Genomic DNA, 55,807 nt, shown 5'->3' with positions numbered 1-55,807 from the left:
TGGCGACGAAGGTGCCCATGGTGCCGACGTCATCCTGCCGGGTGCGACCTATACCGAAAAGTCGGGTCTCTGGGTCAATACCGAAGGCCGCGTCCAGATGGGCAACCGGGCCGGTTTCGCGCCGGGCGATGCCCGCGAGGACTGGGCGATCATCCGGGCGCTGTCCGACGTGCTCGGCAAGAAGCTGCCGTTTGATTCGCTTGCAGAATTGCGCGGCAAGCTCTACGCGGCACACCCGCATTTCGCTGCGATCGACATGATCGAGACGGGTGTTAGCGGTGAAATTGCCGCACTTGCACAAAAAGCCGGTGAGATGGCCAAATCGGCGTTTGCGTCTCCGGTGAAAGACTTCTATTTGACGAACCCGATAGCACGCGCTTCCGCCGTCATGGCTGAATGTTCGGCTTTGGCACGCAACAACTTCAAAGCTGCGGCGGAATGAGCGCGAAGGAATAAGACGAAAATGGACGCTTTCATTTCGACCTATGTCTGGCCAACGGCCATCATGATCGGCCAGTCGCTGCTGCTTCTGGTCGCGCTTTTGATCTTTATCGCCTACATCCTTTTGGCTGACCGCAAGATCTGGGCAGCGGTGCAGATGCGCCGTGGACCGAATGTGGTAGGCCCGTGGGGACTTTTCCAGTCCTTCGCCGATCTTTTGAAGTTCGTCTTCAAGGAACCGGTCATTCCAGCCGGTTCGAACAAGGTTCTGTTTCTGCTCGCGCCGCTGGTTTCCGTGACCTTGGCGCTCGCAGCCTGGGCGGTTATCCCGCTCAATGCCAACTGGGTGATGGCCAATATCAACGTCGGCATCCTCTATGTCTTCGCCATTTCCTCGCTAGAGGTTTACGGCGTCATCATCGGCGGCTGGGCATCGAACTCGAAATATCCATTCCTCTCGGCACTGCGCTCGGCAGCCCAGATGGTGTCCTACGAAGTCTCGATCGGCTTCGTCATCGTGACCGTGCTGCTTTGCGCCGGTTCGCTGAATCTCACCGATATCGTCGATTCGCAGCGCGATGGTTTGGGCACGATGATGGGCCTGCCGGGTTCGTTCCTGGACTGGTACTGGCTGCCGCTGTTTCCGATGTTCATCATCTTCTTCATCTCGGCGCTGGCTGAAACCAACCGTCCGCCCTTCGATCTCGTCGAAGCGGAATCGGAACTGGTCGCCGGCTTCATGGTCGAGTATGGCTCGACCCCATACATGATGTTCATGCTCGGCGAATATGCCGCCATCTGCCTGATGTGCGCGCTGACGACGATCCTCTTCCTCGGCGGCTGGCTGCCTCCGGTCGATGTATGGTTCCTCAACTGGGTTCCGGGCATCATCTGGTTCATCCTGAAGTCTTCGATGGTGTTCTTCATGTTCGCCATGGTCAAAGCCTTCGTGCCGCGCTACCGCTACGACCAGCTGATGCGTCTCGGCTGGAAGGTCTTCCTTCCGCTGTCGCTCGCCATGGTCTTCATTGTTGCAGTCACGTTGAAACTGGTGGTGTGGGCCTGATGCCGATGTCCCGTTTCGCAAAATCAGCCGGCGCCTCCCAGGCCGGCATGTTTGGAGGTTGATGATGGCAAGTCTGTCGCAAGCCGTCAGTTCGCTGTTCCTCAAGGAATTCGTCAACGCGTTTTTCCTGTCGATGCGCTATTTCTTCGCGCCGAAGGCAACGCTGAACTATCCGTTTGAAAAAGGGCCGATCAGCCCGCGTTTCCGGGGTGAGCATGCGCTGCGCCGGTATCCGAATGGCGAGGAACGTTGCATCGCCTGCAAGCTGTGCGAGGCGATCTGTCCTGCCCAGGCGATCACCATCGAAGCCGGCCCGCGCCGCAACGACGGCACGCGCCGCACGGTCCGGTACGATATCGACATGGTGAAGTGCATCTATTGCGGTTTCTGCCAGGAAGCCTGTCCGGTGGACGCGATCGTCGAAGGTCCGAACTTCGAGTTCGCCACCGAGACGCGCGAAGAGCTCTACTACGACAAGGACCGGCTGCTTTCCAACGGCGACCGTTGGGAGCGCGAAATTGCCCGCAACATCGCAATGGACTCGCCGTACCGGTAAGACCTTGCGAAGGGGACTGCGCCGGCCGTTCAAGGCAGGCGTCACACTGATCTTGGGCGTGGCCGGCATGAACCGGTGCGCCAGTGGGAAGGATGGCATTTGGCCATGCCTGCCCGGGGAAGACGAAAAAGGCACCGATCATGGGTCTGCAGGCTCTTTTTTTCTATCTTTTTTCATTCGTCGCGGTTGCGTCGGCGTTCATGGTGATTTCTGCGCGGAACCCAGTTTATTCCGTGCTGTTCCTCATTTTGACGTTCTTCAACGCGGCCGGCCTGTTCCTTCTGACGGGCGCCGAGTTTCTGGCGATGATCCTGCTGGTCGTTTATATCGGCGCGGTTGCGGTTCTCTTCCTCTTCGTGGTGATGATGCTCGACATCGACTTCACCCAGCTGAGGTCGGGCGTTTTGGAATATGCGCCGGTCGGTGCGCTGATCGGCCTCATTCTGGCCGCTGAGCTGATCATCGTGGTCGGCGGCAGCTCGTTCTCGCCTGAAATCGCCAAGTCGATCTCGATGCCGATCCCGGCAATCGCCGATCGCTCCAACACAGCCGCACTCGGCGACGTGCTCTATACGCACTACGTCTATTTCTTCCAGATTGCCGGCCTGGTTCTTCTGGTCGCCATGATCGGCGCCATCGTCTTGACGCTGCGCCATCGCGACAACATCAAGCGCCAGGATATTCCCACACAGGTTGCCCGTTCGCCCAAGACCGCTGTCGAAGTGGTCAAGGTGAAGTCGGGGCAGGGCCTTTAAGACGGACGCGAGGTCAAGGAACACATCATGGAAATCGGTATTTCCCACTATCTGACCGTCAGCGCCATCCTGTTCACGCTGGGCGTCTTCGGCATCTTCCTCAACCGGAAGAACGTCATCATCATCCTGATGTCGGTGGAACTCATCCTGCTTGCAGTCAACATCAACATGGTCGCCTTCTCGTCGTTCCTCAACGACATTACCGGCCAGGTGTTCGCCCTGTTCATTCTGACCGTCGCGGCCGCGGAAGCCGCCATCGGTCTTGCAATTCTCGTCGTCTTCTACCGCAACCGCGGCTCCATCGCCGTGGAAGACGTCAACATGATGAAGGGCTGAGCGGCCAATGAATACGATTATTCAAGCCATCGTCTTCCTGCCGCTGATCGGCTTCCTGATCGCGGGTCTTTTCGGCACCTCGATCGGCGCCAAGGCATCGGAATACGTGACCACCGGCTTCATGATTATTGTCGCTGTCCTGTCCTGGGTCGTGTTCTTCCACGTCGCGCTCGGCGAGACGGAGATGATCAAGGTCACCGTGATGCGCTGGATCCAGTCCGGCAGCTTCGATGCGGAATGGGCCTTCCGGGTCGATACGCTGACGGCCGTGATGTTCGTCGTGGTCAACACCGTGTCCTGCCTGGTCCACCTCTATTCGATCGGCTACATGCATCACGATCCGCATCGGCCGCGCTTCTTTGCCTATCTGTCGCTGTTCACCTTCGCCATGCTGATGCTGGTCACCTCGGACAACCTGTTGCAGATGTTCTTCGGCTGGGAAGGCGTGGGTCTGGCGTCCTATCTGTTGATCGGCTTCTGGTACAAGAAGCCGTCGGCATCGGCTGCGGCAATGAAGGCGTTCATCGTCAACCGCGTCGGTGACTTCGGTTTTGCGCTCGGCATTTTCGGCGTCTTCGTGCTGTTCGGCTCGATCAGCTTTGAAACCATCTTTGCCGCCGCTGCCAGCTACCTGCCGGCTGAAGGCGCTGCTGAGGGTGGCGAGGCTGTCATCAACCTGTTCGGCATGCATCTCGACAAAGCCAGCGCGATCACCGGCGTCTGCCTGCTGCTCTTCATGGGCGCGATGGGCAAGTCGGCGCAGTTCCTGCTGCACACCTGGCTTCCCGACGCCATGGAAGGCCCAACGCCTGTGTCGGCGCTGATCCATGCCGCAACCATGGTGACGGCCGGTGTTTTCCTCGTCGCCCGCATGTCGCCGCTGTTTGAACTGTCCCACACGGCTTTGATGGTCGTCACCGTCATCGGCGCGATCACGGCATTCTTTGCGGCAACCGTTGGTCTCGTCCAGAACGATATCAAGCGCGTCATCGCCTATTCGACCTGCTCGCAGCTCGGCTACATGTTCGTGGCGCTGGGAACGGGCGCCTATGGCGCTGCGATCTTCCATCTGTTCACGCATGCCTTCTTCAAGGCTCTGCTGTTCCTGTGCGCCGGCTCGGTCATCCATGCTGTCGATGGCGAGCAGGACATGCGCCACATGGGCGGGCTTCGTCCGCATATCAAGGTGACCTTCGCCATGATGCTCATCGGCACGCTTGCCATCACCGGCGTCGGCATTCCGTTCACCTCGTTCGGTTTCGCGGGCTTCTTCTCGAAGGACGTGATCATCGAGGCGGCCTATGCATCGCATTCGCCGGTCGGCGGTTTCGCCTTCACTCTTCTGGTGATTGCGGCCCTGTTCACGAGCTTCTACTCGTGGCGCCTGATGTTCCTCACCTTCTTCGGCAAGCCGCGCGCCTCGCATGAGGTCATGCACCACGTCCACGAATCGCCGCAGGTCATGCTGATCCCGCTCTACATCCTGGCCTTCGGCGCCGTCGTGGCCGGTTTCCTCGGCGAGGGCTATTTCTATGGCCACGAATATGCCGAATTCTGGCAGGGCGCGTTGTTCACGCTGCCGGGCAACGAACTGGTCGATGAGTTCCACCACGTTCCGGCCCTGGTTGCGCTCAGCCCGTTCATTGCGATGATCCTCGGCTTCGTCACCGCCTGGTACATGTATATCCGCTCGCCGGAGACTCCGAAGTACCTGGCCGAGCAGCATCGCGGCCTCTACCAGTTCCTGCTCAACAAATGGTATTTCGACGAACTCTACGATTTCCTGTTCGTTCGTCCCGCCAAGCGCATCGGCACCTTCCTGTGGAAGGAAGGCGATGGCCGGATCATCGACGGCTACGGCCCGAACGGCATTGCCGCGCGCGTCATGGATGTGACTGACCGCGTCGTCCGCCTGCAGACCGGTTACCTCTATCACTATGCCTTCGTGATGCTCATCGGCATCGCGGCGCTCGTTACCTGGATGATGCTCGGGAGCTCCTTCTGATGACCGATTGGCCCATTCTCTCCGCGGTCACCTTCCTGCCGCTGGCTGGCGTTGCTCTTCTGCTTCTGACGCGTGAAGACAGTGCCTCCGGCCGCCGCAATATCCTGAACATCTCGTTGCTGACGACGATCGTGACGTTTCTCGTCTCCTGCTGGATCTGGTGGAATTTCGACAATTCGAACCCCGGCTTCCAGATGGTCGAAAAGCACGCGTGGCTCGGCACCGGTATTTCCTACCATCTCGGCATTGACGGCATTTCCATGCTGTTCGTCGTGCTCTCGGCGTTTCTGATGCCGTTCTGCGTGGTGGCCAGCTGGCTTTCGGTCGAAAAGCGCCTGAAGCAATACATGATCGCCTTCCTGCTTTTGGAAGTGTTCATGATCGGCGTCTTCGTGTCGCTCGATATCGTGCTGTTCTACGTGTTCTTCGAAGCCGGCCTGATCCCGATGTTCATCATCATCGGCGTCTGGGGCGGCAAGGACCGCGTCTACGCCTCCTACAAGTTCTTCCTCTACACGCTGCTCGGTTCGGTTCTGATGCTGCTCGCCATCATGGCGATGTACTGGCAGGCCGGTACGACCGATATCGCCGAATTGCTCGCCTATCAGTTCCCGCGCCAGATGCAGACATGGTTATGGCTCGCCTTCTTCGCGTCATTTGCAGTGAAGATGCCGATGTGGCCGGTCCATACCTGGCTTCCCGACGCGCACGTTCAAGCGCCAACGGCGGGTTCGGTCATCCTGGCCGGCGTTCTCCTGAAGCTTGGCGGTTACGGCTTCCTGCGCTTCTCGCTGCCGATGTTCCCGCTGGCGTCGGAATATTTCGCGCCCTTCGTCTTCACGCTCTCGGTCGTCGCGATCATCTACACCTCGCTGGTGGCGATGATGCAGTCCGACATCAAGAAGCTGATCGCCTATTCATCGGTTGCCCATATGGGCTACGTGACCATGGGTATCTTTGCCGCCAATACTCAAGGCGTGCAGGGCGCGATCTTCCAGATGCTGTCGCATGGCCTGGTGTCCGGCGCGCTGTTCCTCTGTGTTGGCGTGGTCTATGACCGCACCCACACCCGCGAGATCAGCGCTTACGGCGGCCTCGTCAACAACATGCCGAAATATGCGGTTGCCTTCATGGTCTTCACCATGGCCAATGTCGGCCTGCCGGGCACGTCCGGGTTTGTCGGTGAAATCACCGTGCTGCTGGGTGCATTCCGTGCCAATACCTGGGTCGCGTTCTTCGCCACGACAGGTGTCATCCTCTCGGCGTGTTATGCTCTGTGGCTCTACCGCCGGGTGATCTTCGGCACATTGGACAAGGACAGCCTGAAATCGCTGCTGGATCTTTCCGGCCGTGAAAAGGCGCTGCTCTATCCGCTGATCGTGCTGACCATTTTCTTCGGCGTCTATCCGGCTCCCGTGTTCGATGCGACGGCAGCCTCGGTGGACGTGCTTATCAACAACTACACTGCGGCCGTGCAGGCAGCGCATGACGTTGCGCTTTCGGCGAAATGACGACAGGACGGGATTGAAATGACTGCTGAAACATTCCTCGCTAGCCTGCACCTGTCGACGCCCGAGCTGATCCTTGCGGTTGGCGCCATGGTGTTGTTGATGATCGGCGTCTTTTCCGGCGAGAAATCGTCCGGTTTGGTGACGTGGCTCGCCGTTGGCCTGCTCGCCATTTCGGGCGTGTGGCTGGTTTGGCAGACCGGCGACGGTCAGGCCTATAACGGCGCGTTCCTCTCCGATCCCTTCGGCAAGTTTATGAAGGTGCTGACGCTGTTCGGCTCCATGGTGGCGCTGATCATGTCGGCGGGCGAGGCGCGTTCGACGGGCATCGACCGGTTCGAATTCCCGGTCCTGATCGTGCTGGCAACGCTCGGCATGCTGCTGATGATCTCGGCCAACGACCTGATCTCGGTCTATCTGGCGCTCGAACTGCAGTCGCTGGCGCTCTATGTCGTTGCCGCCATGAACCGCGACAACCTGCGTTCCACGGAAGCGGGCCTCAAATATTTCGTGCTCGGCGCCCTGTCGTCCGGCATGCTGCTTTACGGCATGTCGCTGGTCTATGGCTTTACCGGCCATACCGGCTTCGACGGCATTGCCGCTGCCTTGTCGGCAGAAGGCCGTTCGCTTGGCCTCATCTTCGGCCTCGTCTTTATCCTGGCTGGTGTTGCCTTCAAGATCTCCGCCGTTCCGTTCCATATGTGGACGCCGGACGTCTATGAAGGTGCCCCGACCCCGGTGACGGCCTTCTTCGCCGCCGCGCCGAAGGTTGCGGCCATGGCGATGCTGATCCGGCTGGTCATCATGCCGTTCGAACCGATCGTCACCGACTGGCAGCAGATCATCGTCTTCATTTCGATTGCCTCGATGCTGCTCGGCTCGTTTGCCGCCATCGGCCAGAAGAACATCAAGCGGCTGATGGCCTATTCGTCGATCGGCCATATGGGCTATGCGCTCGTGGGTCTGTCCAGCGGCTCGATGGCCGGGGTGCGCGGCGTGTTGATTTACATGCTGGTCTATATGGTGATGACGCTCGGCACCTTTGCCTGCATCATGGCGATGAAGCGCAAGGACGGAAATCACGTCGAAAGCGTCGATGATCTCGCCGGCCTGTCGCAGACCAATCCGCTGATGGCAACCGTGCTGACGGTGATGATGTTCTCGCTCGCCGGCATTCCGCCGCTTGCAGGCTTCTTTGCCAAGTATTTCGTGTTCATGGCCGCAATCGAAGCGCATCTCTATGCCTTGGCAATCATCGGCGTTCTCGCCTCCGTCGTTGGCGCCTACTATTATCTGCGCGTCATCAAGCTGATGTGGTTTGATGATCCGAAGGGCGAATTTGCGCGTCCGTCGGGCATCTTGCGCCTGGTCTACGGCCTTTCCGGCCTGTTCGTTCTCGCCTATGTTCTGATCGGTGGACCGATCGGCACGGCGGCCGAAGTTGCAGCGCGGACATTCTTTTGACAGGACAGGACCGGATCGGCAGGGTTTCGCTCGATAATTTCCGCCATACCGCTCTGGGCGATGTCGGATCGACGAATACCGAATGCCTGATCCGGGCGCGTGCCGGTGATCCGGGCCTGCACTGGATCACCGCCGCGCGGCAGATATCCGGCCGCGGCCGCCGGGGCCGCCAATGGGCGTCGGAACCGGGCAATCTGTATGCGTCGCTGCTTCTGATCGATCCGGCGCCGATGGAAAAGCTGCAATCGCTGCCGCTCGCGGTGGCTGTTGCCGTCCACAGGGCGATCCAGGCGGTGATGCCGTCTGGCTCCAATCCGGTCTCGATCAAATGGCCGAACGATATTCTGATTGCGGGCAAGAAGTGCTGCGGTATCCTCTTGGAAGGCGAGGGTTTGCCGGATGGGCATCACGCGCTGGTCATCGGCTGCGGCATCAATGTCGCGCTGGTGCCGGAGCAGGGGCTTTATCCGGTCACCAGCCTGCAGGCGGAAGGGTCTGCCGTTTCGCCGGATGAACTGTTTGCCCATCTGTTCCGCAGCATGGCCGATGCGTTGAACACCTGGAACTGCGGCGACGGCATTGCAGAAATTATCGCACAATGGCGGTCCGCAGCAGGCGGTATCGGCCAGAAGATTACAGTCAACCTGCCGGATCGCTCGCTTTCCGGACGGTTCGAAGGCATAGATGAAGACGGCCGGCTGATGCTCGATCTGGGAGCAGGCACGGTTCAACGCATCGCCGCAGGCGATGTATTTTTTGGATAGACCCCATTTTGGGTGGCATAAGGCGCAATCAATCAATGAGCAAACAAGACGAACTCGTCTTCCTGCCGCTGGGCGGAGTGGGGGAAATCGGCATGAACCTGGCCCTTTACGGCTATGGTTCGCCCGCCCACCGCCAGTGGATCATGGTCGATTGCGGCGTGACCTTCCCGGGCCTCGATCTGCCCGGCGTCGATCTGGTGCTGCCCGATATCCGGTTCCTTGCCGAAGAGCGCAAGAACCTCAAGGGCATCATCATCACCCATGCCCATGAGGATCACTATGGCGCGCTGGCCGATCTGTGGCCGGGCCTCAATGTCCCGGTTTATGCCTCGCCGTTCACGGCCGGCATGCTGGAAGCCAAGCGCTCCTACGAGCGCAGCCGCGCCCAGGTGCCGATCACCATCTTCAAGGAAGGCGACCGCATCAATGTCGGGCCTTTCGAAATCGAAGCCGTCGGCGTCAACCATTCGATCCCCGAGCCGATGTCGCTGATCATCCGCACGCCGCTCGGCAATGTCGTGCATACCGGCGACTGGAAGATCGACCATGCTCCGTCGCTCGGGCCCTTTACCGATGAAGCGCGGTTCCGCGCGATCGGCGATGAAGGTGTTCTGGCGCTGATGTGCGACAGCACCAATGCCATGCGCGATGGCGTCTCCCCCTCGGAAGAGGAGGTTTCGACCAGCCTCACCAAGATCATCGAGGACGCCAAGGGCCGCGTGGCGATCACCACGTTCTCCTCCAATGTCGGCCGTATCCGCTCGATCGCCAAGGCATCGGCTGCGGCCGGCCGCGAGGTCCTGTTGCTCGGCAGCTCGATGAAGCGGGTCTGCGACGTCGCCCGCGATGTCGGGCTGATGGAAGGGCTGAACCCCTTCATCGCAGAGGATGAGTTCGGCTATATTCCGCGCGACAAGGTCGTGGTGATCCTGACCGGCAGCCAGGGCGAATCGCGCGCCGCACTTGCCAAGATCTCGCGCGACGAGATGCGCAATGTGGCGCTGACTGCAGGCGATACCGTGGTGTTTTCCTCGCGCGCCATTCCCGGCAACGAGAAGGCGATCAACGACATCAAGAACGGCCTCGTCGAACAGGGCATCCATATCGTCACCGATAGTGAAGCGCTGGTTCACGTCTCCGGCCATCCCCGCCGCAATGAACTGCAGCAGATGTATGCCTGGACGCGCCCGCAGATGCTGGTGCCCGTTCACGGCGAAGCCGCGCATCTGACGGCACAGGCGGAACTCGGATTGCAGTCCGGCATCAAGACTGTTCCGAAGGTGCGTAACGGCGACATTCTGCGTCTGGCACCCGGACCGGCCACCGTCATTGGCGAAGCCCCGCATGGGCGGATCTACAAGGACGGCAGCCTGATCGGCGACTTCGAGGAAATGGGCATCGGCGAACGCCGCAAGCTGTCCTTTGCCGGTCACGTTGCTGTCAACGTCATTCTGGACGCGCGCTACGATTTCGCCGCCGACCCGATCGTCGTTCCGATCGGCCTGCCCGAATTCGATGACGAAGGCGAAGACATGAACGATACGCTCTATGACGCGGTTCTGGGGGCTGTCGAAAGCATTCCGCGCGGCAAGCGCAAGGACATTGCCATGGTGACGGAAGCCGTCCGCCGCGCCATTCGTGGTACGGCCAATGACGTCTGGGGCAAGAAGCCGGTCGTCACCGTGTTCATCAACAAGCTCTGACGGGTCTCCGATGCTTGGACGTGTCAACCATATCGCTCTTGCCGTGCCGGATCTTGCCGGAGCGGCGGAGCGGTACCATTCGATGCTCGGTGCCTCGGTGACCGCTCCGCAAGCGCTGCCGGAGCATGGCGTCACCGTCGTGTTCGTCACGCTTGACAATACCAAGGTCGAGCTTCTGGAGCCGCTCGGGGAGGCGTCACCGATCGCGGCTTTCCTTGCGAAAAATCCGGCCGGCGGCATGCATCATATCTGCTACGAGGTCGAGGATATCCATGCCACCCGCGACAGCCTGATTGCGGCCGGGGGCAGGGTGCTGGGCGATGGAAATCCAAAGACCGGTGCACATGGCAAGCCGGTGCTGTTTCTGCATCCGAAGGATTTCTTCGGGACGCTGATCGAACTCGAACAGGTGTGACAGAAGACCGCGTGCCGGTATTTATCGGACAGGGTGTTTGTCGGGCGTTCAGTGAGGCGCTATAAGGCGCCATGCCAGCGCGCACGAGACATGAGGCGAGACATCCATCTCCCCTCGTAACGAGAGACGACCATGCCGATCTTTTCCACCTTTGCGATCTACTTCATCATCTGGTGGCTGGCGCTGTTCATCGTCCTGCCGATCGGCTTGCGCACGCAGGCGGATGAAAACGAGGTGGTGCCGGGCAGCGTCGAAAGCGCGCCGGCGCGTTTCCGTGCGCTTCGGGTGTTTCTGATGACCTCGGTTCTGGCCGCTATTATCCATGCCGCGTGGTATGTCCTGTCCGTGCGGCTGGGCTACGGCCTGGATTCCATCCCGCAATTTGCGCCGAAGTTTTACTGAGGTTGACGCTTCCGGCAGGCGGACCGCGCGGTTGACGCTGCCACAGAATTGCCGCGATTGAGGCGGTTTCCATTTTCCGGATGAATACATCCTGTGTAAAAGTCAAAAAAAAACAAGGCTAAAAGCCTTGTTCTTTAAAGTATCGCGTGATCCTTATCCGTTGCCGGTGGCTGCGTGTAAACGCGCCTAAGATCTTATCCTCCCAAGACTTGACCGCGAAATCGACAAGAATTTAATCTCCCTGCCTCTTTTGTGGGCCAAAACTAGCCCAAACATTATGCGTTGTCATCCCATTTTTTTGCATTTTTGCTACACTTGAGTAAAATTTTTCCGTTGACAACTTCTGTCAAAATCCTGTTACTACCGTGCCTTTTTGACGCAGGTATTTTTGTTTTTTCAGTCCTTGAAATGCAGTGCCCGTCTACGCTTTCTGCCAAAAGCGATGACGGGTTTTCTTCCTGCTGCGAAGCGTCTATGAACGCGTGAGCGCGGTGCATCCTTTCTCGTGGAATCAGCTGTCCGGATCGTCGCGGCAAACAGTCAAACGGCAGTGTCCGGTTTGCGCGGCTGACGCGCGCGGGGCCTGCAGGCTCAACGTTATTTCGCCCGATTCAACCGATAGTGCGAAGTGCTTTTAACTTCTGGAACCCGTTCATGCGCCTGTCCCGCTTTTTCATGCCCATTCTGAAGGAAACCCCGAAGGAAGCGGAAATCGTCTCGCACCGGCTGATGCTGCGTGCCGGCATGGTGCGCCAGCAGTCGGCCGGCATCTATACGTGGCTGCCGCTCGGCAAACGGGTTCTCGACAAGGTCACCAAGATCATCCGCGAAGAACAGAACCGCGCCGGCGCCGTCGAGCTTTTGATGCCGACGCTGCAATCGGCCGAACTCTGGCAGGAAAGCGGCCGCTATGACGCCTATGGCGACGAAATGCTGCGGATCAAGGATCGCAACAAGCGCGACATGCTCTATGGACCGACCAACGAGGAGATGATCACGGACGTGTTCCGCTCCTACGTCAAGTCCTACAAGGACCTGCCGCTCAATCTCTATCATATCCAGCTGAAATTCCGCGACGAACGCCGTCCGCGGTTTGGCACCATGCGTTCGCGCGAGTTTCTGATGAAGGATGCCTATTCCTTCGATCTCAACCGCGAGGGCGCTGTCGACAGCTACAACCGCATGTTTGCGGCCTATCTGCGCACATTCGCGCGGCTTGGCCTGCGCGCCATTCCGATGCGGGCCGATACAGGCCCGATCGGCGGCGATCTCAGCCATGAGTTCATTATCCTGGCCGATACCGGTGAATCGGAAGTCTTCTGCCACAAGCACTTCCTCGATTTCGATATTCCTGCCGATGATACGGATTTCTGGGATGCGGCTGCGATGAAGGCGATCTTCGACAAGTGGACGTCGCTCTATGCCGCCACCTCGGAAATGCACGACGAGGCGGCCTTCAACGCGATCGACGATGCCTCAAAGGTTTCGGCGCGCGGCATCGAGGTCGGTCATATCTTCTATTTCGGCACCAAATATTCCGAAGCCATGGGCGCCAAGGTTCAGGGCCCGGACGGCAAGGAACACACGGTCCACATGGGCTCCTACGGCATCGGCCCGACCCGGCTGGTTCCCGCCATCATCGAAGCCTCGCATGACGAGAACGGCATCATCTGGCCGGCTTCGATCGCACCGTTCGACGCGGTTGTGATCAACATGAAATCCGGCGACGAAGCATGCGACGCGGCGTGCGAAACCATCTATGCTGCGCTCAACAAGGCGGGATTCGACACGCTCTACGACGACAAGGACGACCGCGCCGGCACCAAGTTTGCCACCGCCGACCTGATCGGCGTTCCCGTGCAGATCATTGCCGGTCCGCGCTCCGTCGCCAGCGGCGAAGTCGAACTCAAGGACCGCAAGACCGGCGCCCGCGAAACATTGACGATCGAGGCTGCCATCAACAAGCTGACCGCCTCGAAATAAGGGACCAAGGAATGAGCGCCGCGACGCTAGAGCAGGAAAAGGCAGCGACCGCAGAGGCGCCGTCGAGCCGTCCGTTTTCCACATTCGAGCGCATGGTGGCCTGGCGCTATCTGCGCTCGCGCCGCAAAGAAGCATTCATTTCGGTGATCGCCGGCTTTTCCTTCATCGGCATCATGCTCGGCGTGGCCACGCTGATCATTGTCATGGCCGTGATGAACGGTTTTAGAACCGAGCTGATCTCGCGCATTCTCGGCATCAACGGTCACATGATCGTCCAGCCGCTGGATGGCCCGCTCGATAATTATGCCGACCTTGCGACGAAGTTTTCCGGCGTCAAGGGCATCACCATGGCAATTCCGATGATCGAGGGGCAGACGCTCGCCTCCGGTCCGGGCGGTGCTGGCACCGGGGCGCTGGTGCGCGGCGTGCGCGCCGACGATCTCGCCAAGATGAAGTCGATTTCCGATCACATCCAGTCCGGCGATCTCGTCGGTTATGCCGCAGGTACCGGTGTTGCGATCGGTTCGCGCATGGCCCAGCAGCTCGGCATCACCGCCGGCGGCACGATCACGCTGGTGGCGCCGGAAGGTGATATTACGCCCATGGGGGTCAATCCCCGCGTCAAATCCTACACCGTCTCGGCCATCTTCGAGATCGGCATGTCGGAATATGACGCCTCGATCATCTTCATGCCTTTGGAAGAAGCCCAGCTCTATTTCAATGCCGAAGGCATCGCCCAGTCGATCGAACTGTTCGTCACCAATCCGGACCTGGTCGATGACCTGCGCCAGCCGATCGAGGATGCGGCCGGGCGACAGGTGCTGATCAGCGATTGGCGCGACCGCAACAAGACCTTCTTCTCCGCGCTCCAGGTCGAGCGCAACGTCATGTTCATGATCCTGACGCTGATCGTGCTGGTGGCGGCGCTCAATATCGTGTCCGGCCTGATCATGCTGGTCAAGGACAAGGGGGCTGACATCGCCATCCTGCGCACGATGGGCGCGTCGTCGGGCGCCATCATGCGGATCTTCTTCATGACCGGGGCGGCGATCGGCATTGTCGGAACCTTGGCAGGCGTGCTTTTGGGCGTGATCGTCTGCCTCAATGTCGAATCCATCCGGCAGTTCTTCTCCTGGATTTCGGGAACGACGTTGTTCAATCCCGAACTCTATTTCCTAAGCCAGCTTCCGGCCGATATGAACCTTGGCGAGACCACATCGGTCGTCGCCATGGCCATCGGCCTGTCCTTCCTTGCCACGATCTTTCCGGCCTGGCGCGCCTCGCGCCTCGATCCGGTTCAGGCTCTGCGCTACGAATAATTGGGGATTACATCAACGATGAATGCGCGCGTGGCATTGCAGCTTTCCGCCGTCGAACGTCATTACAGCCAGGGCGAAGAAACCCTGTCCATCCTGAAGGGCGCGGATTTTTCACTGTTTGGCGGACAGACCGTGGCGCTTGTGGCGCCGTCCGGCACCGGCAAATCGACACTTCTGCACCTGGCCGGCCTGCTGGAACGCCCGGACGCGGGCGAAGTTCTGATCAACGGCCAGTCCTGCGGCGCGCTCGGCGACGAGAAGCGCACGGCGATCCGCCGCAACGATATCGGCTTCGTCTACCAGTTCCACCATCTTTTGCCGGAATTCACCGCGATCGAAAATATCATGATGCCGCAACTGATCGCCGGCCTGAACAAGGCAGAGGCGCGCGAACGGGCGGCGGCCTTGCTGGATTACATGCGCATCGGCCACCGCGCCGAGCATCGTCCGTCGGAACTATCTGGCGGCGAACAGCAGCGCGTCGCCATCGCGCGGGCCGTTGCCAATGCACCGCTGGTGCTTCTCGCCGACGAGCCGACCGGAAACCTCGATCCGGAAACCGCCGGCTATGTCTTCGAAGCCCTGGAAGCCCTGGTGCGCCAATCCGGTCTTGCGGCCATGATCGCCACCCACAATTACGAACTGGCATCCCGCATGGACCGCCGCGTCACCATCGAGGACGGCAAGGTCGTCGAGCTCTAAGGTTGCGGTGGCCTGCCGGTTAGAGGCGGGTCCTATGCCTATTCGATACCACAGACCGTTTGGCCGCGATCGTCGGACCAATCCTTGAGCAGCACGATTTCGCCCTTGGTGGCGACGGGTTTGCCGCTGCTCTTTCCCTTGCCGGTCAAAACGTTGAAATCGCATTCCGCCGTATTGTCGGGATCGAGCGTGTCATAGGATGTGTAGGTATAGCCGGCAACGACGAAGTCGAAGTTGCGATAGGCGACCGTCAGCTTCTGTTCCCAGCGGTCCCGGCCGACGGAATCGTTGTGGGTGGTGATCAGGATCGAGCCGTTGGCAAGAGCAGTGATCGACGGTGCCCTTCCTGCCATGGTCAGATCTCCCCAGACCTTGTTCGCAACGACGGTCTTCAGTTTCAGCCGGTCGGTGTCGCCGTCGTTCAGATAGATGTAAACGGAATTGTCATCCTCGCCGCTGCCGTCTGCCGGTGCCACCAGCATGGCGAGGTCCGATGTGCCGTCCTTGTCCCAATCCCCTGTTGCAGCAAAAATGATGCGCTCGGGATCGATGGCATCGGCTGCCTGCGGGGCCGTGGCAGACAGGCTGAGACATGCCGTCATGACGGCCAGTGACATCTTCATCGATCATTCCCCGATTTGAATTGTAGGCAGACTAATAGGCGGCCCGGCCGCCGTCCAGATGCCGGATGGCTTTGCCGGCGGCTGTTCAGACATTGTTTACCATCTCCCTTTTCCTGCGGCGGCAGATTTGCAGCTGCTGCTTGACGCATGAACATAAATGGAACATTATAAGAACATAACGGAAAAGGGAGCCGACCAATGACTGACTTCATTCGTGATCTCGCCGCTTTGACCTCCATCGCCATGTTCATCGCCAGCTTTTCAATCATCGTCATGGGCATGTAAAAACGGGCGCAAGCTTTCGCCATGTCAGCGCATTCACCAGTCCGCAGCCTTGGCAGACGGCCCAACTGTGGACAAGATGGTGCAGGTTTGAAAATGCTGCCCTGAGGCGGATGAAAACTGGACATCTGCGGATGGAAACGGGATATCCTGAGGCCTTCACGGGAATCGGGGTGCACCATGGCAGATGCGGTCAACGGCAAGCAGCGGGATAGCGCCACGCAGGGCGGCGTCTCTCCCCAGTTCGTCCATCTTCGCGTTCATTCCGCCTTTTCGCTGCTCGAAGGTGCTTTGCCGATCAAGAAGATTATCGGCAAGGCTGTTGCCGACGGTCAACCGGCCATCGGCATTGCCGACACCAACAATCTGTTTGCCGCACTGGAATTCTCGCAGAAATGCATGGACGATGGCCTGCAGCCGCTGATCGGCTGCCAGTTGTCGATCGACATGGAAGATGAGGGCGAGGGCGACAAGCGCGGCCATGCCCAGCATCTGGCCAAGCTGCCGGCGATCGTGCTGATTGCCGCCACCGATGCCGGCTATGTCCGGCTCGTCGATATCGTCAGCCGGGCCTATCTCGGGGGCGAAAGCAATCAGTCGGTGCGCATCGCGCTGTCCTGGCTGCAGGAGGGCGGGGCGGAAGGCCTGATCGCGCTGACCGGCGCGTCCGGCGGTCCGGTCGATATGGCCTTGAAGTCCGGTCACCACGCGCTGGCGGAAACGCGGCTGAAGACGCTTGCCACCGTGTTTGGCGACCGCCTCTATGTGGAGCTCCAGCGTCACGGCAAATATGATCGCCGCCATGAAAACCGGGTCATCGATCTCGCTTACAAGCTCGAATTGCCGATCGTCGCAACCAACGAGCCGTTCTTCCCGTCGCCGGCCGAGTTCGAGGCGCATGATGCCCTGATGGCCGTGGCGCACAATGCGATGGTCTCGGATGACACGCGTTTTCGCCTGACGCCGGATCATTACCTGAAGAGCCGCAAGGATATGGCAACCCTGTTTGCCGACCTGCCGGAGGCGCTGGAAAACACCATCGAGGTCGCCAAGCGCTGTTCCTTCGTGTTGAAGACGCGCGGGCCGATCCTGCCGCGCTTCACCGGAGCCACGGATGATCCGGCAGAAGCCGAGCGCGCCGAGGAACTCGAACTGCGCCGCCAGGCTGTCGAGGGGCTGGAAGACCGGATGCAGAAGCTCGGACTGTCGGCCGGCTATAGCGAGAGCGATTATCGCGAGCGATTGGATTTCGAGCTCTCGGTCATCGAGAAGATGAAGTTTCCGGGCTACTTCTTGATCGTTGCCGACTTCATCAAATGGGCAAAGATGCAGGATATTCCGGTCGGGCCGGGCCGCGGCTCGGGTGCGGGCTCGCTGGTCGCCTATGCGCTGACCATCACGGACGTCGATCCCTTGCGCTTCTCGCTGCTGTTCGAACGCTTCCTCAACCCGGACCGCGTCTCGATGCCCGACTTCGACATCGACTTCTGCCAGGACCGGCGCGAAGAGGTGATCCGCTACGTCCAGCGCAAATATGGCCGCGAGCAGGTGGCGCAGATCATCACCTTCGGATCGCTGCAGGCGCGCGCGGCACTGCGCGACGTCGGCCGCGTTTTGGAAATGCCCTATGGCCAGGTCGACAAGATCTGCAAGCTGGTGCCCAACAATCCGGCCAACCCGACGCCGTTGTCGAAGGCGATCGAGGAGGAGCCGCGCTTTCAGGAAGAGGTCGATAAGGAGCCGGTGATCGGCCGCCTGCTCGATATCGCCCAGAAGATCGAAGGCCTCTACCGCCATGCCTCGACCCACGCCGCCGGTATCGTCATCGGCGACCGGCCGTTGTCGCAGCTGGTGCCGATGTATCGCGATCCGCGCTCCGACATGCCGGTCACCCAGTTCAACATGAAATGGGTCGAGCAGGCCGGCCTCGTCAAATTCGACTTCCTCGGGCTGAAGACGCTGACCGTGCTGAAGGTCGCCGTCGATTTCATCCGGAAGCGCGATATCGAGGTCAAGCTCGAAGCGCTGCCGCTCGACGACCAGAAGACCTACGAAATGCTGTCCAAGGGCGACACGGTCGGCGTGTTCCAGGTGGAAAGTGCCGGCATGCGCAAGGCTCTGATCGGCATGCGGCCGGACTGCATCGAGGACATCATAGCGCTGGTGGCGCTCTACCGGCCGGGTCCGATGGAAAATATTCCGGTCTACAATGCCCGCAAGCACGGCGAGGAAGAGATCGAATCGATCCATCCGAAGATCGATTATCTCTTGAAGGAAACCCAGGGCGTTATCGTCTACCAGGAGCAGGTGATGCAGATCGCCCAGGTCCTGTCGGGCTATTCGCTCGGGGAAGCCGATCTTCTGCGCCGCGCCATGGGCAAGAAGATCAAGGAGGAGATGGACAAGCAGCGCGCCCGTTTCGTCACGGGCGCCGTCGATAACGGCGTCTCAAAACCGCAGTCCGACCTGATCTTCGATCTGCTCGCCAAGTTCGCCAATTACGGCTTCAACAAGTCGCATGCCGCAGCCTATGCCATCGTCTCCTACCAGACCGCCTATCTGAAGGCGCATTTCCCGGTCGAGTTCCTGGCGGCGTCGATGACGCTCGACATGTCGAACACCGACAAGATCAACGATTTCCGCCAGGATGCCAACCGGCTTGGCATCGAGGTCATCCCGCCCTCGGTCCAGACCTCGTTCCGCCGCTTTGAGACCGGCGAAAACCGCATCTACTACTCGCTCTCGGCCATCAAGGGCGTCGGTGAGGCCGCTGTCGATCATATCGTCGAGGTGCGCGGCGACGAGCCTTTTGCCGATCTTGAGGATTTCTGCCTGCGGATCGATCCGAAGCTGTTGAACCGGCGGGTGTTCGACAGCCTCATTTGTGCCGGGGCCTTTGATTGCTTCGGCTATGACCGGGCCGAACTGGTGGGCGGCCTCGACCGTATCTTGGGCTTTGCGCAGATTGCTCAGGCCAACAAGATCAGCGGCCAGAGCGATATGTTTGGCGCCGGCGCGGCGACGGGGCCGGAAAAGATCAACCTGCCGCCCTATGCGCCGTGGCTTGCCTCTGAAAAGCTGCACCGCGAGTTTCAGGTCCTGGGCTTCTATCTCTCGGCGCATCCGCTCGATACCTATAATGTGCTGCTCGCCAAGATCCGTGTCCAGACATTTTCCGATTTCGCGGCTTCCGTCAAAAAAGGTGCGACGGCCGGGCGCCTGGCCGGAACGGTCACCTCGAAACAGGAGCGCAAGACCCGAACCGGCAACAAGATGGGCATTATCGCCTTTTCCGATTCGACCGGCCAGTTCGAGGCCGTGCTGTTTTCGGAAGCGCTCCATCAGTACCGCGACCTGTTGGAGCCGGGCAAATCGCTCGTTATGACGGTGCAGGCCGAAGAACGGCCGGAAGGCATCGGGATGCGCATCCAGACGCTGCAATCGCTGGAAGAGCGGTCACTGCAGATGCAGAAGGCGCTGCGCGTCTATGTCCGCGACAGCGGCCCTTTGCGCTCGGTCGCGGCCCATCTGAATACCCGTGGCGATGGCCTGGTGTCGTTCATCGTCATCAAGGACAATGGCCAGCGCGAGATCGAAGTGGAACTGAACGATCGTTATCGCATCTCGCCGGAGATCGCGGCAGCGCTGAGGACAGCGCCCGGCGTCATCGACGTCGAACTGGTCTAGAGCCTCGTACGAGGCTGTAGAGCCGCATTTGTCTTGCGAGGCTCCAGCGTTTTGCAGCTTACGATTTCGAGCGGCTGCGGGTAACGGTGACGAAATCGGTACCATCTCCGGTTTCCTGGCCAAGCCCCATATCGGAAATGGTCAGGGATGAGCCTTCGGCAAGCAACTCCTCGATGCGGCTGCGCGTCTCGTCCGGCACGGTGATGCGCGCCAGCGTGCGCTTGGCGGCATTGAACGCCGCCGGGTCTTCCTCGACGGTGATGCCAAGCCGCTTTTTCATCGGCCCGGAGAGGGCGTTGTCGAGTGTCATGGCGAACCAGGCGCCTTTGCCGGTCAAGGCGTCGATATCCTGGAACTGGAAGAAATGCGTGCCGAGCGCCACGTCCGGCTGCTCGATCAGGACAGGCGTTTCAAACAACGGCTCGAAATCGCGGCGAACCAGAAGCTGGCCGTTCGGCGGCTTGCCCTTGCCCGCCTTGGCGTAGAGCGCGTCGATGAAGGCTGTCGTCGGCTTGCCGTCGATGGGCAGGTTTTCTGCTGTCTGGAACGCCTTGATGGCATCGCTGGTCTGCACGCCCGTATATCCGTCGGCAAGACCTGCGGCATAGCCAAGCTCGTTGAGCAGGTTCTGGATGTCCATGGTGATTTCACGCGAGCCGCGATGGGTGATCAGCATGCGGATCGGCGGCTGCTTCTGCGTCTCGGCCACAACAGGTTTTTCCGCTGGCGGTTCGATCGTGGCGACTTCGACAGACTCGGTATGGACCTGTGACACCCCCGGACGCAACGTTGCATCCGACAGCAGCTCCGGCTCATTTCCCTTGGGCTGGAACAGGAACGGATCGGAGATCGCGGCCGGCGTCAGCTGGCGGTCGGAAATCAGCACATGCACGCCGCGCCCGGTCATCTTGAACAGCTGTTTGGCAAAGGCATCCGGCATCCGCACGCAGCCATGCGAGGCCGGGTAGCTTGGAACGTGATTGGATGCATGCAGCGCAATGCCCGACCAGGTCAGCCGCTGCATGAACGGCATCGGCGCGTTCGAATAGATGTTGGACTTGTGAAAGCGGCGTTTTTCCAGGATCGAGAAAATCCCCGTCGGCGTCGCGTGACCGGCCTTGCCCGTCGAGACATTCGAGGTGGCCACAACGGTATCACCGTCATAGACCACCAGCGATTGCTGGTCCCTGGAAACGACGATCTGCAGGGGAGCGGGCTCGCCGGCAAAGGCGACGCTGGCAGACAGGGCGATTGCGGCGCCGAGACCGAATGTAAAACGCAAAACCATGGACAACATCCGCACGCAAGAAACAGAAGATGAGCCTAGCTTGAGAGGTTTAAGGAAACTTTGCTGTTTCGCCGGGAACACGGGACGCGTGTTATTTTCGCCGGCCCTTGCCGAACGTATAGCCGGTTTCGACCGTCGCCTTGCCGAACTTGTCGCGCAACGCGTTGATGGCGGCTTCTGCGGCGGCGCGCCGCGTGGCCTGCGTATCGATGAGATCCGGCGGATCGGCACGATCCGGATTGGAGAGATCGGAAACGCCGATCCCGATCAGGCGGAATTTCGTGCCGTCGGTTTCCTTGTCCAGAAGCTGCATGCCGGTGCGGAAGATCCGGTCGGCAAGGCGCGTCGGGCTATCGAGACGGCGGTTGCGCGTCCGGCTCTTGAAATCGGCCGTTTTCAGCTTGAGAACGACGGTCTGGCCGGCAATATCGGCCTTGCGCAGCCGGTGCGCCACCTGTTCGCTCAGCCGGCGCAGATGCGTGACCAGATCGTCATAGTCGCAGAGATCGTCGTTGAACGTGGTTTCCGAAGAGACGCTCTTGGCTTCCCCATCGATATCGACGGTGCGCTCGTCCTGGCCGCGCGACAACCGGAAAAGCCGCTGGCCCATCGTGCCGTAGCGCTTCATCAGGGTCGTTTCCTCCATCGTCTGCAACTGGCCGATGGTGCGGATGCCGTCGCGCTCGAGGGTCGCTGCAAAGGCCTTACCGACGCCCCAGATCAGCGTTACCGGCCGGTCTTTGAGAAAGTCCAGAGCCTCGGCAGCACCGATCACGGAAAAGCCGCGCGGTTTCTGCAGGTCGGACGCCACCTTGGCGAGGAACTTGCAATAGGACAGCCCGACCGAAACGGTGATCCCGACCTCCTGTTCGACCCGGCGGGCGAATTTGGCCAGTATGCGGGCAGGGGGATCATGATGCAGCCGCTCGGTGCCCTTGAGTTCCAGGAAGGCCTCGTCGATCGACAGCGGCTGAACCAGTGGCGTCAGCTCCTGCATCAGCGTGCGCACCTGGCGCCCGACCCGCACATATTTCTCCATGTCCGGCTTGATGACGACGGCTTGCGGACAGGCCTCCAGCGCCTTGAACATCGGCATGGCCGAGCGGACGCCGTGGATGCGGGCTATATAACAGGCTGTGGAAACAACGCCGCGCTTGCCGCCGCCGATAATGACAGGCTTGTCGGCAAGCTCCGGATTGTCGCGTTTTTCCACCGAGGCATAGAATGCGTCGCAGTCGATATGGGCGAGCGTCAGCTGATAGAGCTCGGCATGGAACAGCACGCGCGGACTACCACAGGCCCGGCACCGGCGAATGCCGGCAGGCTGGCCCGTCAGGCAGTCTCGGCAAAACCCCGGAAATTGCTGCGCGTCTGTTTGCATCGATCAGAACAAAAGTTGAACATTTTCACGATACGCCCTAAGCTGACGAGTCTCAAGGCATGGAAAGGCAATCTTGATGACCTTCCCAGGAAAGGTGCGCGTGGTGGGAGAGGCGGAACGTGACCAGCTTTGCGCTCAGCATCTGGCCGCGGCCAGGCGTTCACTGCAAAAGATGCGTCCGGATGATCGCGGCTACGTCTGTCCAGCTGTCGGCCTTGGTGATGCCGTCGCCCGGATCGGGCGCCATTGCCCGAAATTCGGCATTGGCCATCAGGTTGATCAGCAGGCAATCCGGCGCATGGGTCTGCACGGATTTGAGGTTGCGCAGGATATCGTCGATGAAGACCAGCGGCACATCGCGGGCATCGTGCAGGCGCTTGATGATCGGCCCCTTCGCGTCTTCGCTGGCAAGCAGAGGATAGTGCAGGCCATGACGGTCGAGCAGCGCGCGGCGCGTTGCGCTGTGGCGCGGCGGCATCGCCGTCAGGAAGATGATATCCGCGTCCTTGGAAAGCCCGGCCAGCGTATCGACGACGCAATCGGCCGGCGTCTGCCACTGGTCCTGCAGTGTGAAGAATGTTTCCAGCAGCTCGCTGGTCATCGCATCCTCGACGGGAAGACCGGTGTCGATCTCGACGATATTGCCGTTCAGGCGGAAGGAGCGGGGCAGGAGATCGCGGCCGCACGAGCGCAGGAAATTGCTGAACGGCGTCAGGAATTCGAGCACGACCTCATCGATGTCGCAGACGATCAGCGGCCGGTCCGCCAACTGGATATGGTTGAGATCGAGCATATCCGTCACGGTCAGAAATCTCCCGGATTGTCCGGGCCGGACAAGGTGAAATGCGCACGCACGACATCTTCGGGCGGCGTGCCGGTCGCTTCGCAAAAAGCCATGAGGGTCGGCTCGTGGCCCATCAGGAAATCGACGACACCGGCAAGGAAGCCGGGATCGGCGGCAGACTGGCGCAGCGACGATGGATCGGTACCCGTCAAGGCCAGGAAACGGCCAAGCAGTTCCGGCTCGTTGGCAAGCCAGCCAAGGATGGCAATCGCTGTTTCTTCGGCTGGGGTCACGTTCTCTCGTCCTTATCGCATCCGGGCAATTTTCTGCGGAATATTACCGGTTTTTCAACCAAATCGCTTTAGCTTCAAGCTTCCGGGTCAGTCAGCCCAACCGCGCCGCAACTTATAGCGATGCGGCGGCCATGCAAGCCGGAACCGTAAATCAAGGGATCGAAATGCCCAAACAGGTTATGATTGTTGAAGACAATGAGCTGAACATGAAGCTCTTTCGTGACCTGATCGAGGCATCCGGATACACGACGATCCAGACCCGGAACGGTATGGAAGCCCTTGATCTTGCACGCAAACACAAGCCGGACCTGATCCTGATGGACATTCAGCTTCCGGAGGTTTCGGGGCTTGAAGTGACCAAGTGGCTGAAGGAAGACGACGAATTGCATGTCATCCCGGTGATCGCCGTTACGGCGTTCGCGATGAAGGGCGACGAGGAGCGCATCCGGCAGGGCGGCTGCGAAGCCTATGTCTCAAAGCCCATCTCGGTGCCGAAATTTATTGAGACGATCAAGACGTATTTGGGCGATGCATGATGCAGCGCCAGGGGCTTGCGCTGCCCCTTAACGATATTCTTGCGCGGGAAACGGCCATGACAGTTGAACCGGCTGTCCGTTTCAGGCGCCTATTGGCAGGAAAGATTGCATGACTGCACGGATCCTTGTCGTCGATGACATCCCGGCCAACGTCAAGTTGCTCGAAGCGCGTCTTGTGGCCGAGTATTTTGACGTCCTGACGGCGGCCGATGGCTATGAGGCTTTGGCGATCTGCGAGAAGCAGCCGGTCGATCTCATCCTGCTTGATATCATGATGCCGGGCATCGACGGGTTCGAGGTCTGCGAGCGGCTGAAATCGAACCCGCGCACCGCGCATATTCCCGTCGTCATGGTGACGGCGCTCGATCAGCCCTCTGACCGGGTGAGGGGACTGAAAGCCGGCGCTGATGATTTCCTGACCAAGCCCGTCAACGACCTGCAACTGATGTCGCGTGTCAAAAGCCTGGTGCGGCTGAAAAACGTCAGCGACGAGCTGCGCCTTCGCGCCGAAACGGCCCATAGTGTCGGCCTGCAGGACATCACGGCGACGGACCGTCCGGATGAGTTCGGCAACGTGCTGCTTGTCGATGGCCGGGGCAGCTCGCAGGAGCGCATCATCCGCGCCCTGAAGCCGGTCGCCGACGTGACGGCGATGTCGGATCCGCAGGCCGCCCTGTTCGAGGCCGCCGAAAACAGTTTCGATCTGGTCATCGTCAATTCCAATTTTGACGACTACGATCCGTTGCGGCTCTGCTCGCAGCTCCGCTCGCTGGAGCGCACGCGTTACATTCCCCTTCTGATCATCGCAGAGCAGGGGCATGACGATATGGTGGTCCGCGCGCTCGATCTCGGCGTCACCGATTATCTGATGCGGCCCGTCGATCCCAACGAACTGGTGGCCCGCAGCCTGACGCAGATCCGCCGCAAGCACTGTAATGACCGGCTGCGCGCCAGCGTCAAGCAGACGATCGAGCTGGCGGTCACGGACGGGCTGACCGGCCTGCACAATCGCCGCTATCTCGACAACCATCTGAAGCTCCTGATCGACCGCGCTCTTGCCCGTGGCCGGCCGCTGTCGATCTGCATCACCGATATCGATCGCTTCAAGAGCGTCAACGATACCTACGGCCATGATGCCGGAGACGAGGTGTTGCGGGATTTCGCCCATCGCGTTCGCTCCACGGTGCGCGGTGCAGACCTTGCCTGCCGGTTTGGCGGCGAGGAATTCGTCGTCGTCATGCCGGACACACCGGCGGATGCGGCCGCAGCTATTGCCGAGCGCCTGCGCACCATCGTCGAAGACAGAAGTTTCGCCCTGCCGGGTTCCGATATGCCTCTGTCGATTACCGCATCGCTTGGGATCGCAACGCTTAATCCGGGCGGCGATACCGCCGAAGCTTTGCTGAAGCGCGCCGACACCGCACTGTATCAAGCCAAGAACAATGGCCGCAACCAGGTGGTCGCCGCTGCCGCCTGAACCAGATCAGGACAGCGCTTAGGTCTCCGTGCGGGTTTTTCCACAGGAAAAAAGAAAAATGTTCCCGGTTGTGTAATATGTTTACCGGTAAGCGTGTGCATGTGTTTTAGATCGTGCATGAGTAGTAAAATTACGCAATTTTGTTTGCTGTCTATACGCGAAAAATCAGTGGTTAATTCTAGTTAACTCAAATAGATCATATAATTCAGATATTTAAATATTTCGAAAATCTCATTGAAGAGTTTCGCATTGCCATTTTCCCATTCTATGAAAAAGTAACCGCACGTCGAAATGACAATTTATTGAGAATCAACCGATAGCGGGATTGACGCTGGACGGTATATTAAGCAATGGTTGATTCAACCGTGGCGCGCACCTCCCTGTGCCATAGTTGAAATTGCATTGATTTTTTTTTATTTTCGGTCAATTCTCCTTCTCAAGGGAGAAACAGCTCCCATCAGTTACCCCATGATGTCAGGTCCGCCGCATCTCCTGGGTCATGGGGTTTGTCGGCTGATCTGTTGCCAATGCGGTTCCTCGTGCCGCGGCGGCGGTCAGCCGACGCCCATTAAAACGCCGTCCCTTTCACCGGGACGGCGTTTTTTGTTTTAGGCCGCAGGCCAGGGAACCACCCTCTATTTCCATAAGGCGAACAGAAAAAAGGCGCCTGACTTTTCAGCCGGCGCCTTTTCCAATTCCATCAGGTCAACCAGATCTTACTTGATCTTGGTTTCCTTGAATTCAACGTGCTTGCGTACGACCGGGTCGTACTTGGTGAAGGACATCTTGTCCGTCTTCGTACGGCTGTTCTTCGAGGTAACGTAGAAAGTCCCTGTGTCGGCCGTCGACAGCAGCTTGATCTTGATTTTTGCAGCTTTCGCCATGGTCGTCCTGCCTTTATAAAAAAACAAAGCCGCGGACTTCCAAGGGAAGGGTCCCGGCAAACTTGGCGCGAAACTACAAATCGCGCCCGAAAAGTCAAGTCCGTTTTGGGTTGAAAACGATTCTCACCACGGAAAGTACCACATAAAGCCCGAAGAATCCGGCGATAGCCCAGGCAAAACCGTTATTCCCCGAAATATCCATGGCGGCGCCGATCGCTTGCGGTCCTGCCACCGTTCCCACCGCATAGGAGAAGATGAAGGCGGCATTGGCGGCGGCAAGGTCGGCGCCGGTGAGGCGCGAGCCAAGATGGCTGAGGCCCACCGTATAAAGGCCGGAGACGCTGCCGCCCCAGAAGAGGAGCACGATCGCCATCAGCCACCAATTGCCCTGCAGGAGCGGCAAACAGAGCGCGCCAACAAGGCCAACGACGGTCATCAGCGCCAAGAGATTGCGTCTGTCCTTCATCCGGTCGGACAGCATGCCCAGCGGAATCTGGAAGATGACATTGCCGATGCCCATGACGGTCAAAAGCAGCGCTGCCTGCGCTTCGGAAAAGCCGCTGCGGGTGCCGTAGATCGGAAACAGCGACAAGCCACCCGATTCGACCGCGCCGAAAATGAACACGGCGGCTGTGGCCGTCGGCACCAGGAAGACGTAGCGCATGAAATGCAGCTCCGGCTTCTCGTCCAGTTGCGGGCTTTCGTTGCGGGCAAGAAAGATCGGGATGGCGGCCAGAAGAATGACGCCGGCGCCGAAGGCGAAGGGCAGGATGCCCTCGCTGCCGAGAATGGAAAAGAGCAGGGGGCCGGCAGCAAAGCCGAGCGAAAGAACCGTGCCATATATGCCCAGAACAAGCCCACGGCGGCGGGGCGGGGCCGTGGCATTGATCCAGAACTCCGACAGCACGAACAGCACGGTGATGGCGCCGTGAAAGACGACGCGCAGCGGAAACCACAAGAGGAAGTTTTCGATATAGTAAAAGCCAAGCGCACTGATCGCGGCAAAGACGATGGCGAGCAGCATCGTGTTGGCAACGCCGAACCGGTGCGCAATCTTCGCCGTCACCGTTGCCGCCGCCATCGAGGCCAGGCCTGCCATGGCGGAATTCAGCCCGATCATCGTCGAGGAGATGCCGCGCTTTTCCATGATGATGCTGAGCAGCGGCAAGCCGAGGCCAATTGCGATACCAACAGCCGAGATGGCGGCAATGGCAGCGACCAGCGATGGCCAGTGTATTTCCTCAACCGGCGCAGGCGTGCCGGACGGCGGCTGTGACATGCAATGATTTTCCCTAAAGGAGGTCTCGGACAAAGCGCCCATGACGGGTGTAGTAGAACGGAACCGGTCTCCCGAAAGGCAGAGATGCGTCGGATTGAAGGCTTGCCCGCAAATCCGCAAGGATGATCCCGGTAATGTCCGGCAATCGCACCTGCGAGACATCGTTCACATCAATCCATCTCAAATCTTCGAGCTCCCGGCTGTCGCGGATATCGCGGGGATCGACGCCCGCCTCGTCCGTGAACAGGGCGAAGAAGTGGGTGTCGAACCGTCGCGGATGTCCCGGCGGCGTAATTGCCCGTGCCATATAGCGCAAGTTTGTGAGATCGGGAAGAAAAGGTAACAGAGTGTTTCCGAAGCTTTTGCTGCCGACAGCGATACTGGCCTCTTCATGCAATTCCCGAAGGGCCGCAAGCGCGATGGCGCGAAGGCGGCTTTCGGAGGCTGCGTGCCTGTAGGCCATCTTGAGACGCTCCAGCACCGCCGGATGCATGTCGCCGTCAAAGGCGAGCCGGTGATCGTCCCTGTCGCGGCGCCCGCCGGGAAAGACATGCAGGTCGGGCATGAAGACATGCGCCTTGTGCCGCCTGCCGACGAGAACCCGCACGCAATCCTGCGAGCGGTCCAAAAGCATGACCGACGCGGCCTCACGCGGCCGCAGCGATCGGGTTTTGACAATGTCTAACGGCGTGCCGCCGGCAGACCCGTTGCCGCTGGTGGTCACGCAGCCCGGTCCGGTGCCGGCAGGACGTCAGCCGGCTCGTCGTCATGATCGCCAAAGCCATGCATCTTCAAAGCCCATTGCAGGCCGACGACGGCGCCCTTGACGGGCTGCATCAACGCGAGCGAGCCGATCACGGTGATCGGCACCCAGATCGCCAGGTGCCCCCAGTTCGACAGAGGCAGGATCATTTCGGTGGCCATGAAGCCGCCGAGAACGATATGGCCCATGATGGTGACGACGATATAAGGCGGAAAGTCATCGGCGCGGTGCTGGTCCAGCTGCTGGCCGCAGGCCGAGCAGGCAGGCACGGTCTTGAGGAAGCGGCCAAACAGCTTGCCGCTGCCGCAGGCCGGGCATTTGTTCAGGAGACCGCGCTTGATCGACCGTCCGACCGGACGTTCGCTTTCGCCTGTCTGCTCGAAGCGGACGGTGTCCGGAGTGCTGCCAGTTGCCTGCATGTCCATATCCTCAATCTGTGGACGCAAGGCCGAGCCTCACATCCTCTATCGCTTGCCGCGCGGTGGTCGCGTCCCCGGCATCTTGCGAGCGCCGCTGCGATCCCGGCGGCCGGACTTGTGGAAGGAGCGTGTTGCCGTCGGCATCTTGCGTCCTTCGCTGATCATCTCGAAGCGGAGCGCGCCGGCAAGCGGCACGGCTTCCACCAGTTTGACGCGGATCTGATCGCCAAGACGATAGCCAAGTCCGGTTTTTTCGCCGGAAAGGGCCTGATGGGCCTCGTCATAGATGAAATAATCGCGTCCCAGCGTAGATATAGGCACGAACCCGTCGGCGCCATAGGCCGGAAGGGTGACAAATAGTCCCGCCTTGGTCACGCCTGATATGCGTCCATCGAATTCCTCGTTGACCCGGCCGCTGAGGTGATGGGCGATCAGCCGGTCGACCGTATCGCGCTCGGCCGCCATCGCCCGGCGCTCGAAGGTGGAAATCTCGGCGGCGATATCGTTGAGCGCGGCTTCCTCGGCCGGCGTGATGCCGCCTTCGCCCAAGCCCAGAGTGCCCACCAGCGCGCGATGCACGATCAGGTCGGCATAGCGGCGGATTGGCGAGGTGAAATGGGCGTATTTCATCAGGTTCAGGCCGAAATGGCCGATATTTTCCGGGCTGTAGATCGCCTGGCTCTGCGACCGCAGCACCATCTCGTTGACCATGGTCTCGTAGGGCTTGTCCACCGCCTGCGACAGGATGCCGTTGAAATGGTTGGACCTGAGATTGCCGCCCTTGACGAGCGACAGGTCGAGCGTCGCCAGAAACTCGCGCAGCGTCTCCTGCTTGGCCAGCGACGGCGCATCATGGACGCGGTAGACCAGCGGCTGGCGCTTGATCTCCAGCGTCTCGGCGGCCGCCACATTGGCCTGGATCATCATTTCCTCGATCAGCTTGTGGGCGTCGAGGCGGTCCGGCACGAAGACGCGGTCAACGGTGCCGTCCGATTTCAGCACGATCTTGCGTTCGGGCATGTTGAGTTCGAGCGGCTGGCGCCGGTCGCGGCCGCGCGTTAGGATCGCATAGGCGTCCCAGAGCGGCTTCAGGATCGGTTCCAGCAGCGGTCCGGTCTTGTCGTCCGGATTGCCGTCGATCGCCGCCTGCGCCTGATTGTAGGAGAGCTTGGCGGCACTTTTCATCATGATACGATGGAAGGTGTGGCCGGCTTTGCGGCCTTCCTTGGAAAAGCGCATGCGCACGGCCAGAGCCGGCCGGTCCACACCCTCTTTCAGCGAGCACAGCTCGTTGGAAATCCGCTCCGGCAGCATGGGCACGACGCGGTCGGGGAAATAGACGGAATTGCCGCGCTTGGCCGCCTCATGATCCAGCGCCGATTTCGGCCGCACATACCAGGAGACATCGGCGATCGCCACGGTGACGATGACGCCGCCTTCATTGTCGGGAGACGGATCGGGCTCGGCATGAACAGCGTCGTCATGGTCCTTGGCGTCGGCGGGATCGATGGTGATCAGCGGCAGCGCGCGCCAGTCCTCGCGATGCGACATGGTGGCGGGACCGGCGGCATCCGCTTCCTTGATGACGCCCTCGGGAAAGATATAGGGAATGCCATGCGCGTGGATGGCGATCATCGAGATCGCCTTTTCGGTGGCGACCGAACCGATCACGGTCTTGACGGCGGCGCGCGGCAGACCGAAGCGGCCGGACCGCACGATTTCCACCTCGACCAGATCGCCGTCCTTGGCGGGTCCCTGATGCTCGGCCTCGACCTGCATTTCCTCGCCGCGCTTCTCGATCGGCATGATCCGGCCGCCGCCGCCCGGCATTTCCCGGAAGACGCCCAAAGCTGCGTTGTTATTGCGCTTGCGGTCGAGCACCTTGATGATCCGCGCCGTATAGGCCGGGCCACCGCGATCCTTTGCGGGAAAGATCTTGGCCAGCACCCGGTCGCCAATACCGCCGACGGGGATCTTGCCCTTGGACTGGCCAATGCTCGACTGGCGGATGGAAACGGCCGGTGCCACGCCCGCATCCTCCGGCCATTCGGCGGGACGGCCGATCAGTTCGCCATCCTTGTCGCGGGTGGTGATGTCGAGAACGGTGACGGGGGGCAGGGCGCCCGGACGCACCAGCGAATTGCGCTTCTTTTCTAAAAGCCCGTCCTGTTCCATCTCGCGCAACAGCGCTTTCAGCTCGATGCGGGTGTCGCCCTTCAAACCGAAAGCCTTGTAGATCTCGCGTTTGGAGGCCTTGTCCGGGTTTTCCGAGATGAAGCGCATCAGTACGTCGCGCGGCGGCACGGCGCCGTGAATGATCACGGTGCCGTCTGCGGGCATGTTGACCTTCTTGCCCGCGCGTCCGATCCGGACTGCGGGTTTTCCGGGCCGTTCGGTACGATCGCGCGGGTCTCTGGTCACGGTCAGTCTTTCTTCGCTTTTGCAGCCGTCTTCGGCTTTGCCGCTGCCTTTGGCTTTGCTGCGGCTTTTGGTTTGGCCGCAGCCGTCTTCGGCTTGGCAGACTTTGCCGTGGCCGCACCGGTCTTGGCAGCAGCCTTTGGCTTAGCGGCCTTGGTTGCCTTGCCCTTGGCCGGCTTGATGCCGCCCTTGGCAATGCGTTCTGCGATCAGGAGCAACGCGTCTTCCATCGTCACCGAGACCGGATCCTTGCCCTTCGGCAGGGTCGCATTGACCTTGCCCCAATTGACGTAGGGACCGTATTTGCCGTCCTTGACCGTAATCGGTCCGCCATCGGGATGATCGCCGACTTCCTTCAGCGGAGCGGCAGAGGCGCCGCGTCCGCCGGGACCCTTGGCCTGCTTGTCGGCCAGAACCGAGACAGCACGGTTAAGGCCGATGGAAAACACATCCTCGATGCTCTCGACATTGGCATATTTGCCGTCATGCAGGATGAACGGCCCGTAGCGGCCAAGGCCCGACGAGATCATCTTGCCGCTTTCGGGATGCGCGCCGATATCGCGCGGCAGCGACAGAAGCGCCAGTGCCTTTTCGTGATCGATGCTCGCCGGTGTCCAGCCCTTGGGCAGGCTCGAGCGCTTGGCTTCCTTGCCGTCGCCGCGCTGGACATAGGGTCCGAAACGGCCGGAGCGCAGGGTGATTTCCTCGCTTGTATGCGGGTCCTTGCCCAGAGCCAGCGGCTCGCTGGAGACCGATGCCTCGTCGCCGCCATTGCTGTCGGATGAAAGCTGGCGGGTGAAGTTGCATTCCGGATAGTTCGAGCAGCCGACGAAAGCGCCGTATTTGCCGAGCTTCAGCGACAGCTTGCCGGTGCCGCAGACCTGGCAGATGCGCGGATCGCTGCCGTCCTCGCGCTTGGGGAAGACCAGCGGGGCCAGTTCCTCGTTCAGCGCGTCGAGCACGTTGGTGACGCGCAGTTCCTTGGTATCTTCGATCTGGGCGAAGAAGTCCCTCCAGAAATCGCGGAGAACGTCCTTCCAGTTCAGTTCACCCGCAGAAATCTGGTCGAGCTTTTCTTCCAGCGACGCCGTGAAATCATATTCGACATAACGCGCGAAAAAGCTTTCAAGAAACGCCGTGACCAGCCGGCCCTTGGCCTCGGGCACCAGCTTGCGCTTGTCGTTGGTGATATATTCGCGGTCGAGCAGCGTCGTCACCGTCGCCGCATAAGTGGACGGGCGGCCGATGCCGAGCTCTTCCATCTTCTTGATCAGCGATGCTTCCGAATAGCGCGGCGGCGGCTCGGTGAAGTGCTGGGTCGAGTTGATCTTCTGCTTGGCGAGGTTTTCGCGGGCATTGATCTGCGGCAGGCGGCCATCCTCGTCGCCGTCGTCGCTTTGCTCGCCATCTTCCTTCTGGTCGGTATAGGCGGCGATGAAACCATCGAACCGGATGACCGAGCCGACGGCGCGCAGGCCAGCCTTCTCGCCCTTGTTGTCGGCGGTGATCTCGGCGGTGGTCCGCTCGATTTCAGCCGACGCCATCTGGCTGGCAATGCCGCGCTTCCAGATCAGGTCGTAGAGACGCAGCTGGTCGGCATCGAGAAACTTGCGCACATGGTCGGGAATGCGGGTGAAGTCGGTCGGGCGGATCGCCTCATGCGCTTCCTGGGCGTTCTTGGCCTTGGTCGAATAGAGACGCGCCTTGTCCGGCACGTAGCGGCTGCCGAACTGATCGCCGATGGCGCTGCGCGCCGCCTCTATCGCCTCTGCCGCCATCTGCACGCCGTCGGTACGCATATAGGTGATGAGACCGACAGTCTCGCCGCCGATATCGATACCTTCGTAAAGCCTCTGGGCGACCTGCATGGTGCGCGATGCGGAGAAGCCGAGCTTGGAGGAGGCGGCCTGCTGCAGCGTCGACGTGGTGAACGGCGGCGACGGATTGCGCCTGACCGGCTTGGCTTCGATGCTTTCAACCGTATAGGCAGCGCCGTCCAGCAGGGACTTCAGCTTGCCGGCGTCTTCGCCATTGGTCACTCCACGGGGCGGCAGGCGGCTGCCGCCGGCCGAAACCAGCCGGGCCTCGAACTCGTCGCCACGCGGCGTCTTCAGGAGGGCCGAAAGGTTCCAGTATTCTTCCGAGATGAACCGTTCGATTTCAGCTTCCCGGTCGCAGACGAGACGCAGCGTCACCGATTGCACGCGGCCGGCCGAGCGGGCGCCGGGCAGCTTGCGCCACAGAACCGGCGACAGGTTGAAGCCGACGAGATAATCGAGCGCCCGGCGTGCCAGATAGGCATCCACCAGCGGGATATCGATATCACGCGGATTGGCCATCGCATCGAGCACGGCCTTCTTGGTGATGGCGTTGAACACGACGCGGCTCACCGGCTTGTCGCCGATCAGCTTCTTCTTGCGCAAGAGATCCAGCACATGCCAGGAAATCGCTTCTCCCTCGCGATCCGGGTCGGTTGCCAGAATGAGGCGGTCGGCGGATTTCAGGGCGTCGGCAATATCCTTCATGTGCTTGGCGGATTTGGTATCCACTTCCCACAGCATGGCGAAGTCGTCATCCGGCAGCACCGAGCCATCCTTGGCCGGCAAATCACGGACGTGACCGAAGGATGCGAGCACCTTGTAGCCGGGACCCAGATACTTGTTGATGGTCTTCGCCTTTGAAGGCGATTCCACGACGACGACATTCATGGTCATATTCTCAAAGCAACCGTTCAAAGCTGTGCCAGGCCGGAAAGAGGCGGCACAATGGGAAATATCGATGCCCCGACATGGACAGGGATTCGTCTGCGGTCAAGTGCTGCACCCAAAATAAGCGGTCACAACGAGATGCAACCTATGAGCGATTGCACGCATATTGCAATTAAAGATAATTGCTATAGAGTCATTGACGTGTAGTTTGCATCTCTCGGGGCATCGGCAGAAAGCGATGCTTGTGGGGCCTTATCCGAAGGTGGCGGCCAACACAACGGGGAGGGTGTTGCATGGTGTTCCGCTCGGCCAATGCTTGCATGTCAAAAGGCGGGTTCTGAATGCACCACAAGGAGAATAGATGATTCCAAGTTCAACCGGGACCGCCAAGACAGAAGCGCAGGCCCGTGAAAAGATCGCCTATATCCGGCACATGCTTGGAGAGTTGCGTGGTGTCGCCGCTAGCGAGAGTGCGGATATGCTGTGCTACCTGATCGAAATGGCCTATGTCGAGGCTGGCGACATCCTTTCAGGTAAGCGCCCATTGTCAATCTCCAATGCTGAGAGAAACAAGGCCGCCGGGATGCCGGTGAAGCCGTCCGGCAAGATCCAGTTCTAGAAGGACAAGATAGACGGCGGATGCCGCAAGCCCCGTATGGCGGATGATGTCGTCGATCTCGACCGGCGTCGGCCCGAGCGCATTGGTGATCCGCATGCGATCGTTGGCATCCGGCGGCGGTGCCATCGGCCCGCCATCATGCTCGCCCGGTTCCTCCGCCTGCGGCGGCGTGAAGAGGTCGATGCGGCTGAGAGGGGCGAGCGCCTGCAGGATATCCTGCGCCTCTGTCGTCACCGTCGCACCATCCTTCAACAGACCGTTGGTGCCCTGGCACCGGGGGTCGAGCGGCGATCCCGGCACGGCAAAGACCAGCCGTCCGAAGTCGGCGGCATAGCGCGCGGTGATCAGCGATCCCGAGCGGGCTGCGGCCTCGACCACGGCAAGCCCGAGACTGACACCGGCAATCAGCCGGTTGCGGCGCGGGAAATCACGGGCGCGCGGTTCCCAGCCGAATGGCATTTCGCTGATGGCGAGGCCATTCCCATGCGTGATCTCGTCGAGAAGGCCGATATTTTCGGGCGGGTAGGGTTGATCCAGACCACCGGCCAGCGCTGCGATCGTTCCCGTTTCCAGGCTCGCCCGGTGTGCTGCCGTATCGATGCCGCGCGCAAGCCCCGATATGATCGAATATCCGGCGCGCCCGACATCGCGCGCAATCATCGCCGCAAATTTCGTGCCGCTGATCGAGGCATTGCGCGAGCCGACAATGCCAAGCGAAGGGAGGGTGCCGGTGGCTCCGTTGCCTTTCACGGCCAGAAGCGGCGGAGCACCGTCGATCTGGCGCAGCGCCGGAGGATAATCCGGTTCGCCGATGCCGATGAAGCGGGCGCCGAAGCGATGGGCCGCAGAGAGCTCCTTTTCCGCCTCGGCAATGGAAGCCACCCGGATGGCGCGGGTGGAACCGCCGCGGCGCGACAGTTCGGGCAGCATTTCGAGCGCGGTTTCCGCAGAGCCGAAATGGTTGATGAGATCGCGAAAGGTGGCAGGACCGACATTGTCGCTGCGGATCAGCCTCAACCAGGCAATTCTTTGTCGTTCCGTCAGCGCAATTCCATTCCGTCCTGCGCTGCCATCCGACATTCTTGTCCTATCCCTTTTGCCCGATCCGGCTTTCGGTCCCCGCCAGGAGCCGCTGGATATTCGCCCGGTGCTTGATCCAGGTGATGACGCTCATCACCACGAACAGCAAACCGATCTTCCCATAGCCCGTTGCCAACAATACAACCGGAACGATCAATGTTGCAACCAGCGCAGACAACGAAGAGTAACGGGTGATTTTCGCCATCGCCAGCCAGATGGCCGCAAACAAAAGAACCATGATCGGCGCCAGACCAAGCAGCACGCCGATATAGGTCGCAATGCCCTTGCCGCCCTTGAAACCCAGCCAGACAGGATAGAGGTGACCGACGAAGGCGGCGAAACCGGCGGCAATACCCGCCTCGATCCCCCAGCGTGAGGCAATGGCCGCAGCGGCAGTTCCCTTCAGGGCATCCAGCAGCAGCGTGGCTGCGGCAAGTTTCTTGTTGCCGGTGCGCAGCACATTGGTCGCGCCGATATTGCCGGAACCGATCTTGCGGACATCGCCAAGCCCGGCCATGCGGGTGAGGATGAGGCCGAAGGGGATCGAGCCTAGCAGATAGCCGAAGATTGCAGCCCCGGCCGTCAGCGCCAGCCCGAGTTGCCAGGAAAATATGTCAGCCATGTATTGCCTCCCCGTTCGTCCCAGCGGACGTTTGCCCCTCACCCTGGCCCTCTCGCCGCAAAAGGGGCGAGGGGACGACAGAGGTGCCGTACATCCCGTCTCCCTGCTTGCGGGGAGACGGTGCCCGAGAGGGCGGATGAGGGGCAGCTCGTCGCTCAATCAGAGTGAATGAACCAGTTTTCCCGCAACATAGGTTTGAACGGCCCGGCCGGTAAAGCGGGCATTTTCGAAAGGTGTGTTTTTCGAGCGCGACACGATCGCATCCTTGCCGAACAGCCAGGGCTCTTCCAGATCGATCAGCGTGATGTCGGCCTTGGCGCCGGGCTTCAGCGTGCCGGCATCCAGCCCGAAAATCTGCGCCGGCCGCGTCGACATGGCATCGATCAGGCGCATCAACGGAACGTTGCCGCTGTGATAGAGGCGCAAAGCCGCTGCCAGCATGGTTTCCAGCCCGATCGCGCCATCTGCGGCATCGGCAAAGGGCAGGCGCTTGGTATCGACGTCCTGCGGATCGTGCGAGGAGACGATGATATCGATGGTGCCGTTGGCCAGAGCTTCCACCATCGCCACACGATCATCCTCGCCGCGCAGCGGTGGCGACAGCTTGAAGAACGTGCGGTATTCGCCGATATCGTTTTCGTTCAGCGTCAGATGGTTGATCGAGATGCCGCAGGTGACGTTAGCGCCGCGCTTGCGGGCCGTGGCGATAGCCTCGGCCGATTCGGGCAGGGAGATTTTTGCGGCATGATAGGCCCCCTTGGTCAGCCCGGCGATGCGCAGGTCGCGCTCGAGCGGGATGATCTCGGCCTCGCGCGGAACACCGGAAAGCCCCAGCCAGCTGGCGAGCAGACCTTCGTTCATGACGCCTTCGGCACCCAGATATTTGTCACGGGTTTCCAGCGAGATCACAGCCCCGAATTCGCGCGCATAGGTCATGGCGCGGCGAAGGACGAGCGTGTCGTGCACCGGGCGGCGGCCATTGGTAAAGCAGACCGCGCCTGCCTCGCGCAACAGGCCGAACTCGGTCATTTCCTCGCCGTCGAGATGCTTGGTCAGAGCGGCTGCCGGATAGACATTGATCAGCGCCTTGTCGCGCGCCGTCTTCTGCACGAACTGCACCAGCGCGATATCGTCGATGACCGGGTCGGTATCCGGCATGGTGATGATCGAGGTGACGCCGCCGGCGGCGGCCGCGCGCGATGCGGATTCGATGGTTTCGCGGTATTCGCCGCCGGGCTCGCCGACGAAGACGCGGGCATCGACCAGGCCGGGCACGGCAATCAGGCCGGTGCAATCCTTGACCTCGGCGCCTTCCGGAACCTGGGTCCCGGCAGACTGTCCGGCAGCAACGATCCGGCCGTTTTCGACCATGATGTCGCCGGTTTCATCGAGATTGCGCGAGGGGTCGATGATGCGCAGGTTCTTCAGGACGAGGTTGCTCATGTGCGCGGCCCCTGGTTCTGGGAAAGAAGAAGCGTTTCCATCACCGCCATGCGCACGGCAACCCCCATTTCGACCTGCTGCTCAATCACGCTCTGAGGACCGTCGGCGATCTCCGAGGCAATCTCGACGCCCCGGTTCATCGGACCAGGATGCATGACGAGCGCGTCGTCCTTGGCAGCTTTCAGTTTTTCGGCATCCAGCCCGTAATAGCGGAAATATTCGCGCACCGAGGGCACGAAGGAGCCGGCCATGCGCTCGCGCTGCAGGCGCAGCATCATCACCACGTCGGCGTCTTTCAGGCCTTCCTCCATCGAGTGATAGACCTCGGCCCCCATGTCGGCGATGCCGGAGGGGAGAAGCGTTGCCGGCGCAACCACACGGACGCGGGCGCCCATCTGGTTGAGGAGCAGGATATTGGAACGGGCGACGCGCGAATGCAGAACGTCGCCGCAGATCGCGACGATGATGCGCGACAGCTTGCCCTTGGCGCGGCGGATGGTGAGCGCATCGAGCAGCGCCTGTGTCGGGTGTTCGTGCTGACCGTCGCCGGCATTGACGACGGAGCAGGACACTTTTTGAGCGAGCAGCGCTGCGGCACCGGCGGAGGAGTGGCGCACGACCAGCACATCCGGGTGCATCGCGTTCAGCGTCATCGCCGTGTCGATCAGCGTTTCGCCCTTCTTCACCGAGGAATTGCTGACCGACATGTTCATCACATCGGCGCCAAGCCGCTTGCCGGCGAGTTCGAAGGAGGATTGCGTCCGGGTCGAGGCCTCAAAGAACAGGTTGATCTGCGTCAGGCCGCGCAGCGTCGAGGTCTTCTTTTCTCTCTGGCGGGAAATCTTGACGGCTTCGTCGGCCCGGTCGAGCAGGAGCGTGATGTCCTGTTCGTTCAGGCCCTTGATGCCGAGCAGGTGGCGATGCGGAAAGAAATCCATGGGGAGCCGCCTCATTTGGTAAAGTTGCGTGGGTCTATAATGACTGCAGCGCGGCCCGGCAAGGCGAAGGCCGCGCAAACCGGCCCCATCCCCACGCTTTTGTGACCCCCGCTTTATGCCCATTGGGTACCATCAGCAAATTGTTGCGGGCAGCGGCATTTATCGCGTGCCCCTCCTGTTCCTAAGGATCGGGACTTGGGTTAGAAACGCGGCATGACTCTGAACCGTACCGAACAGAAACTCGCCGATCTGAACCAGCCGAAACCCTGGTCGGGGATCAACGCTTTCCGCTCCGACCCGCTGCTGGTTGATATTGCAGCGTCGATGCCGCGTCCGCTGCGCGATGATTTCGAGACCATCGGGCGTTATGTGACCTCGCCCGAGGCGCAGGATCTGGCGCGCATGGCCAATGAAGGCCTGCCCAAGCTGCGCACCCATGGGCCGCGCGGCGAGCGGCTCGACATGGTCGAGTTCCATCCCGCCTGGCACGCGCTGATGCGCCGCTCGGTGACATCGGGCCTGCATGCCTCGGCCTGGGAAAACATCGCAGACGAGCGCGGCCGTTCGCACAAGGCACGCGCGTTGCGCTTCTATCTGACGGCGCAGCTCGAATGCGGCCATCTCTGCCCGCTGACGATGACCAGCGCCTCGGTGGCGGCGATCTCCGCGTCGCCGGCCGTGCAGAAGGAATGGGCGCCCAAAATCCTGTCGCGCAAATATGATTCGTCCAACCGGCCATGGATGCAGAAAGCCTCCGTCACCATCGGCATGGGCATGACGGAAAAGCAGGGCGGCACGGACGTGCGCGCCAATACCTCGACGGCCGAGCGGGTGGGTGAGGGCATCTACCGGCTGAACGGCCATAAATGGTTCATGTCGGCGCCGATGAGCGATGCTTTCGTGATGCTGGCGCAGACCCGTGACGGTCTCGGCTGCTTCCTCGTGCCGCGACTGCTGGAAGATGGCTCGGCAAACGGCCTGCGCTTCCAGCGCCTGAAGGACAAGCTCGGCAACCGGTCCAATGCGTCCTCCGAGGTCGAATTCTCCGATACGTTCGGCTTCGTGCTTGGCTCCCCCGATGCAGGCATCCGCACCATTCTCGACATGGTGACGCTGACGCGCCTCGATTGCGCGCTGGCCTCTGCCGGCATGATGCGGGCGTCGCTGGCTGAAGCCGTGCATCATGTGCGCGGCCGCAAGGTGTCCGGCAAGGCTTTGGTCGCGCAGCCGATGATGACGCGGGTTCTGGCCGACATGGCGCTTGATGTCGCCGCCGCCAGCGCCTTGTCGTTCCGTCTTGCCGAAGCCTTCGACCGGGCGCGCGACAGCGCCGAGGATGCGGCCTATGCGCGGATCATGACGCCGGTTGCGAAATACTGGAGCTGCAAGATTGCGCCTGCGCTGATCGCCGAGGCGATGGAATGCATCGGCGGCAGCGGCTATGTCGAAGAACGCCCGATCGCCCGGCATTACCGCGAAGCCCCGGTCAATGCGATCTGGGAAGGGTCAGGCAACGTCATGGCGCTCGACGTGCTGCGGGTTTTGACCCGTGGAAAAGACCTGTTCGAACTGCTGTTCCAGGTGATCAGCCGCGATCTCGGACCCTCCGCCAAAAAGACAGTCGATGTGCTGCGGGCGGCGATGTCGCTCTGCGAGCGCGACGAGGGGGCGGCCCGCATGCTGGTCGAACAGCTGGCGCTCGCTGCCGCCGCTGCCGAACTCTACCGGCTGGGGGCAGGGCGGATTGCCGATGCCTTCCTCGAATCGCGGCTGGCTGCCGGCTGGCGCTCCACCTATGGCATGCTCGATTCGCGCTTTGATTCCGCTTATATCGTCGATCTGCTCTATCCGGCGGCGATATAGCCGGTCACCGTCAGCACCAGCGGAATGGTAAAAAACGACACGACCGTCTGGACAGTGGCGACGGCCGCATAGAGCGGCGCGTCGCCGCCCATCTGCTTGGCAAGCAAATACCCGTTCATCGCTGTCGGCACACTGGCGCCGAGTGCGATGATCAGCAGCGCATCGCCGCGGATCCCCATGAAATAGGCGGTGCCGACCATGAAGACCGGCATGACGATCAGTTTCAGAAACACCGCGAGCAGCGCAACAAGGCTTGGCCGCAGCGCATCCGAGACCTTCAGTCCGGCCCCGACCATGACAAGCCCGAGGCTGAGCGAAGCGCTCGCCAGCATTTCGACGGCGGTCAAGACCGGGCCGTAGACCGGAACCTGAAAGAAATTCAGGACGATACCGATGACCGAGGCGACGATCAGCGGATTGGTGGCGATCTTGAAGGCAAAGAACCGCAAACCCTTCGGCCCGCCATTGAAAGCGATCAGCACGCCGACATTGTAGAGATTGATGGGAATGATCACCAAGGTCATTACCAGCGCCGTCAGGCTGAGACCGAGCGGCCCGTAAAGCTTCTGGGCGATCGCCAGCGCCATGAAACCATTCCAGCGCGTTGCCGTCTGGAAGATCGAGGTGAAGGCGGCGGACGAGACGTGACGGGTGCGCAGCAATGGTTAGAGCAGTAACAGCGCGCCCGACATCAGGGTAATGCTGCCGATCGTCGCGAGCGCGGTCGCATCGGTCTTCGTGCCTGCGAAATCGGCGGTTGCCAGCGTCGAAAAGAGCAAGGCGGGGAAAAGCACGTAATAGCCGAGCTGCTCCAGTCCTTCCCATAGGGAGAGATCGACCAGCGATGAGCGCTTCAGCCATACGCCCAGCGAAACCAGCAGGAAGATCGGCAGAATGCTTTCGAAGATGATCGTCATGGGGAGGAGGCCTGCAGCGGGAACGAGCCCACCGATAGCCGCTTGTCCACAGCCCGGCAACCGCACGGCTTGGAAATTAACCTTAACAAATGGTTTACGTTGCGCCCTCAAGGTTAACGGTCAACAGTGGGGTGAACGGGCAAGAGTGGCCCGGCAGGATTTTAACGCTTTTTGGAGTGGAGCACGTTCGGTGAGAACTGGCTTGGTCATCATCATGACGATGTTTTTTGCGAGCCTTGCGCTCGATCTGGCGGTTCCGGCTGTCATCCTCGTGAGCTTGCTCGCGCTGGACTGGATTTCCGGGCAAGCACGGCGCGGCGCATTCATGGAGGGGAGGACGGCATGAAGTGGTTCTTCATCCTCTGGGCAGGCCCGGTCATTCTTTTGACCGCCTGGTATGGCCTTTCCTATTACGACATGAGCTTCGGCTTCTTCATGCTGACGCGTCAGACGCATGACCTGGTCTTCACCATCTATGGCAACGTGCTGGGCATTCCGCCCGAAACCATTCCGCCGCTGGTGGCACGCGCCATCGCCTTCGACAGCCTGCTGGTGTTTGCCATCATCGCCTACCGCAAGCGCCGGGAAATCCGCGCCTGGTACAAGAGGCGGTTTCCGCCGGCTCAGCCGTCTGAGGCAGCAGCAGCACCCTTTGCCAAGGATGCCAATCTGTCCAGCGCGCCCTGAAGAATGAAGGATGCGGCGGCCGAATCAATCCGGTCGGCCCGCTTCTTGCGCGAAACATCCATCTCGATCAGCACCCGCTCGGCCGCAACGGTCGAGAGCCGTTCGTCCCAGTAGATGAACGGCAGGCCGGTCTTCTGCGCCATGTTGTGCACGAAAGCCCGGGTCGCCTGCGCGCGCGGACCGGCCGAGCCGTCCATGTTGATCGGCAGGCCGATGATGAAGGCGGCAATTCTCTCCTTCTCAGCCATGGCCAGCAGCGCCTGCGCATCCAGGCCGAACTTCACCCGCTTGATCACCTCGCGCGGCGTGGCAAACCGCCGTCCGAGATCCGACACCGAAATGCCGATCGTCTTGGTACCGAGGTCGAGGCCCGCGATGGCCTGGCTCGGCAGGAGAGTGGATGCAAGGTCTTCGATGCTGAGAACAGCCATGTGATTTGCCGATTCGGTCTTTAAGGATTACTCGGGTGATCCATATCCCTATCCCGCCGCCAAATCATCCCCGCAAAAAAGTCTGACCGGGCCCCCAACCGGAAACAAAGGAGTATTCTCATGAAGATCAAATGGCTCGGACATTCCGCGTTCCATCTCGAAACCGCCAAGTCGAAAATCCTCATCGACCCGTTCTTCACCGGCAACCCGTCCTTCGACGAATCCTCGCGCAAGGATGCGGCCTCGGGGCTCACCCATATTCTGCTCACCCACGGGCATGGCGACCATGTCGGCGATACGATTGCGCTTGCCAAGGAAACCGGCGCCACCGTGGTTGCCAATGCCGATCTCGCTGCATGGCTGGGCTCGAAGGGCGTTCAGGCAATCGAAATGGGCAATACGGGCGGCACCATCCATCTTAACGGCTTTTCCACCACCTTCGTCAATGCGCTGCATTCCTCTGCGCAGCTGACTGAAGACGGCGTGTCGCATTCGCTGGGCAATGCCAATGGTTTGGTCCTGCATTTCGAAGACGAGCCAACGCTCTATCATATGGGCGATACCGATATCTTCTCCGACATGGCGCTGATCCAGGAACTGCATCAGCCGGAGATCGGCCTCGTGCCGATCGGTGACCGCTTCACCATGGGCGGTGCCGTGGCAGCCCTTGCCTGCCAGCGCTTCTTCAAATTCGCGACGGTTCTTCCCTGCCATTATGGCTCGTTCGGCATCATCGACCAGACGCCGGACCTGTTCATCGCCGGCATGGACGGCGCTTCCGCCAAGGTCGAGGCGCCTGCAGTCGGTGGTATTGTTGCCGTCTAAGCGGCTTGTGCATGCATTCCCCCGTTGCGTGGCAGCACTGCGGCTATTATAGCGGGGGAAAGTTCCTTGAAGACCGGAGACACCCATGTCCGTAGACCTCGCCACCGTGAAGCGCGTCGCGCGTCTTGCCCGCATTGCCGTGACCGAAGAGGAAGCGCAGCGCATGACCGGCGAACTGAACGGCATCCTCGGTTTCGTCGAGCAGCTGTCCGAGGTGAATGTCGATGGCGTCGAGCCGATGACATCCGTGACGCCGATGGCCATGAAGAAGCGCGTCGATGAAGTCACCGACGGCAACAAGGCCGGCGATATCGTCGCCAATGCCCCGAACGAGGATCGCAATTTCTTCCTCGTCCCGAAGGTTGTCGAATAAGCCTGAGCCGCCGCCGCCCGAACGCCCCCGTTTTTGAAAGCCTGCCATGACCGACCTGACCCGCCTGACCATTGCTGAAGCGCGCACCAAGCTGAGCGCCAAGGAAATCTCCGCCGTCGAACTGACGGAGGCTTATATCGGCGCGATCGACGCAGCCAATGGTGCGCTGAATGCCTATGTGGTGACGACCCCGGACAAGGCGCGCGAGATGGCCAAGGCCTCCGACGCCCGCATCGCCAGCGGCAAGGCCGGCGCGCTCGAGGGCATTCCGCTCGGGATCAAGGACTTGTTCGGCACCGAAGGCATCCACACCCAGGCCTGCAGCCACATTCTCGACGGCTTCAAGCCGCGCTATGAATCGACCGTCACCCAGAACCTGTGGAACGACGGCGCCGTCATGCTCGGCAAGCTGAACATGGACGAGTTCGCCATGGGCTCGTCGAACGAAAGCTCCTATTACGGCCCGGTGAAAAACCCCTGGCGCGCCAAGGGATCGAACCTCGATCTGGTTCCGGGCGGCTCGTCCGGCGGTTCGGCTGCCGCCGTTGCCGCGTTCCTGTGCGCCGGTGCGACCGCCACCGATACCGGCGGCTCGATCCGCCAGCCGGCCGCCTTTACCGGAACAGTCGGTATCAAGCCGACCTATGGCCGCTGCTCGCGCTGGGGCATTGTCGCCTTTGCCTCCTCGCTCGACCAGGCCGGCCCGATCGCCCGCGACGTGCGCGATGCGGCCATCCTGTTGAAGTCGATGGCATCCGTCGATGCCAAGGACACGACCTCGGTCGATCTGCCGGTGCCGGACTATGAGGCACCGCTTGGCCAGTCGCTGAAGGGCATGAAGATCGGCATTCCGAAGGAATACCGCGTCGATGGCATGCCGGAGGAAATCGAGACGCTATGGCAGCAGGGCATTGCCTGGTTGAAGGACGCCGGTGCCGAGATCGTCGATATCAGCCTGCCGCACACGAAATATGCGCTTCCGGCCTATTACATCGTCGCGCCTGCCGAAGCCTCGTCCAACCTTGCTCGCTACGACGGCGTTCGTTACGGCCTGCGCATCGACGGCAAGGACATTGCCGACATGTATGAAAAGACCCGCGCGGCCGGTTTCGGCACCGAGGTCAAGCGCCGTATCATGATCGGCACCTACGTCCTGTCGGCCGGCTATTACGACGCCTATTACCTGCAGGCGCAGAAGGTCCGCACCTTGATCAAGCGCGACTTCGAACTAGCCTTCCACGCCGGTGTCGATGCGATCCTGACGCCCGCCACACCATCGTCGGCCTTCGGCATCGCCGATGAGGATCTGGCATCCGATCCGGTGAAGATGTACCTCAACGACATCTTCACCGTGACCGTCAACATGGCCGGTCTTCCGGGCATCGCCGTTCCCGCCGGTCTCGATCACAAGGGCCTGCCGCTCGGCCTGCAACTGATCGGCAAGCCGTTCGAAGAGGAAACGCTGTTCAAGACCGCGCATGTGATCGAACAGGCCGCCGGAAAATTCCAGCCGGCGAAGTGGTGGTAGAAACGGGCTTCCGTCTTCGCAACATGACTGCCTCGGATGCCGGGGCGGTCGCGCTGATCGGCTTTGAGGCCTGGAAGTCGAACCGTGTCCACAGGAACTGGTTCGAGCCCGCTGTTGAAACCCGTGTCGAAAATGGCTTTTTGACATTTGCCAGCCGTCCGGACGCGGAAGTCGTTGTGGCGGTTGTGGCTGACGCGCTGATCGGCTGGGGCGCCCGCGACAGCCGCGAGCATCCCGGCGACCGGTCGCGCGGCTGGGATTATATTTCCGACATCTGGATTGCGCCGCCGTGGCAGGGCAGGGGCGTAGGCTCCGCGCTGATCGGCGAGCTTCTGGCCCGCATGCGCTTTGAGAACCTGGGCGTTGCCAGCATCGAAACCGATATTTCCAATCGCCCGGCTTTGTCGCTCTACCGGAAGCTGGGCTTTACCGAGGTCTGGCAGGGCAGCGAATTTTCGCCCTCGCTGGGGTTGGATCAGGCCAAGCTGCGTCTGGAAAAATCGCTGCCGTGATGCTCTACTGGCTGCGGAAGGGAACCGCTGCATGATCATCGTCCGCCTTGCGCGCGAAAATGAAGTTCCAGCCCTTGCGGCGATCGGGCTCGATGCCTGGGAAAAAGCCGTTTCCGGCGTTGCCGATGCGCAGGCCATGCGCCAGGTGGCCGAATTGTCCTTCCTCTCCTTTCTCAGATCGAAGTGGTTTTCGGTTGGTGTCATCGAGCATGGCGGCGCGATTGCCGGCTGGGGCGCGCGCGAGGACGATGACGGCACGATCTCAGACCTTTGGATCGAGCCTTCGATGCAGCGGCAGGGCCTGGGCTCCGCGCTGCTTGCCGATCTGGAAGAGAGGATTGTGGCCGGCGGTTTCGAGGCAGCAATCATCCGCACGCATGCGCAAAACGACAAGGCGATCGGGTTTTTCCGCAAGCACGGCTATGCGATCAGTTCGCTGTCGACGGCCTATGCACCCAAGCTCGACCGCGATGTGGAATCGGTCGGCATGACGAAAATGCTGGCAGAGCCTGCCGTCCACGATAGCCAGCAGTGGTTTTGAAAGTGAAAACCGGCGCGGCCCGTTAAGCGTCGCGCCGGTCTTGTTTCAGCGGTTGTTCAGCTGCGCGCGCACGAGAACGAGGCCGCGTTGGGTGATCCGGTATGGCTTGCCGCCCGACGACGAAATCGCCTTCTTCCGCTTCAGCTTGCGAAACATATCAAGACCAAAGCCGGGATAGACCCAGCCGTCGCGGGTAAAGCAACGGACGCTGTCGATGGTCTTGCCGTCGGTGCGCAGGATTTCGATACGGCCGCCCTGGGCCATGAGATGTAGAATACGCTGTACTTCGCGTGAAATGTCCATTGATGTTGAGATCCGAAAAGCGTTCGTGTGAACGCATGAAAACGGGTCTGCCGTTCTGTCGAACGCCAGGGCTTCGTTTTCCGGCCCATGCCCGCAAAGGAACTTCGCAGGCAGGGCCTTCAGGCAATCTCGGATATCGGGAACATCAAAACTCCATAGGACGGCGTTTTTTAAGCCAAGGATATCGGCCCCGTCAAGAATGGCCTGAAAACATCAGCGACTGGTGCATGCCGAGGCCGGCCATGACCCCATCGGCCGAAACCAGGGTGATATTGCCGAAGGCGCGGGCATTGTCGCCGGCCGCATAGACCCCGGCGACGCTGGTCGCCTTGACGGTGTCGGTCGCTATAATCATGCCGGCGGGCGTTTCGGTGAGGGTGCAGCCGAGGCTTTCGGCGATCGTGCCGCGCCGGTGCAGATCGGCAGCAACGAACAGCGCCTTGACGTCGAAGGTCCGGCCGCTTTTTAGCCGCACCCGCAGCCTGTCGCAGGTGCCGGCCTCGATAACATCGACCGCGCCGGGCTGGAGGCTGACCTTGCGCCGTTCAAGCAGCGCAAGTGTTTCTTCGTCCGGCTCCGGCATGCCGTTGGTAAAGAGGGTTACATCGCCCCAGTCGGCAACGACGGCCGCCTGATGCGCCGACATCGGTTGTGTCGAAAGAACGCCGATCGGACCGCCGCCAATTTCATAGCCGTGGCAATAGGGGCAATGCAGAACCGTCTTTCCCCAGCGCTCATTGAGGCCGGGAATATCGGGCAGGCGGTCTTCGATACCACCGGACAGAAGCAGGCGCCGCGTGGCGATCGGCTCATGTCCGGCAACATCGACATGGAAATCGTCGATCGAGCCTTGCGCAGCGTAAGCTTCTCCGTTGAGGAAGGTCACCGTCGGATAGGCGGTAAGCTGAGCACGCGCATCGGCGAGGATTTCCAGCCCGGATTTGCCGTCGAGCGCCAGCACGCCGTGGGAATGGGCGGCAAACCGGTTGCGCGGCGTGCCGCTGTCGATGATCGTCACATGCCGGCGGGCCCGGGCGAGAATATAGGCGGCCGACAATCCGGCAAAGCCGCCGCCGATGATGACTGCATCCTGTTGCATGGTCTTTCCTTTCATAGCTCCGCCCGCCGGAAACATCGTGGGATTCCGGTTCGGTGGACATCTGTGTTGATATGACGATCAGCCGGGCTGTGTTTCAGCCGTGCTGTTTCAGCGCGGCCCTGTGTTCGGCAAAGCGCCGTTTGAAATCATCGGCAAGCGTTGCGAGCGTCACCTCGCCAAGACGGGCGATCAGCATGGCTTCGGCATCGCGAAAGGCATCGTCGAGCGCATGGTTGACCGCCTGCTCGACCAGGCAGCCGGGGCTTTCGCTGACATTGCCCATCTGGAACAGCATGGGTTCGCCGAGCGCCGTGTAGATGTCGCGCATGGTGACGTCCTCGAGCGGACGGCCAAGCGTCCATCCGCCGCCATGGCCACGGCCAGAGGTGACGAGGCCTGCCTCGCGCAGCCCGGCCATGGTGCGCCTGACCACGACGGGATTTGTATGGAGGCAAAGCGCAAGCTCGTCCGAGGTCATCGGACGGCCGCGTTCTGCCATATGAATCAGCGCGTGCAGCACTGCGGAAAGACGGCTGTTTCTTTTCATGTAATAATAATAGTTACGAATCGTCGCGAAAGTCAAGCGGCGGCGATCGTGGGTCGAGGCGTCTGTGAAGGTCAGTCGTATCTCAGGATTGGAAAACGTGCCCGGCAAGCACCCATGGCAGGGCCAGGAGCCCGACGGAGGCAACGGCCGCATGCAGGATGAGGATTGCCGTCAGCCGGGAGCGGAAGGGTTCCTTGCGGGTTTTGTGGCGCAACAGCCGCTGGGCGGCGAACGCGCCGAGACTGCCGCCGAAGAAGGCAAGGCTCAAAAGCTTGTGTTCGGGAACACGCCATGTGCCACGGCGCGCCGCCGCCTTGTCCCACCAGAAGACGCAGAACGTCACGATGTTGACGGCAAGGAGCAGGCAGATGAACGCAAGGCAGATGGTCATGGCAGACAGAGTGCAGCAAAAAATTGAACAGATCGCAAACGCCCGGTTCTTGCGCACCAAACCGCCGTGCCGGGCGCGACAAGCCTTGCACGCCATAGCCAATTGTTCTACCCAGAGACACACGAATTGAAGCTTACAGAAGAGCATTCCATGACCCTGGTCGACGTCCGCATCTCAGAACCGAAACGCTATATTCCCGGCGCCACTGGCGACTGGGAAGTCATTATTGGCCTGGAAGTCCATGCCCAGGTGACCAGCAATTCGAAGCTGTTTTCGGGTGCGTCCACGACATTCGGCAATGCGCCGAACTCCAATGTTTCGCTTGTGGACGCGGCCATGCCCGGCATGCTTCCCGTTATCAACGAGGAGTGCGTCAAGCAGGCGGTGCGCACCGGTCTGGGCCTCAAGGCGCAGATCAACAACCGCTCGATCTTCGACCGCAAGAACTATTTCTATCCGGATTTGCCGCAGGGCTACCAGATTTCCCAATTCAAGGATCCGATCGTCGGCGAAGGCAAGATCGTCATCTCCGTCGGCCCGGACCGCCAGGGCCAGTTCGAGGATATCGAAATCGGCATCGAACGGCTGCATCTGGAACAGGATGCGGGCAAGTCGATGCACGACCAGAGCCCGACCATGTCCTATGTCGATCTGAACCGGTCCGGCGTGGCGCTGATGGAAATCGTCTCCAAGCCCGACATGCGCTCCTCCGATGAAGCCAAGGCCTATGTGACCAAGCTGCGCTCGATTGTGCGCTATCTCGGCACTTGCGACGGCAACATGGACGAAGGTTCGCTGCGCGCCGACGTCAACGTCTCGGTGCGCCGTCCGGGCGAGGATTTCGGCACGCGCTGCGAAATCAAGAACGTCAACTCCATCCGCTTCATCGGCCAGGCGATCGAATATGAGGCCCGCCGCCAGATCGGCATTCTGGAGGATGGCGGCTCGATCGACCAAGAAACCCGGCTGTTTGACCCGAACAAGGGCGAGACCCGCTCGATGCGCTCCAAGGAAGATGCGCATGACTATCGCTATTTCCCTGATCCGGACCTCTTGCCGCTCGAGTTCGACGATGCCTTCGTCGCGGAACTGAAGGCGCATCTGCCGGAACTGCCCGATGACAAGAAGGAGCGCTTCGTGCGCGATCTCGGCCTGTCGGTCTATGACGCCTCCGTGCTCGTGTCGGAAAAGGCGATCGCCGATTATTTCGAGGCCGTGGCCGCTGGCCGCGACGGCAAGATTGCCGCCAACTGGGTGATCAACGACCTGCTGGGTGCCTTGAACAAAGCCAGCAAAGCCATTGAAGAGACTCCGGTTTCCCCAGCCCAGCTCGGCGCCATTCTCGACCTGATCAAATCGGAAGTGATCTCCGGCAAGATCGCCAAGGACCTGTTTGAAATCGTCTGGACCGAAGGCGGCGACCCGGCCGAACTGGTCGAGAGCCGCGGCATGAAGCAGGTGACGGATACCGGCGCCATCGAAAAGGCCGTCGATGAGATCATCGCCGCCAATCCGGACCAGGTTGCCAAGGTTCAGGCCAAGCCCTCGCTCGCCGGCTGGTTCGTCGGCCAGGTGATGAAATCGACCGGCGGCAAGGCTAATCCGCAGGCCGTGCAGGCGCTGGTCAAGGCCAAGCTCGGCATCGAGGAGTAAGCAATTCCAGGAAAAGTGTGAAACGGTTTTCCGTCCGGAATTGCGATGAGACCACCGAGCAATTCCGGGAAAAGTGTGAAACGATTTCTCCGGATTTGCGATTGAAAGGCCCAAAATATGTTTTTCGTGCGCACAGCCACCGAGCGCGATCTGGCGAAAGTCTCGGCTCTTCTGGGTGAGACCGCGCATGCGGCCTATGATGCTGAGTACGGTGCCGCAAAGATCGACGAGATGACGGCCAAGTGGCATTCGGTAGCGGCGCTGAAGGCCAATCTGCAGCGCAAGAACGGCGAATTCCTCGTGGCCGACGATGGCAAGGTGATCGGCGGCATGGGCTTTGCCTCGATGTCGGAAAGATTGCATGAAACGGCCGTCCTGCATCAGCTCTACGTCCTGCCGCAATTTCAACGGCAGGGCATTGCCCGCGATATTTTCGCCGAACTCGAAACCTGTTTTCCTTATGCGGGAACGATGCGGGTCGAGGTCGAGGAAAACAACGCGAAAGCCATCGGCTTTTACGAGGCGCATGGCTTTGTCAGGGCAGGGGCGGGCGCCGGCACATGGGGTATTCCCACAATCGCCATGGAAAAACCGCTGGACTGACGCCCAATGGTCCTATGAGCGGGTGGGTTCGGGCCCTCTCATTTTGGCTTCAGGATGCGGTTGAAATTACGGCGCTGCAACGGAATCACTGGACAAGCGGCAGGCTGCGCGGCATAAGCGGGGCAGTACTCTCGGATATCCCGCGCGTTTGTTTGGCGCGGTCAAGGACGGACATCATGAAGTCTCTGCTGCAGATTTTTACCTGGTGGAATGGACAGACGCTCGGCACCCGCTTTCATACCTGGCGCTTCGGCAAAAGGGTTGGCGAGGATGCCGCCGGCAATGTCTACTATCAGGGCGGCACGGATTCCGAAGGACGCACGCGCCGCTGGGTGATCTATAACGGCTATGCCGACGCCTCTGCCATTCCACCCGGCTGGCATGGCTGGATGCACCACCGCACCGACGTTTCGCCGGCCGATGAAAGCTACACGGCACGCGAATGGCAAAAGCCGCACCAGCCGAACGGCACCGGCTCCGCCCAGGCCTACCGGCCGCCGGGCTCGATCAACGCCACCGGCGAACGTCCGCGCGTCACCGGCGACTATGATGCCTGGACGCCACGCTCCTGAACCGGATTTGCAAACAGGTCTTTGTGATTGTTGATTGCACCGCAGGCATCATGCCTCGGCCACATTTGATGTTTAGCGCCTGAGACCCGGCACTCTGGCCGGGGATTGCGCGGGAGACGGGCGTTAGAATGGTCATTTCAAGTCAGCGACTTCTCAAGCGCCGGATGTCTGCGGCAGCCTCGCTGTTCGCGATTGCCGGCACGGCTCTCCTGTCGATGACGACGGCCGCTGACGCCGCGCGGATCATCAATCCCGTTGCCGTCTTTTCCGGGATCGACAAGATCACCGGCCGCATCACCACCTTCGATGTCTATATCGGCGAAACCGTGCAGTTCGGCGCTCTTCAGGTGACGCCGCGCGTCTGTTACAGCCGCGACGATACCGAAGCGCCCAAGACCGACACCTTCGTCGAGGTCGACGAGATCACGCTCGACCGCAAGATCCGCCGCATCTTCACCGGCTGGATGTTTGCCGACAGCCCCGGCCTCAATGCCGTAGAACATCCGGTCTATGACGTCTGGCTGAACAGCTGCAAGGCAAAATCCGACCTGCCACCGCCCGATTCCGCTGCCAAGCAGTAATGTTTCGAGGATCGCGTTGATCATCGAAATCCGCACTGATCCGTTTCCCAACATCGACCAGATGATATCGCATCGGCGATTTTAGCGAGACCCAGGCGGGTTTGATCAAGCTGCGGTAAGATCTCAGCGTGCTACTCCGATTTGCCCCTCACCCTAACCCTCTCCCCGCCTGCGGGGAGAGGGGATGACAGAGTTTGCCGCTGGTTCCTTCTCCCCGTTTTAACGGGGAGAAGGTGGCCGACAGGCCGGATGAGGGGCTATTGCGGGGGTAATAATCGACGCCGGCCGAATGGCATTCAAAACTTCAGATGCGGCGTTGCAATCGCCCGCGCCAGCATCTTTTCATAGCGCGCTTTCGGCACGTCGATGGCGCCAAAGTTCTTCAGGTGTTCGGTCGTAAACTGGGTATCGAGCAGGACAAAACCCTGTTTGCGTAGCCTCTGGACCAGATGCACGAGGCAGATCTTCGAGGCATCTGTGCGCCGCGAAAACATGCTTTCGCCGAAGAAGGCCGAGCCGAGCGAGACGCCGTAGAGGCCGCCGACCAGTTCGCCATCCTCCCAGGCCTCGACGCAATGTGCGTGCCCCATACTGTGCAGCGTCGCATAGAGCGAGCGGATCTTGGCGTTGATCCAGGTGGTCGGGCGGTCGGGGGCAGGGGCGGCGCATCCGTCCATCACCTGTTCGAAAGCCGTGTCGTAGCGGATCTCGAAGGGCGCACGCCGGATCGTCTTGGCAAGGCTTTTGGAAATGTGGAAATCGTCGAGCGGGATGATGCCGCGCAGTTCGGGCTCGACCCAGAACAGTTCGGGATCGTCAGCGCTGTCTGCCATCGGAAACAGGCCGATGGAATAGGCCCGCAACAGCAAATCCGGGGTAATGTCCGGTTGCCTGCTACGGGTCCCTTTCATTTAAAACCTCATTCGGCCGTCTGGGCCAGATAGTTTTCCAGCCAATGGATGTCGTAGTCGCCGTTGGCAATGTCCTGATTGTTGATCAGGTCCTGGAATAGAGGCAAGGTCGTCTTGATGCCGTCGATGACGAATTCGTCGAGCACGCGGCGCAGGCGCATCATGCATTCGACGCGGGTGCGTCCGTGCACGATCAGCTTGCCGATCAGGCTGTCGTAATAGGGCGGGATCTTGTAGCCCTGATAGACGCCCGAATCGACGCGAACGCCAAGACCGCCAGGCGCGTGGAAATGCGTGATCGTGCCGGGAGACGGCACGAAGGTGCGCGGATCCTCGGCATTGATGCGGCACTCGATGGCATGGCCGGAAAAGACGATCTCGTCCTGCGTCACCGACAGACCACCGCCGGACGCGACGCGGATCTGCTCGTGCACCAGGTCGATGCCGGTAATGGCTTCCGTGATCGGATGCTCCACCTGCAGGCGGGTGTTCATCTCGATGAAGAAGAACTCGCCGTTTTCGTAGAGAAATTCGATCGTGCCGGCGCCGCGATATTTCAGCTTGCGCATGGCATCGGCGCAGATTTCGCCGATCTCCATCCGCTGCTCGACATTGAGCGCCGGCGAATTGGCTTCTTCCCAGACCTTCTGGTGGCGGCGCTGCAGCGAGCAGTCGCGTTCGCCCAGATGAATGGCATTGCCTTCACCGTCACCGACGACCTGGACTTCGATATGGCGCGGCTTTCCGAGGTATTTTTCCATATAGACGGCATCATTGCCGAAGGCGGCGAGCGCCTCGGAACGGGCCGTGGACACCGCCTCGGAGAGTTCCTCCTCGTTCTTGGCCACTTTCATGCCGCGTCCACCGCCGCCGGCAGTGGCCTTGATCAGCACGGGGAAGCCGATTTCGCGGGCGATCTCCAATGCATTCTCAGGCTTCACTTCGCCGGCAGAACCGGGAACGACGGGAATGCCGAGCGACTTTGCCGTTTCCTTCGCGGTGATCTTGTCACCCATGATGCGGATGTGATCGGCGGTCGGGCCAATGAAGGTAATGCCGTGAGCGTCGAGAATATCGGCGAATTTGGCGTTTTCCGACAGGAAGCCGTAGCCCGGATGCACGGCGTCGGCACCGGTGATCTCGCAGGCGGCAACGATCTGGTGGATGTTCAGATAGCTGTCGCGCGACGGCGGCGGGCCGATGCATACGCTCTCGTCGGCAAGGCGCACATGCATTGCATTGGCGTCAGCGGTCGAATGGACAGCCACGGTTGCGATGCCGAGTTCTTTGCAGGCGCGCAGCACCCGAAGGGCGATTTCGCCGCGATTGGCGATGAGGATCTTTGAAATCATCTGCGCGGCCTATTCGATGACGACAAGCGCTTCGCCGTACTCGACCGGTGCGCCGTCTTCAACGAGGATTTCCGTTACCTTGCCGGAGCGGGGCGCCGGGATCTGGTTCATCGTCTTCATGGCTTCGATGATCAGGATCGTCTGGCCTTCCTTGACGGTGGCGCCGACTTCAACGAAGGGACGGGAGCCGGGAGCAGGCGACAGATAGGCGGTACCGACCATCGGGGCGGTCAGCGCGTTCTTGGAGGTTCTCGCTGGTTCCGGAGCCGAGACCGCAGAAACGCCGGCGGCAGCGATCTGGACGGGAGCCGCGACCGGGACCGGAGCGGACACGTATTGCGGCGTACCGGCGCGCGAAACGCGGATGCGCAGGTCGTCCTGTTCCACTTCGATTTCGGTGAGATCGGTTTCGTTCAGGATATTGGCGAGATCGCGGATCAGCGACTGGTCGATGCCGGGTTTCTTGTCAGCCATGGATATGAGCCTCGTGTTCTTTTTATTTCGTGTGTTGTGTGAGTGTCTTTAGCGCATTGAGCGCCAGAATGTAACTGTCGGCGCCAAAGCCGCAGATCACGCCTTTGGCTGCCGGTGCCAGCATCGATTTGTGCCGGAACTCTTCGCGGGCATGAACATTGGAAAGGTGCACTTCGACGACCGGAATGCCGATCGCCCTGGCCGCATCGTGCAATGCGATCGATGTATGCGTGTACGCACCGGCATTGATGGCGATGCCCTGCGCCACGCTGCCTGCCTCATGGAACCAGTCGATCAGATCGCCCTCATGATTGCTCTGGCGGCAAACGACGTTAAGACCGAGCGTATTGCCATGCTCGACGCACATGGCCTCGATATCGGCCAGCGTCTGGCCCCCATAAATACCGGGCTCGCGTTGACCGAGCGCGTTAAGATTGGGGCCGTTCAGCACGAAAATGGTCGATGGCATAAGGGATCCGGTCCGATAATCGAGCGCTACCTATAGACCGGTGAACTGCCAAGGAAAAGCCCTTTGGCCCCCCTCGGCATTTGTCCACAAGCCATAACGTGCAGCTTTGCCCAAAATATGAGCTTAGCAGACAGTCTTGCCGCAGGTACGGACGTTGGTGACTTTAGTTTCAATTTCTTCGGCACCGACGGCACCGTAGACGGCTTCCTTGCCAATCACATAGGACGGCGTG

Annotated in this window: 57 protein-coding genes and 1 pseudogene (2 of these 58 cut by a window edge); 31 read left to right on the top strand and 27 right to left on the bottom strand. The window is 60.6% G+C overall.

Annotated elements, in window-relative coordinates:
- The 15 genes from nuoG to PYR65_RS15195 all read left to right on the top strand — a co-directional run.
- Positions 1-442: the end of an NADH-quinone oxidoreductase subunit NuoG gene (gene nuoG / locus PYR65_RS15265; RefSeq protein ID WP_276118579.1), read on the top strand. It extends 1,640 nt beyond the left edge of the window; the window shows 442 of its 2,082 coding nt (coding positions 1,641-2,082); its start codon lies beyond the left edge, outside the window; it ends in the stop codon at positions 440-442.
- A gap of 21 nt (positions 443-463) precedes the next feature.
- Positions 464-1,507, top strand: coding sequence for an NADH-quinone oxidoreductase subunit NuoH (gene nuoH / locus PYR65_RS15260; RefSeq protein ID WP_060641215.1), 1,044 nt, complete (start codon positions 464-466; stop codon positions 1,505-1,507).
- Positions 1,508-1,571: 64 nt separating this feature from the next.
- Positions 1,572-2,063, top strand: a complete 492-nt coding sequence (nuoI, locus tag PYR65_RS15255; RefSeq protein WP_060641214.1) for an NADH-quinone oxidoreductase subunit NuoI — start codon at positions 1,572-1,574, stop codon at positions 2,061-2,063.
- A gap of 140 nt (positions 2,064-2,203) precedes the next feature.
- A complete protein-coding gene (locus tag PYR65_RS15250) occupies positions 2,204-2,818 on the top strand; it encodes an NADH-quinone oxidoreductase subunit J (RefSeq protein WP_060641430.1) in 615 nt (204 codons plus the stop codon).
- 27 nt (positions 2,819-2,845) lie between these two features.
- On the top strand, positions 2,846-3,154 hold the full coding sequence (nuoK, locus tag PYR65_RS15245) for an NADH-quinone oxidoreductase subunit NuoK (protein ID WP_037169335.1): 309 nt from the start codon (positions 2,846-2,848) through the stop codon (positions 3,152-3,154).
- A gap of 7 nt (positions 3,155-3,161) precedes the next feature.
- On the top strand, positions 3,162-5,159 hold the full coding sequence (gene nuoL / locus PYR65_RS15240) for an NADH-quinone oxidoreductase subunit L (protein ID WP_276118578.1): 1,998 nt from the start codon (positions 3,162-3,164) through the stop codon (positions 5,157-5,159).
- Positions 5,159-6,670 carry an NADH-quinone oxidoreductase subunit M gene (locus PYR65_RS15235; protein WP_060641212.1) on the top strand — a complete coding sequence of 504 codons (1,512 nt, stop codon included), beginning with the start codon at positions 5,159-5,161 and terminating at the stop codon, positions 6,668-6,670. Before nuoL ends, PYR65_RS15235 begins: the two co-directional genes overlap by 1 nt.
- A gap of 18 nt (positions 6,671-6,688) precedes the next feature.
- Positions 6,689-8,131, top strand: a complete 1,443-nt coding sequence (nuoN, locus tag PYR65_RS15230; RefSeq protein ID WP_276118577.1) for an NADH-quinone oxidoreductase subunit NuoN — start codon at positions 6,689-6,691, stop codon at positions 8,129-8,131.
- A complete protein-coding gene (locus tag PYR65_RS15225; protein ID WP_276118576.1) occupies positions 8,128-8,895 on the top strand; it encodes a biotin--[acetyl-CoA-carboxylase] ligase in 768 nt (255 codons plus the stop codon). The genes nuoN and PYR65_RS15225 overlap by 4 nt, the downstream gene beginning before the upstream one ends.
- Positions 8,896-8,930: 35 nt before the next feature.
- Positions 8,931-10,598 (top strand): ribonuclease J, encoded by a 1,668-nt coding sequence (locus PYR65_RS15220; protein WP_060641209.1) that lies wholly within the window; start codon positions 8,931-8,933, stop codon positions 10,596-10,598.
- 10 nt (positions 10,599-10,608) lie between these two features.
- Complete coding sequence (mce, locus tag PYR65_RS15215) at positions 10,609-11,013, top strand: methylmalonyl-CoA epimerase (RefSeq protein WP_276118575.1); 405 nt, start codon at positions 10,609-10,611, stop codon at positions 11,011-11,013.
- A gap of 132 nt (positions 11,014-11,145) precedes the next feature.
- Positions 11,146-11,415: a DUF1467 family protein gene (locus tag PYR65_RS15210; RefSeq protein WP_276118574.1), complete on the top strand. Its 270-nt coding sequence runs from the start codon at positions 11,146-11,148 to the stop codon at positions 11,413-11,415.
- A gap of 654 nt (positions 11,416-12,069) precedes the next feature.
- Positions 12,070-13,398, top strand: a complete 1,329-nt coding sequence (gene proS / locus PYR65_RS15205; protein ID WP_276118573.1) for a proline--tRNA ligase — start codon at positions 12,070-12,072, stop codon at positions 13,396-13,398.
- An 11-nt stretch (positions 13,399-13,409) separates the two neighbouring features.
- Positions 13,410-14,717, top strand: a complete 1,308-nt coding sequence (locus tag PYR65_RS15200) for a lipoprotein-releasing ABC transporter permease subunit (protein WP_276118572.1) — start codon at positions 13,410-13,412, stop codon at positions 14,715-14,717.
- 18 nt (positions 14,718-14,735) lie between these two features.
- Entirely contained in the window at positions 14,736-15,419 is a 684-nt protein-coding gene (locus PYR65_RS15195; RefSeq protein WP_060641204.1) for an ABC transporter ATP-binding protein, read from the top strand.
- A gap of 38 nt (positions 15,420-15,457) precedes the next feature.
- Here the strand turns inward: PYR65_RS15195 and PYR65_RS15190 are convergent, their stop codons facing one another.
- Positions 15,458-16,042 carry a hypothetical protein gene (locus PYR65_RS15190; RefSeq protein WP_276118571.1) on the bottom strand — a complete coding sequence of 195 codons (585 nt, stop codon included), beginning with the start codon at positions 16,040-16,042 and terminating at the stop codon, positions 15,458-15,460.
- Complete coding sequence (locus PYR65_RS15185) at positions 16,039-16,350, bottom strand: hypothetical protein (RefSeq protein WP_276118569.1); 312 nt, start codon at positions 16,348-16,350, stop codon at positions 16,039-16,041. The genes PYR65_RS15190 and PYR65_RS15185 overlap by 4 nt, the downstream gene beginning before the upstream one ends.
- A gap of 154 nt (positions 16,351-16,504) precedes the next feature.
- On the opposite strand from PYR65_RS15185, the gene dnaE reads away from it, so the two are divergent.
- The gene (gene dnaE, locus PYR65_RS15180; protein WP_276118568.1) at positions 16,505-20,011 is read left to right on the top strand and encodes a DNA polymerase III subunit alpha; all 3,507 of its coding nucleotides are present in this window, start codon (positions 16,505-16,507) and stop codon (positions 20,009-20,011) included.
- 58 nt (positions 20,012-20,069) lie between these two features.
- Here dnaE and PYR65_RS15175 read toward each other — a convergent pair whose 3' ends face one another.
- The 4 genes from PYR65_RS15175 to PYR65_RS15160 all read right to left on the bottom strand — a co-directional run bounded on the left by PYR65_RS15175 (position 20,070) and on the right by PYR65_RS15160 (position 23,757).
- Positions 20,070-21,293, bottom strand: coding sequence for a L,D-transpeptidase family protein (locus PYR65_RS15175; RefSeq protein ID WP_407951333.1), 1,224 nt, complete (start codon positions 21,291-21,293; stop codon positions 20,070-20,072).
- Between the two features lie 97 nt (positions 21,294-21,390).
- A complete protein-coding gene (locus PYR65_RS15170) occupies positions 21,391-22,680 on the bottom strand; it encodes a DNA polymerase IV (protein WP_060641201.1) in 1,290 nt (429 codons plus the stop codon).
- A gap of 160 nt (positions 22,681-22,840) precedes the next feature.
- Complete coding sequence (locus PYR65_RS15165; RefSeq protein ID WP_276121070.1) at positions 22,841-23,473, bottom strand: hypothetical protein; 633 nt, start codon at positions 23,471-23,473, stop codon at positions 22,841-22,843.
- Positions 23,474-23,484: 11 nt separating this feature from the next.
- A complete protein-coding gene (locus PYR65_RS15160) occupies positions 23,485-23,757 on the bottom strand; it encodes a DUF3572 domain-containing protein (protein WP_060641200.1) in 273 nt (90 codons plus the stop codon).
- 164 nt (positions 23,758-23,921) lie between these two features.
- Here PYR65_RS15160 and PYR65_RS15155 point away from each other — a divergent pair, with 164 nt between their 5' ends.
- Positions 23,922-24,293: a response regulator gene (locus tag PYR65_RS15155; protein ID WP_060641199.1), complete on the top strand. Its 372-nt coding sequence runs from the start codon at positions 23,922-23,924 to the stop codon at positions 24,291-24,293.
- Positions 24,294-24,402: 109 nt separating this feature from the next.
- Positions 24,403-25,770 carry a PleD family two-component system response regulator gene (locus tag PYR65_RS15150; protein WP_060641198.1) on the top strand — a complete coding sequence of 456 codons (1,368 nt, stop codon included), beginning with the start codon at positions 24,403-24,405 and terminating at the stop codon, positions 25,768-25,770.
- A gap of 716 nt (positions 25,771-26,486) precedes the next feature.
- Here PYR65_RS15150 and rpmG read toward each other — a convergent pair.
- The 6 genes from rpmG to topA form a co-directional block, all read right to left on the bottom strand.
- Positions 26,487-26,654: a 50S ribosomal protein L33 gene (gene rpmG / locus PYR65_RS15145; protein ID WP_037107821.1), complete on the bottom strand. Its 168-nt coding sequence runs from the start codon at positions 26,652-26,654 to the stop codon at positions 26,487-26,489.
- A 94-nt stretch (positions 26,655-26,748) separates the two neighbouring features.
- Positions 26,749-27,933, bottom strand: a complete 1,185-nt coding sequence (locus PYR65_RS15140) for an MFS transporter (RefSeq protein WP_276118566.1) — start codon at positions 27,931-27,933, stop codon at positions 26,749-26,751.
- 13 nt (positions 27,934-27,946) lie between these two features.
- Positions 27,947-28,657 (bottom strand): NUDIX hydrolase, encoded by a 711-nt coding sequence (locus PYR65_RS15135; protein ID WP_407951240.1) that lies wholly within the window; start codon positions 28,655-28,657, stop codon positions 27,947-27,949.
- The gene (locus tag PYR65_RS15130; RefSeq protein ID WP_060641427.1) at positions 28,654-29,115 is read right to left on the bottom strand and encodes a DUF983 domain-containing protein; all 462 of its coding nucleotides are present in this window, start codon (positions 29,113-29,115) and stop codon (positions 28,654-28,656) included. The genes PYR65_RS15135 and PYR65_RS15130 overlap by 4 nt, the downstream gene beginning before the upstream one ends.
- A 45-nt stretch (positions 29,116-29,160) precedes the next feature.
- The gene (rnr, locus tag PYR65_RS15125; protein ID WP_276118563.1) at positions 29,161-31,536 is read right to left on the bottom strand and encodes a ribonuclease R; all 2,376 of its coding nucleotides are present in this window, start codon (positions 31,534-31,536) and stop codon (positions 29,161-29,163) included.
- Between the two features lie 2 nt (positions 31,537-31,538).
- A complete protein-coding gene (gene topA / locus PYR65_RS15120; RefSeq protein WP_276118562.1) occupies positions 31,539-34,241 on the bottom strand; it encodes a type I DNA topoisomerase in 2,703 nt (900 codons plus the stop codon).
- A gap of 361 nt (positions 34,242-34,602) precedes the next feature.
- Here topA and PYR65_RS15115 point away from each other — a divergent pair, with 361 nt between their 5' ends.
- A complete protein-coding gene (locus PYR65_RS15115) occupies positions 34,603-34,860 on the top strand; it encodes a hypothetical protein (RefSeq protein ID WP_082546957.1) in 258 nt (85 codons plus the stop codon).
- Here the strand turns inward: PYR65_RS15115 and dprA are convergent.
- From dprA to PYR65_RS15095, 4 genes are all read right to left on the bottom strand, one after another.
- Positions 34,789-35,940, bottom strand: coding sequence for a DNA-processing protein DprA (dprA, locus tag PYR65_RS15110; protein WP_276118561.1), 1,152 nt, complete (start codon positions 35,938-35,940; stop codon positions 34,789-34,791). The genes PYR65_RS15115 and dprA overlap by 72 nt on opposite strands.
- Before the next feature lie 7 nt (positions 35,941-35,947).
- A complete protein-coding gene (plsY, locus tag PYR65_RS15105; RefSeq protein ID WP_276118560.1) occupies positions 35,948-36,562 on the bottom strand; it encodes a glycerol-3-phosphate 1-O-acyltransferase PlsY in 615 nt (204 codons plus the stop codon).
- Between the two features lie 159 nt (positions 36,563-36,721).
- On the bottom strand, positions 36,722-38,005 hold the full coding sequence (locus PYR65_RS15100) for a dihydroorotase (RefSeq protein WP_060641191.1): 1,284 nt from the start codon (positions 38,003-38,005) through the stop codon (positions 36,722-36,724).
- Positions 38,002-38,943: an aspartate carbamoyltransferase catalytic subunit gene (locus PYR65_RS15095; RefSeq protein WP_276118558.1), complete on the bottom strand. Its 942-nt coding sequence runs from the start codon at positions 38,941-38,943 to the stop codon at positions 38,002-38,004. The genes PYR65_RS15100 and PYR65_RS15095 overlap by 4 nt, the downstream gene beginning before the upstream one ends.
- Before the next feature lie 213 nt (positions 38,944-39,156).
- On the opposite strand from PYR65_RS15095, the gene PYR65_RS15090 reads away from it, so the two are divergent.
- Entirely contained in the window at positions 39,157-40,806 is a 1,650-nt protein-coding gene (locus tag PYR65_RS15090; RefSeq protein ID WP_060641189.1) for an acyl-CoA dehydrogenase family protein, read from the top strand.
- On the opposite strand, the pseudogene PYR65_RS15085 reads toward PYR65_RS15090, so the two are convergent.
- Positions 40,788-41,723, bottom strand: a pseudogene (locus PYR65_RS15085) (AEC family transporter). The gene PYR65_RS15090 and the pseudogene PYR65_RS15085 overlap by 19 nt on opposite strands.
- 202 nt (positions 41,724-41,925) lie before the next feature.
- On the opposite strand from PYR65_RS15085, the gene PYR65_RS15080 reads away from it, so the two are divergent.
- Both PYR65_RS15080 and PYR65_RS15075 read left to right on the top strand, forming a co-directional pair.
- A complete protein-coding gene (locus PYR65_RS15080) occupies positions 41,926-42,069 on the top strand; it encodes a hypothetical protein (RefSeq protein ID WP_276118557.1) in 144 nt (47 codons plus the stop codon).
- Positions 42,066-42,410: a DUF6105 family protein gene (locus PYR65_RS15075; RefSeq protein WP_060641187.1), complete on the top strand. Its 345-nt coding sequence runs from the start codon at positions 42,066-42,068 to the stop codon at positions 42,408-42,410. The genes PYR65_RS15080 and PYR65_RS15075 overlap by 4 nt, the downstream gene beginning before the upstream one ends.
- Here PYR65_RS15075 and ruvX read toward each other — a convergent pair.
- Positions 42,347-42,841: a Holliday junction resolvase RuvX gene (gene ruvX, locus PYR65_RS15070; protein WP_276118555.1), complete on the bottom strand. Its 495-nt coding sequence runs from the start codon at positions 42,839-42,841 to the stop codon at positions 42,347-42,349. The genes PYR65_RS15075 and ruvX overlap by 64 nt on opposite strands.
- Before the next feature lie 120 nt (positions 42,842-42,961).
- On the opposite strand from ruvX, the gene PYR65_RS15065 reads away from it, so the two are divergent.
- The 5 genes from PYR65_RS15065 (at position 42,962) to PYR65_RS15045 (ending at position 46,620) form a co-directional block, all read left to right on the top strand.
- Positions 42,962-43,666, top strand: coding sequence for a metal-dependent hydrolase (locus PYR65_RS15065; protein WP_060641185.1), 705 nt, complete (start codon positions 42,962-42,964; stop codon positions 43,664-43,666).
- Between the two features lie 85 nt (positions 43,667-43,751).
- Positions 43,752-44,039, top strand: a complete 288-nt coding sequence (gatC, locus tag PYR65_RS15060) for an Asp-tRNA(Asn)/Glu-tRNA(Gln) amidotransferase subunit GatC (protein WP_276118554.1) — start codon at positions 43,752-43,754, stop codon at positions 44,037-44,039.
- A gap of 46 nt (positions 44,040-44,085) precedes the next feature.
- Complete coding sequence (gene gatA / locus PYR65_RS15055) at positions 44,086-45,567, top strand: Asp-tRNA(Asn)/Glu-tRNA(Gln) amidotransferase subunit GatA (protein WP_276118553.1); 1,482 nt, start codon at positions 44,086-44,088, stop codon at positions 45,565-45,567.
- A complete protein-coding gene (locus PYR65_RS15050; RefSeq protein ID WP_156383401.1) occupies positions 45,561-46,079 on the top strand; it encodes a GNAT family N-acetyltransferase in 519 nt (172 codons plus the stop codon). The genes gatA and PYR65_RS15050 overlap by 7 nt, the downstream gene beginning before the upstream one ends.
- A 31-nt stretch (positions 46,080-46,110) precedes the next feature.
- A complete protein-coding gene (locus tag PYR65_RS15045; protein WP_276118552.1) occupies positions 46,111-46,620 on the top strand; it encodes a GNAT family N-acetyltransferase in 510 nt (169 codons plus the stop codon).
- Positions 46,621-46,665: 45 nt separating this feature from the next.
- Here PYR65_RS15045 and PYR65_RS15040 read toward each other — a convergent pair whose 3' ends face one another.
- The 4 genes from PYR65_RS15040 to PYR65_RS15025 all read right to left on the bottom strand — a co-directional run bounded on the left by PYR65_RS15040 (position 46,666) and on the right by PYR65_RS15025 (position 48,960).
- Positions 46,666-46,923, bottom strand: a complete 258-nt coding sequence (locus PYR65_RS15040) for a YjhX family toxin (protein ID WP_276118551.1) — start codon at positions 46,921-46,923, stop codon at positions 46,666-46,668.
- Between the two features lie 193 nt (positions 46,924-47,116).
- Complete coding sequence (locus PYR65_RS15035; RefSeq protein ID WP_276118549.1) at positions 47,117-48,022, bottom strand: NAD(P)/FAD-dependent oxidoreductase; 906 nt, start codon at positions 48,020-48,022, stop codon at positions 47,117-47,119.
- A gap of 94 nt (positions 48,023-48,116) precedes the next feature.
- The gene (locus PYR65_RS15030; RefSeq protein WP_276118548.1) at positions 48,117-48,569 is read right to left on the bottom strand and encodes an Rrf2 family transcriptional regulator; all 453 of its coding nucleotides are present in this window, start codon (positions 48,567-48,569) and stop codon (positions 48,117-48,119) included.
- Between the two features lie 82 nt (positions 48,570-48,651).
- A complete protein-coding gene (locus PYR65_RS15025) occupies positions 48,652-48,960 on the bottom strand; it encodes a DUF1294 domain-containing protein (protein WP_276118547.1) in 309 nt (102 codons plus the stop codon).
- A 150-nt stretch (positions 48,961-49,110) separates the two neighbouring features.
- Here PYR65_RS15025 and gatB point away from each other — a divergent pair, with 150 nt between their 5' ends.
- The 4 genes from gatB (at position 49,111) to PYR65_RS15005 (ending at position 52,369) form a co-directional block, all read left to right on the top strand.
- Positions 49,111-50,613, top strand: coding sequence for an Asp-tRNA(Asn)/Glu-tRNA(Gln) amidotransferase subunit GatB (gene gatB / locus PYR65_RS15020; RefSeq protein ID WP_276118546.1), 1,503 nt, complete (start codon positions 49,111-49,113; stop codon positions 50,611-50,613).
- A gap of 117 nt (positions 50,614-50,730) precedes the next feature.
- A complete protein-coding gene (locus PYR65_RS15015) occupies positions 50,731-51,216 on the top strand; it encodes a GNAT family N-acetyltransferase (protein WP_276118545.1) in 486 nt (161 codons plus the stop codon).
- A gap of 176 nt (positions 51,217-51,392) precedes the next feature.
- The gene (locus PYR65_RS15010; RefSeq protein WP_060641175.1) at positions 51,393-51,788 is read left to right on the top strand and encodes an NADH:ubiquinone oxidoreductase subunit NDUFA12; all 396 of its coding nucleotides are present in this window, start codon (positions 51,393-51,395) and stop codon (positions 51,786-51,788) included.
- A gap of 164 nt (positions 51,789-51,952) precedes the next feature.
- The gene (locus tag PYR65_RS15005; RefSeq protein ID WP_407951332.1) at positions 51,953-52,369 is read left to right on the top strand and encodes a DUF2155 domain-containing protein; all 417 of its coding nucleotides are present in this window, start codon (positions 51,953-51,955) and stop codon (positions 52,367-52,369) included.
- Between the two features lie 296 nt (positions 52,370-52,665).
- Here PYR65_RS15005 and aat read toward each other — a convergent pair whose 3' ends face one another.
- From aat to PYR65_RS14980, 5 genes are all read right to left on the bottom strand, one after another.
- Positions 52,666-53,280, bottom strand: a complete 615-nt coding sequence (gene aat, locus PYR65_RS15000) for a leucyl/phenylalanyl-tRNA--protein transferase (RefSeq protein ID WP_060641173.1) — start codon at positions 53,278-53,280, stop codon at positions 52,666-52,668.
- 8 nt (positions 53,281-53,288) lie between these two features.
- A complete protein-coding gene (gene accC / locus PYR65_RS14995) occupies positions 53,289-54,632 on the bottom strand; it encodes an acetyl-CoA carboxylase biotin carboxylase subunit (RefSeq protein WP_276118543.1) in 1,344 nt (447 codons plus the stop codon).
- Between the two features lie 9 nt (positions 54,633-54,641).
- Positions 54,642-55,106: an acetyl-CoA carboxylase biotin carboxyl carrier protein gene (gene accB, locus PYR65_RS14990; RefSeq protein WP_060641171.1), complete on the bottom strand. Its 465-nt coding sequence runs from the start codon at positions 55,104-55,106 to the stop codon at positions 54,642-54,644.
- Positions 55,107-55,128: 22 nt separating this feature from the next.
- Positions 55,129-55,575, bottom strand: a complete 447-nt coding sequence (gene aroQ, locus PYR65_RS14985) for a type II 3-dehydroquinate dehydratase (RefSeq protein ID WP_276118542.1) — start codon at positions 55,573-55,575, stop codon at positions 55,129-55,131.
- Positions 55,576-55,698: 123 nt separating this feature from the next.
- Positions 55,699-55,807 carry the end of a DsbA family protein gene (locus tag PYR65_RS14980; RefSeq protein ID WP_060641169.1) on the bottom strand. Its footprint extends 656 nt past the window's final position, so only the last 109 of its 765 coding nucleotides appear in the window; its start codon lies off the right edge, out of view — the gene reads right to left on this strand; the stop codon is at positions 55,699-55,701.

It is taken from the genome of Pararhizobium qamdonense, from assembly GCF_029277445.1.
Taxonomy (GTDB): domain Bacteria; phylum Pseudomonadota; class Alphaproteobacteria; order Rhizobiales; family Rhizobiaceae; genus Pararhizobium; species Pararhizobium qamdonense.
This window is presented reverse-complemented; position numbering and strand designations above follow the sequence as displayed.

Bases quoted from the DNA above. Each gene is read 5' to 3' on its own strand.
- PYR65_RS15155 (WP_060641199.1), top strand. From the start codon at position 23,922: ATGCCCAAACAGGTTATGATTGTTGAAGACAATGAGCTGAACATGAAG.
- PYR65_RS15035 (WP_276118549.1), bottom strand. From the start codon at position 48,022: ATGCAACAGGATGCAGTCATCATCGGCGGCGGCTTTGCCGGATTGTCG.
- nuoL (WP_276118578.1), top strand. From the start codon at position 3,162: ATGAATACGATTATTCAAGCCATCGTCTTCCTGCCGCTGATCGGCTTC.
- PYR65_RS15195 (WP_060641204.1), top strand. From the start codon at position 14,736: ATGAATGCGCGCGTGGCATTGCAGCTTTCCGCCGTCGAACGTCATTAC.
- nuoI (WP_060641214.1), top strand. From the start codon at position 1,572: ATGGCAAGTCTGTCGCAAGCCGTCAGTTCGCTGTTCCTCAAGGAATTC.
- ruvX (WP_276118555.1), bottom strand. From the start codon at position 42,841: ATGGCTGTTCTCAGCATCGAAGACCTTGCATCCACTCTCCTGCCGAGC.
- PYR65_RS15005 (WP_407951332.1), top strand. From the start codon at position 51,953: ATGTCTGCGGCAGCCTCGCTGTTCGCGATTGCCGGCACGGCTCTCCTG.
- PYR65_RS15140 (WP_276118566.1), bottom strand. From the start codon at position 27,933: ATGTCACAGCCGCCGTCCGGCACGCCTGCGCCGGTTGAGGAAATACAC.
- rpmG (WP_037107821.1), bottom strand. From the start codon at position 26,654: ATGGCGAAAGCTGCAAAAATCAAGATCAAGCTGCTGTCGACGGCCGAC.
- aroQ (WP_276118542.1), bottom strand. From the start codon at position 55,575: ATGCCATCGACCATTTTCGTGCTGAACGGCCCCAATCTTAACGCGCTC.
- topA (WP_276118562.1), bottom strand. From the start codon at position 34,241: ATGAATGTCGTCGTCGTGGAATCGCCTTCAAAGGCGAAGACCATCAAC.
- aat (WP_060641173.1), bottom strand. From the start codon at position 53,280: ATGAAAGGGACCCGTAGCAGGCAACCGGACATTACCCCGGATTTGCTG.
- PYR65_RS15100 (WP_060641191.1), bottom strand. From the start codon at position 38,005: ATGAGCAACCTCGTCCTGAAGAACCTGCGCATCATCGACCCCTCGCGC.
- nuoH (WP_060641215.1), top strand. From the start codon at position 464: ATGGACGCTTTCATTTCGACCTATGTCTGGCCAACGGCCATCATGATC.
- PYR65_RS15220 (WP_060641209.1), top strand. From the start codon at position 8,931: ATGAGCAAACAAGACGAACTCGTCTTCCTGCCGCTGGGCGGAGTGGGG.
- PYR65_RS15235 (WP_060641212.1), top strand. From the start codon at position 5,159: ATGACCGATTGGCCCATTCTCTCCGCGGTCACCTTCCTGCCGCTGGCT.
- PYR65_RS15090 (WP_060641189.1), top strand. From the start codon at position 39,157: ATGACTCTGAACCGTACCGAACAGAAACTCGCCGATCTGAACCAGCCG.
- plsY (WP_276118560.1), bottom strand. From the start codon at position 36,562: ATGGCTGACATATTTTCCTGGCAACTCGGGCTGGCGCTGACGGCCGGG.
- gatB (WP_276118546.1), top strand. From the start codon at position 49,111: ATGACCCTGGTCGACGTCCGCATCTCAGAACCGAAACGCTATATTCCC.
- PYR65_RS15130 (WP_060641427.1), bottom strand. From the start codon at position 29,115: ATGCAGGCAACTGGCAGCACTCCGGACACCGTCCGCTTCGAGCAGACA.
- PYR65_RS15095 (WP_276118558.1), bottom strand. From the start codon at position 38,943: ATGGATTTCTTTCCGCATCGCCACCTGCTCGGCATCAAGGGCCTGAAC.
- PYR65_RS15250 (WP_060641430.1), top strand. From the start codon at position 2,204: ATGGGTCTGCAGGCTCTTTTTTTCTATCTTTTTTCATTCGTCGCGGTT.
- dnaE (WP_276118568.1), top strand. From the start codon at position 16,505: ATGGCAGATGCGGTCAACGGCAAGCAGCGGGATAGCGCCACGCAGGGC.
- proS (WP_276118573.1), top strand. From the start codon at position 12,070: ATGCGCCTGTCCCGCTTTTTCATGCCCATTCTGAAGGAAACCCCGAAG.
- PYR65_RS15025 (WP_276118547.1), bottom strand. From the start codon at position 48,960: ATGACCATCTGCCTTGCGTTCATCTGCCTGCTCCTTGCCGTCAACATC.
- PYR65_RS15015 (WP_276118545.1), top strand. From the start codon at position 50,731: ATGTTTTTCGTGCGCACAGCCACCGAGCGCGATCTGGCGAAAGTCTCG.
- nuoK (WP_037169335.1), top strand. From the start codon at position 2,846: ATGGAAATCGGTATTTCCCACTATCTGACCGTCAGCGCCATCCTGTTC.
- PYR65_RS15115 (WP_082546957.1), top strand. From the start codon at position 34,603: ATGATTCCAAGTTCAACCGGGACCGCCAAGACAGAAGCGCAGGCCCGT.
- accB (WP_060641171.1), bottom strand. From the start codon at position 55,106: ATGGCTGACAAGAAACCCGGCATCGACCAGTCGCTGATCCGCGATCTC.
- PYR65_RS15190 (WP_276118571.1), bottom strand. From the start codon at position 16,042: ATGAAGATGTCACTGGCCGTCATGACGGCATGTCTCAGCCTGTCTGCC.
- PYR65_RS15040 (WP_276118551.1), bottom strand. From the start codon at position 46,923: ATGGACATTTCACGCGAAGTACAGCGTATTCTACATCTCATGGCCCAG.
- PYR65_RS15045 (WP_276118552.1), top strand. From the start codon at position 46,111: ATGATCATCGTCCGCCTTGCGCGCGAAAATGAAGTTCCAGCCCTTGCG.
- PYR65_RS15065 (WP_060641185.1), top strand. From the start codon at position 42,962: ATGAAGATCAAATGGCTCGGACATTCCGCGTTCCATCTCGAAACCGCC.
- PYR65_RS15200 (WP_276118572.1), top strand. From the start codon at position 13,410: ATGAGCGCCGCGACGCTAGAGCAGGAAAAGGCAGCGACCGCAGAGGCG.
- PYR65_RS15075 (WP_060641187.1), top strand. From the start codon at position 42,066: ATGAAGTGGTTCTTCATCCTCTGGGCAGGCCCGGTCATTCTTTTGACC.
- mce (WP_276118575.1), top strand. From the start codon at position 10,609: ATGCTTGGACGTGTCAACCATATCGCTCTTGCCGTGCCGGATCTTGCC.
- PYR65_RS15210 (WP_276118574.1), top strand. From the start codon at position 11,146: ATGCCGATCTTTTCCACCTTTGCGATCTACTTCATCATCTGGTGGCTG.
- nuoN (WP_276118577.1), top strand. From the start codon at position 6,689: ATGACTGCTGAAACATTCCTCGCTAGCCTGCACCTGTCGACGCCCGAG.
- PYR65_RS15170 (WP_060641201.1), bottom strand. From the start codon at position 22,680: ATGCAAACAGACGCGCAGCAATTTCCGGGGTTTTGCCGAGACTGCCTG.
- dprA (WP_276118561.1), bottom strand. From the start codon at position 35,940: ATGTCGGATGGCAGCGCAGGACGGAATGGAATTGCGCTGACGGAACGA.
- PYR65_RS15165 (WP_276121070.1), bottom strand. From the start codon at position 23,473: ATGCTCGATCTCAACCATATCCAGTTGGCGGACCGGCCGCTGATCGTC.
- gatA (WP_276118553.1), top strand. From the start codon at position 44,086: ATGACCGACCTGACCCGCCTGACCATTGCTGAAGCGCGCACCAAGCTG.
- PYR65_RS15010 (WP_060641175.1), top strand. From the start codon at position 51,393: ATGAAGTCTCTGCTGCAGATTTTTACCTGGTGGAATGGACAGACGCTC.
- PYR65_RS15185 (WP_276118569.1), bottom strand. From the start codon at position 16,350: ATGGCGAAAGCTTGCGCCCGTTTTTACATGCCCATGACGATGATTGAA.
- PYR65_RS15030 (WP_276118548.1), bottom strand. From the start codon at position 48,569: ATGAAAAGAAACAGCCGTCTTTCCGCAGTGCTGCACGCGCTGATTCAT.
- PYR65_RS15150 (WP_060641198.1), top strand. From the start codon at position 24,403: ATGACTGCACGGATCCTTGTCGTCGATGACATCCCGGCCAACGTCAAG.
- accC (WP_276118543.1), bottom strand. From the start codon at position 54,632: ATGATTTCAAAGATCCTCATCGCCAATCGCGGCGAAATCGCCCTTCGG.
- gatC (WP_276118554.1), top strand. From the start codon at position 43,752: ATGTCCGTAGACCTCGCCACCGTGAAGCGCGTCGCGCGTCTTGCCCGC.